At 71.1% G+C, this 57671-nt stretch carries 45 protein-coding genes; 24 read left to right on the forward strand and 21 right to left on the reverse strand.

All coding sequences use genetic code 11. The features are described from left to right. Positions 1–194 precede the first annotated feature (194 nt). Entirely contained in the window at positions 195–1652 is a 1458-nt protein-coding gene (locus CXQ92_RS13810; RefSeq protein ID WP_104168353.1) for an insulinase family protein, read from the forward strand. A 272-nt stretch (positions 1653–1924) separates the two neighbouring features. Here the strand turns inward: CXQ92_RS13810 and CXQ92_RS17880 are convergent, their stop codons facing one another. Beyond that, complete coding sequence (locus CXQ92_RS17880) at positions 1925–2155, reverse strand: hypothetical protein (RefSeq protein WP_146067473.1); 231 nt, start codon at positions 2153–2155, stop codon at positions 1925–1927. 105 nt (positions 2156–2260) lie between these two features. Here CXQ92_RS17880 and CXQ92_RS13815 point away from each other — a divergent pair, with 105 nt between their 5' ends. Beyond that, positions 2261–3685, forward strand: coding sequence for an HNH endonuclease signature motif containing protein (locus tag CXQ92_RS13815; RefSeq protein WP_258069950.1), 1425 nt, complete (start codon positions 2261–2263; stop codon positions 3683–3685). Between the two features lie 371 nt (positions 3686–4056). Next, the gene (locus tag CXQ92_RS13820) at positions 4057–5562 is read left to right on the forward strand and encodes a glycosyltransferase family 39 protein (RefSeq protein WP_104168354.1); all 1506 of its coding nucleotides are present in this window, start codon (positions 4057–4059) and stop codon (positions 5560–5562) included. Between the two features lie 45 nt (positions 5563–5607). Here CXQ92_RS13820 and CXQ92_RS13825 read toward each other — a convergent pair whose 3' ends face one another. The 8 genes from CXQ92_RS13825 to CXQ92_RS13860 form a co-directional block, all read right to left on the reverse strand. Next, a complete protein-coding gene (locus CXQ92_RS13825) occupies positions 5608–6072 on the reverse strand; it encodes a DUF2087 domain-containing protein (RefSeq protein WP_104168355.1) in 465 nt (154 codons plus the stop codon). Beyond that, complete coding sequence (locus tag CXQ92_RS13830) at positions 6069–7016, reverse strand: inositol monophosphatase family protein (RefSeq protein WP_146067474.1); 948 nt, start codon at positions 7014–7016, stop codon at positions 6069–6071. Before CXQ92_RS13830 ends, CXQ92_RS13825 begins: the two co-directional genes overlap by 4 nt. Further along, complete coding sequence (gene ligA, locus CXQ92_RS13835; RefSeq protein WP_258069951.1) at positions 7013–9331, reverse strand: NAD-dependent DNA ligase LigA; 2319 nt, start codon at positions 9329–9331, stop codon at positions 7013–7015. The genes CXQ92_RS13830 and ligA overlap by 4 nt, the downstream gene beginning before the upstream one ends. Positions 9332–9346: 15 nt before the next feature. Further along, positions 9347–10291, reverse strand: a complete 945-nt coding sequence (locus CXQ92_RS13840) for a PP2C family serine/threonine-protein phosphatase (RefSeq protein WP_104168357.1) — start codon at positions 10289–10291, stop codon at positions 9347–9349. 137 nt (positions 10292–10428) lie between these two features. After that, entirely contained in the window at positions 10429–11520 is a 1092-nt protein-coding gene (locus tag CXQ92_RS13845) for an adenylate/guanylate cyclase domain-containing protein (protein WP_104168798.1), read from the reverse strand. A gap of 146 nt (positions 11521–11666) precedes the next feature. Next, on the reverse strand, positions 11667–12263 hold the full coding sequence (locus tag CXQ92_RS13850; RefSeq protein ID WP_104168358.1) for a PH domain-containing protein: 597 nt from the start codon (positions 12261–12263) through the stop codon (positions 11667–11669). 3 nt (positions 12264–12266) lie between these two features. Further along, on the reverse strand, positions 12267–13148 hold the full coding sequence (locus tag CXQ92_RS13855) for a biotin--[acetyl-CoA-carboxylase] ligase (RefSeq protein ID WP_104168359.1): 882 nt from the start codon (positions 13146–13148) through the stop codon (positions 12267–12269). Positions 13149–13189: 41 nt separating this feature from the next. Continuing rightward, entirely contained in the window at positions 13190–14050 is an 861-nt protein-coding gene (locus CXQ92_RS13860) for an NAD(P)-dependent oxidoreductase (RefSeq protein WP_104168360.1), read from the reverse strand. Positions 14051–14301: 251 nt separating this feature from the next. On the opposite strand from CXQ92_RS13860, the gene CXQ92_RS13865 reads away from it, so the two are divergent. Both CXQ92_RS13865 and CXQ92_RS13870 read left to right on the forward strand, forming a co-directional pair. After that, entirely contained in the window at positions 14302–15885 is a 1584-nt protein-coding gene (locus tag CXQ92_RS13865) for an acyl-CoA carboxylase subunit beta (protein WP_104168799.1), read from the forward strand. After that, the gene (locus CXQ92_RS13870; protein WP_104168361.1) at positions 15882–16133 is read left to right on the forward strand and encodes an acyl-CoA carboxylase epsilon subunit; all 252 of its coding nucleotides are present in this window, start codon (positions 15882–15884) and stop codon (positions 16131–16133) included. Before CXQ92_RS13865 ends, CXQ92_RS13870 begins: the two co-directional genes overlap by 4 nt. Positions 16134–16163: 30 nt before the next feature. Here CXQ92_RS13870 and CXQ92_RS13875 read toward each other — a convergent pair whose 3' ends face one another. Further along, positions 16164–17333 (reverse strand): serpin family protein, encoded by a 1170-nt coding sequence (locus CXQ92_RS13875; protein WP_181033671.1) that lies wholly within the window; start codon positions 17331–17333, stop codon positions 16164–16166. Between the two features lie 136 nt (positions 17334–17469). On the opposite strand from CXQ92_RS13875, the gene CXQ92_RS13880 reads away from it, so the two are divergent. From CXQ92_RS13880 to CXQ92_RS13915, 8 genes are all read left to right on the forward strand, one after another. Further along, positions 17470–19575: a copper-translocating P-type ATPase gene (locus tag CXQ92_RS13880; protein ID WP_258069952.1), complete on the forward strand. Its 2106-nt coding sequence runs from the start codon at positions 17470–17472 to the stop codon at positions 19573–19575. 14 nt (positions 19576–19589) lie between these two features. Further along, positions 19590–20252 carry a DUF305 domain-containing protein gene (locus tag CXQ92_RS13885; RefSeq protein ID WP_104168364.1) on the forward strand — a complete coding sequence of 221 codons (663 nt, stop codon included), beginning with the start codon at positions 19590–19592 and terminating at the stop codon, positions 20250–20252. Between the two features lie 93 nt (positions 20253–20345). Further along, positions 20346–22061, forward strand: coding sequence for a DUF885 domain-containing protein (locus CXQ92_RS13890; RefSeq protein ID WP_258069953.1), 1716 nt, complete (start codon positions 20346–20348; stop codon positions 22059–22061). Positions 22062–22228: 167 nt separating this feature from the next. Beyond that, on the forward strand, positions 22229–23644 hold the full coding sequence (locus CXQ92_RS13895; RefSeq protein WP_104168365.1) for a dicarboxylate/amino acid:cation symporter: 1416 nt from the start codon (positions 22229–22231) through the stop codon (positions 23642–23644). 178 nt (positions 23645–23822) lie between these two features. Then, positions 23823–24368, forward strand: coding sequence for a hypothetical protein (locus tag CXQ92_RS13900; RefSeq protein ID WP_104168366.1), 546 nt, complete (start codon positions 23823–23825; stop codon positions 24366–24368). Positions 24369–24471: 103 nt separating this feature from the next. Beyond that, positions 24472–25104, forward strand: a complete 633-nt coding sequence (locus CXQ92_RS13905) for a nucleoside triphosphate pyrophosphatase (protein ID WP_104168367.1) — start codon at positions 24472–24474, stop codon at positions 25102–25104. A 108-nt stretch (positions 25105–25212) separates the two neighbouring features. After that, entirely contained in the window at positions 25213–27054 is a 1842-nt protein-coding gene (locus CXQ92_RS13910; RefSeq protein WP_104168368.1) for a biotin carboxylase N-terminal domain-containing protein, read from the forward strand. A 91-nt stretch (positions 27055–27145) separates the two neighbouring features. Beyond that, entirely contained in the window at positions 27146–28078 is a 933-nt protein-coding gene (locus tag CXQ92_RS13915) for an NADP-dependent oxidoreductase (RefSeq protein WP_104168369.1), read from the forward strand. A 247-nt stretch (positions 28079–28325) separates the two neighbouring features. Here CXQ92_RS13915 and CXQ92_RS18225 read toward each other — a convergent pair whose 3' ends face one another. Beyond that, positions 28326–28703: a hypothetical protein gene (locus tag CXQ92_RS18225; protein WP_181033672.1), complete on the reverse strand. Its 378-nt coding sequence runs from the start codon at positions 28701–28703 to the stop codon at positions 28326–28328. Between the two features lies 1 nt (position 28704). On the opposite strand from CXQ92_RS18225, the gene CXQ92_RS18230 reads away from it, so the two are divergent. Then, the gene (locus tag CXQ92_RS18230; protein WP_181033673.1) at positions 28705–29028 is read left to right on the forward strand and encodes a DUF3060 domain-containing protein; all 324 of its coding nucleotides are present in this window, start codon (positions 28705–28707) and stop codon (positions 29026–29028) included. A 192-nt stretch (positions 29029–29220) separates the two neighbouring features. Then, positions 29221–29967, forward strand: a complete 747-nt coding sequence (locus CXQ92_RS13925) for a GAF and ANTAR domain-containing protein (RefSeq protein WP_104168371.1) — start codon at positions 29221–29223, stop codon at positions 29965–29967. A gap of 21 nt (positions 29968–29988) precedes the next feature. On the opposite strand, the gene CXQ92_RS13930 is transcribed toward CXQ92_RS13925, so the two are convergent. Together CXQ92_RS13930 and CXQ92_RS13935 are read right to left on the reverse strand one after the other, a co-directional pair. Beyond that, on the reverse strand, positions 29989–30765 hold the full coding sequence (locus CXQ92_RS13930; RefSeq protein ID WP_104168372.1) for a hypothetical protein: 777 nt from the start codon (positions 30763–30765) through the stop codon (positions 29989–29991). Beyond that, positions 30762–32144, reverse strand: coding sequence for a serine/threonine-protein kinase (locus CXQ92_RS13935; protein ID WP_146067475.1), 1383 nt, complete (start codon positions 32142–32144; stop codon positions 30762–30764). The genes CXQ92_RS13930 and CXQ92_RS13935 overlap by 4 nt, the downstream gene beginning before the upstream one ends. Before the next feature lie 260 nt (positions 32145–32404). On the opposite strand from CXQ92_RS13935, the gene CXQ92_RS13940 reads away from it, so the two are divergent. Further along, entirely contained in the window at positions 32405–32656 is a 252-nt protein-coding gene (locus CXQ92_RS13940) for a hypothetical protein (protein WP_104168374.1), read from the forward strand. 75 nt (positions 32657–32731) lie between these two features. On the opposite strand, the gene CXQ92_RS13945 is transcribed toward CXQ92_RS13940, so the two are convergent. Together CXQ92_RS13945 and CXQ92_RS13950 are read right to left on the reverse strand one after the other, a co-directional pair. Beyond that, positions 32732–34144 (reverse strand): MFS transporter, encoded by a 1413-nt coding sequence (locus CXQ92_RS13945; protein WP_104168375.1) that lies wholly within the window; start codon positions 34142–34144, stop codon positions 32732–32734. Positions 34145–34313: 169 nt separating this feature from the next. Then, positions 34314–35714 (reverse strand): NAD(P)H-quinone dehydrogenase, encoded by a 1401-nt coding sequence (locus tag CXQ92_RS13950; protein ID WP_104168376.1) that lies wholly within the window; start codon positions 35712–35714, stop codon positions 34314–34316. 56 nt (positions 35715–35770) lie between these two features. Between CXQ92_RS13950 and CXQ92_RS13955 the strand changes: the two genes are divergently transcribed. From CXQ92_RS13955 to CXQ92_RS13970, 4 genes are all read left to right on the forward strand, one after another. Then, entirely contained in the window at positions 35771–36571 is an 801-nt protein-coding gene (locus tag CXQ92_RS13955; RefSeq protein WP_104168377.1) for a purine-nucleoside phosphorylase, read from the forward strand. Between the two features lie 78 nt (positions 36572–36649). Continuing rightward, the gene (locus CXQ92_RS13960) at positions 36650–38383 is read left to right on the forward strand and encodes a phospho-sugar mutase (RefSeq protein ID WP_104168378.1); all 1734 of its coding nucleotides are present in this window, start codon (positions 36650–36652) and stop codon (positions 38381–38383) included. Between the two features lie 105 nt (positions 38384–38488). Then, positions 38489–39169, forward strand: coding sequence for a deoxyribose-phosphate aldolase (deoC, locus tag CXQ92_RS13965; protein WP_258069954.1), 681 nt, complete (start codon positions 38489–38491; stop codon positions 39167–39169). Positions 39170–39261: 92 nt separating this feature from the next. Next, entirely contained in the window at positions 39262–39549 is a 288-nt protein-coding gene (locus CXQ92_RS13970; RefSeq protein ID WP_258069955.1) for a hypothetical protein, read from the forward strand. 102 nt (positions 39550–39651) lie between these two features. Here the strand turns inward: CXQ92_RS13970 and mfd are convergent, their stop codons facing one another. After that, positions 39652–43254, reverse strand: coding sequence for a transcription-repair coupling factor (gene mfd, locus CXQ92_RS13975; protein ID WP_104168380.1), 3603 nt, complete (start codon positions 43252–43254; stop codon positions 39652–39654). Between the two features lie 223 nt (positions 43255–43477). On the opposite strand from mfd, the gene CXQ92_RS13980 reads away from it, so the two are divergent. Genes CXQ92_RS13980 through CXQ92_RS13995 form a run of 4 tightly spaced genes read left to right on the forward strand, consistent with a single transcriptional unit; the run spans position 43478 to position 47333 of the window. Beyond that, the gene (locus CXQ92_RS13980; protein ID WP_104168381.1) at positions 43478–43975 is read left to right on the forward strand and encodes a DUF2505 domain-containing protein; all 498 of its coding nucleotides are present in this window, start codon (positions 43478–43480) and stop codon (positions 43973–43975) included. A gap of 54 nt (positions 43976–44029) precedes the next feature. Next, complete coding sequence (locus CXQ92_RS13985) at positions 44030–44251, forward strand: SCO4848 family membrane protein (RefSeq protein ID WP_104168382.1); 222 nt, start codon at positions 44030–44032, stop codon at positions 44249–44251. 37 nt (positions 44252–44288) lie between these two features. Further along, entirely contained in the window at positions 44289–45647 is a 1359-nt protein-coding gene (gene nhaA, locus CXQ92_RS13990) for a Na+/H+ antiporter NhaA (RefSeq protein ID WP_104168383.1), read from the forward strand. A gap of 9 nt (positions 45648–45656) precedes the next feature. Next, positions 45657–47333 carry an MFS domain-containing histidine kinase gene (locus tag CXQ92_RS13995; protein ID WP_104168384.1) on the forward strand — a complete coding sequence of 559 codons (1677 nt, stop codon included), beginning with the start codon at positions 45657–45659 and terminating at the stop codon, positions 47331–47333. Here the strand turns inward: CXQ92_RS13995 and sufU are convergent. The 5 genes from sufU to CXQ92_RS14020 all read right to left on the reverse strand — a co-directional run bounded on the left by sufU (position 47330) and on the right by CXQ92_RS14020 (position 57406). Then, a complete protein-coding gene (sufU, locus tag CXQ92_RS14000; protein WP_104168385.1) occupies positions 47330–47782 on the reverse strand; it encodes a Fe-S cluster assembly sulfur transfer protein SufU in 453 nt (150 codons plus the stop codon). The two genes, CXQ92_RS13995 and sufU, sit on opposite strands and share 4 nt — an antisense overlap. Then, positions 47779–49098, reverse strand: coding sequence for an aminotransferase class V-fold PLP-dependent enzyme (locus tag CXQ92_RS14005; RefSeq protein ID WP_104168386.1), 1320 nt, complete (start codon positions 49096–49098; stop codon positions 47779–47781). The genes sufU and CXQ92_RS14005 overlap by 4 nt, the downstream gene beginning before the upstream one ends. A gap of 117 nt (positions 49099–49215) precedes the next feature. Beyond that, entirely contained in the window at positions 49216–51858 is a 2643-nt protein-coding gene (locus tag CXQ92_RS14010) for a LuxR C-terminal-related transcriptional regulator (RefSeq protein ID WP_104168387.1), read from the reverse strand. Next, complete coding sequence (locus CXQ92_RS14015; protein WP_181033675.1) at positions 51855–54314, reverse strand: LuxR C-terminal-related transcriptional regulator; 2460 nt, start codon at positions 54312–54314, stop codon at positions 51855–51857. The genes CXQ92_RS14010 and CXQ92_RS14015 overlap by 4 nt, the downstream gene beginning before the upstream one ends. Positions 54315–54682: 368 nt before the next feature. Beyond that, on the reverse strand, positions 54683–57406 hold the full coding sequence (locus CXQ92_RS14020; protein ID WP_104168389.1) for a LuxR C-terminal-related transcriptional regulator: 2724 nt from the start codon (positions 57404–57406) through the stop codon (positions 54683–54685). Between the last annotated feature and the right edge of the window lie 265 nt (positions 57407–57671).

A 57671-nucleotide genomic window follows, 5' to 3' on the forward strand; every position in this document is an offset into this window, starting at 1 on the left:
GACGAACTCCAGACACTCGATGGGATCGGCCCGATCAGGGGCAGGTCCTTCCGAGTAGACACCGAGGCCGCCGGCGCCGACAGGGACGAAAGACCCCCCGTTCCGTCCGGTGAGCGGCCGCCGGTCGGGCAGCTGTCCGCGCCATTCCTCGTGTCGCGCCGAAGATCGACCGTGACCGTCCTAGGATCAGGCGCATGACACTCAACAGGGCCGAGGTCGACGGCATACCGGTCTTCTGGGTCGAGGGTCCTCCTCCGTTGAGCGCCGAACTCGTGTTCCGTGTCGGCGTCCGGGACGAGTCGCTGGTGACGTCGGGCATCACCCATCTCGCCGAACACCTCGTGATGGCTGGAGCACCCTCGCCCCGGTACGACCACAATGCGACCGTGGAACTGAGCTTCACCTCGTTCGAGGCGACCGGCCGTCCGGAGCAGGTGATCGCGTTCCTCGGGGACATCTGCGCAAGCATCCGCACTCCCGACGTGAGCTCGCTGGACATCGAGAAGAAGGTGCTGGTTGCAGAAGCGTCCTCGGTCGTCGAACCCGCGGTCGCAGAGCATCTACTGCGCAGGTACGGGCTCTCCTCACTCGGCCTTGCAGGGGTCGATCAGCCGGCGCTGAACAGCATCGATGACAGTGCTGTCATAGCAGCCATCAGCAAGTACTTCACCAGCGGCAATGCCGCACTGGCGCTCACAGGCCCTCCTCCTCCGGGCCTTTCACTGGTCCTGCCTCCAGGCGAAGCACAGCCCCCGCGCGCCGCCCGTCCGATCGCGAGCCTCCCGACGCCACTCTGGTTCGAGTTGGGCGGGCCTCCCCTCGCCCTGTCCTTCGAGTTCGAATCCGGCTCCGAACTGGCGAGGAACAGCGCGTCCGTCATCGCGCAGGTCGCGTGCCAGCGTGCACTCGACCTTCTGCGCAGGAAACGAGGAATCATCTACGACGTCGGCCATCACGTCCTGGAGGCCGGAAGGGGGCGAGGCGTCGTCTGCCTCACCGCCGATCCGCGGAAGGAGGACGCAGAACTGGCGCTGCGCGAGCTCCGAAGCATCCTCGATGACCTCAGCTCCCACGGGCCCGATGAACTGGAACTGCGGCAACTCACGGACGACATCACGGATTTCGCCGCCGATCCTCGCTCAGCGGCCGTCGCCGCCACGGATGCCGCGCGACGCTATCTACTCGGCGAGCAGCTCATCAGCCCGGAGCAGATGGTCACCGACACCGCCGCGGTGACCCGGCAGTCGGCGCAGAACGCGCTCTCCCTCCTCGACCTGACGCTCATGGTCGGCATGCCCGAGGGAACATCCACGTCGGATCCGTCCCTCCGAATGCTCGGCGGCGAGAACCATGAGCCGGTGTCCGGGCGATCCTTCAAGCGCAGCCTCCGGGGCTCCTTCCAGGGTGTCCCGTCGAAGGCTCGTCTCGTGGTCGGCGATGACGGCGTCAGCCTCGTGGACCAGGCGGTCACGACGATCTTCTGGGACGACGTCCGCGGACTCGAGTACACGCCTTACGGGATCGCGCTTCACGGCGTCGACGCCGTATCACTGGAATTGCAGCAATCGTGGTTTGCCAGAGGCCATGAAGCTCTCGCGCTCATCGAGGACCGCGTCGACAGCGCCCTCACCTATCGGGTCGACATCGGTTGATCGGTCCTCCCGTCCTCGATGTCGGTGTCCTGCCCGACCTCGAACGGCATCGCGTGGATGGTTTCACCCGCCACGGTCGCCGTGGTGGCGATGAGCTCGAGTTCCCTTGGTGTCCTCCGGGGTCAGGCCGATCTCCGTCGCCTCAGGACGAGTGGAGGACGAGCGCCGCCACCGGCAACCGGCGGGACTTCACCGTGCACCGGCAGGCCGTGACGACCTCAGAATGTCGGTGGTGGTTGGGAGAATTCAGTATGGCCAGCAGCTCGAACGCTTCACCTGAAACCACCGATCCTGGTGGTGCTTCGCGGAGTGGCGCTGTCCCGTCCGCTGCGGTGCATGCTGACTCTGTGCAGGATCTGATCGATCTGGTGGCGTCCCTTCCAGCGGGCCCCGGGAGTGCTGAATTCATCCAGCAGCTGCGCGAACAGATTCATCGGTTCAGCGCCACCGTGACCGGTGGTGCTGCGCACCAAGGCGCCCCCATGTTCGGTGGGGCTGAGCATCAGGGCGACGTTTCGGCTACTGCCGGCCTGGCCACGTCCTCGGCAGACCACGTCGCACCTGCTGCTGCCCCTGCCTCTTCGTCGGCGGCTCGGGTGCGGGAGTTGATGGAGGAGATGCTCTCGCTTTCCATGGGTGCCGGTGGTGCAGAGCTGATCGATGAGATGCGGTCCTTGGAGGATTACACGTCGGCGATCGCCGCCCGGCAGGCCCGGATCGCGGTCGCGTTCGACCTCGACCAGCGCCGGTCCCAGGCGGCGGCTGGTGTGCCGGTGGCGGAGCGGGGCAAGGGGGTGGCGGCGCAGGTGGCTTTGGCCCGGCGTGAGTCCCCGGCCCGGGGTGGCCGGTTGCTCGGGTTCGCGCGGGCTCTGGTGACGGAGATGCCGCACACCATGGCCGCCCTCGAAACCGGGTTGTTGAATGAGTGGCGGGCGACGCTGCTGGTGCGGGAGACGGCCTGCCTCTCCGCTGCGGACCGGTGCGCGGTCGATGAGGACCTGGCCGCGGACACGGGTGCCTTCGACGGGGCCGGGGACCGGCAGCTCGTCGCCGCGGCGCGGGCGGCGGCGTACCGGCGGGACCCGCGCTCGGTGACCCAGCGGGCGAGTCACGCGGCGGGAGAGCGGCATGTGAGTCTGCGGCCGGCGCCGGACACCATGACGTATCTGACCGCCCTGCTGCCGGTCGCCCAAGGCGTGGCGGTGCACGCGGAACTGGCCCGGCACGCCGACACCCGGCGGGCCGCCGGGGATGAACGCAGTCGGGGTCAGGTAATGGCCGATGCGCTGGTGGAGCGGACCACGGGCACCCCGGGTGGGTTCTCCCGGGTCGAGGTGCAGCTGGTCATGACGGACCGGACCCTGTTCCAGGGCGACAGCGAACCCGCGAGGCTGCCCGGGTACGGGATCGTCCCGGCCGGCTGGGCGCGGGACCTCCTCACCACCGGGCCGGCCTCCGAGCAGGCCTCCGGCCAGTCAGCAGATCACCGGCGGGCATTCGAGGTCTGGCTCCGGCGCCTCTATACCGCCCCGGGTAGCGGGGAGCTGGTGGCCGTCGAGTCGAGGGCTAGGCTTTTCACGGCCGGGCAGCGCCGGTTCATCCAGGCCCGCGACCATCTGTGCCGGGCCCCGTACTGTGATGCGCCGATCCGCCACTACGACCACATCATCCCCTGGCACAAGGACGGGCCCACGAGCCTGTTCAACGGTGCGGGGCTGTGTGAGGCGTGCAACCACACCAAGGAACTCCCCGGCTGGAATGCGAAAGCGCACCCCGATCCCGGAGCCAGACACGCCCGGCATGCCCTCGAGATCAGCACGCCCACCGGCCACACCTACCACTCCACCGCACCACCCCTGCCCGGCAGCAGCCCGAACGAACGCGAGCACCAACGGGAACGGAAACAGGAGACCGGGAGACACCCACTCCCGCCGACACCGCCCGCAGCGTCGAGTTTCGCGCCTGAGGATCACAACACCCCGGCATACCCTTCCACGCGAGCCTCCCGACGGGCAGAACTGCTCTTCGCCTGATTTTGCAGGGAGGACGCCTGACCGACCCGCCCAACACGAAGGCAGGATAGATCGCCCGACGGTCCACCGGCTCTGCGCCTATTGATCGACATCGGGCCGTGACGCCCAGTCGACCTGGAGTCCGTGGCCTGCAGCCCCACCCACTAGCTTCCGCGGGCGGGACCGGCACCGCCGAGGCAGAGGACGGGACCGTCCCCGTCGAGAGAGAAGACTGGGCAACGCCCTCTGGTGTGGTGACGACCAGGGTGCAACACTGCAAGCTTCCTGCTAAGCCCGCCCTGACATCCGCCAAGCACGCGACGAAGGGGAGATCGTATGCCTGCTGTCCACCCGCGCCCACTCTGTCGACGGCACCGACGTGAGCCGTCCCGATGAGCGGTGACTGGACGGCACGGCCCGCGATGTACCGGGCGCCGCCGACGCGCACCGTGCCACCCTTCGCGGGTCGCACGGTGGCGGTCCCGGCAGCGATGCTCTGCCTGCTGCTCACGCTCGTGTCCGGAAGTTACGGCTATCACCGGGACGAACTGTACTTTCGGATGCTCCCCCCGGCGTGGGGCTACATCGACCAGCCGCCCCTGACGCCGTGGCTGGTCCGATCCTTCGGCCTCATCGCGGACGAGGTGTGGGCCGTCCGGATCCCTGCGACCCTCTCGACCCTCGTGGCACTCGTGGTCGTGGTCCTGATCACGCGGGAGTTCGGCGGCGCGGCGTACGCACAGGGCCTGTGCGCGTGGGGGTTCGGCTTCGGCGTGGTCCCCCTGCTCTTCGGTCACGTGATGCTGACCGCCTCCGTGGACCTCGTGTTCTGGCCCGCCGTCGTCCTGTGCGTGGTCCGGGCCGTCCTTCGGGATACGCCCGCGTGGTGGCTGGCGGCCGGGATCGTCGCCGGCCTGGCCACCTACAACAAGCTGCTGATCGCGGGCCTGCTGATGTCGCTCCTGGCCGGGCTGCTCGTCGCCGGCCCCCGCCGGCTGCTCGCGACGCCGTGGCCATGGCTCGGCGGCGCCCTCACCCTGGCCGTGGCGGCGCCCAACCTCGTGTATCAGGCCACTCATGACTGGCCGCAGCTGTCCATGGGGGCGGCCCTGAACGAGAACAACGCCGCGGACACCCGCGTGGACATGTGGTGGTTCCTGTTCGTCACCCTCGGCCCGCCGCTGGCGTTGGTCTGGTGCCTCGGCTGGTGGCACCTGCTGCGCCGCGCTGAATGGAGACAGGTGCGCTTCATCGCCGCCGCGTTCGTGGTGCTCCTGGCCCTCGCCTTCCTGGCCGGAGGACAGATCTACTACCCGGCCGGGCTCGTCGTCGTGCTCTTCGCCGTCGGGTGTGTCCCCGCCGCCGCGATCATGCGCTACCGGGGGCGACGCCGCACGGTGTGGGCGGTGGTGGCCGTCAACGCGGTCGTCTCCATGGCGATCACCCTCCCGGTCATCCCCGTGGGTGTCCTGGGCCGGACCCCGGTCCCGGAGATCAACCAGCTGGCGCGCGATCAGGTGGGCTGGCCCGCGTATGTCGACCAGATCAGCGACGTCGTCGCGAGTCTTCCCGACCCGTCCGACGCCACCCTCATCGCCAGCAATTACGGTGAGGCCGGGGCCCTGCACCGGTACGGGCCCGCCCGCGGACTGCCCCCGGCGCACAGCGGGCACAACGAGCTCTACTACCTCTCCACGCCTCCTGAGGATGCGCGCACCGTGATCGTGATCGGCGGGCAGGCCGGGCTGGCGTCGACCCTGTTCGTGTCCTGTGAGGAGGTGGTCCGCCTGGACAACGGGCTCGACGTCGACAACGAGGAACAGGGGCAGCCCGTCCTCGTGTGCGAGCGGACCCGGCCGTGGTCGGAGCTCTGGCCGCGGTTCCGGCACCTGGACTGACGGCGCCAGGGCCGACGGCACCCCGACCGAACGCCTGGCCGTGTCTCAGGGAGCCTCTGTGACCCGTCGATAGCCCGTCCCGTCCGGATAGCGCTCCAGATACCCGTGGTCCACGAGCGCGCGGCGCAGCGTCGGTATGTCGTGCGTGACGGTCGCCAGCAGACGGTTGACCTCGGGTTCGCCGAGTTCCATGTCGGCCGGGAGGAGCCTCCCGGCGAGGTGCGCCAGCAGGGCGGTGCGGTCCTGCCCGGCGCGCGGCAGGCTGTCGATACGCCCGTCCCGGAAGAACCGGTCCACCCCTTTCGGGGTGGGCGCCGCGGCGGCGAGCACGTCCGTGAAGAGCCCCTCCGCGACGGCATGTTCCGGCGTCAGCAGTCCGGCGTCGACCAGCCGCTGCAACTCCTTCGGTGTGGCGTCGAGCGGCTGCCCGAGCACGGCCCGGGCATACAGTTCGCGGGAGCGGCCGCCGGCGAGGGTGGACAGCACCTTCTGCCAGGACGGAGCGGTCATGCCCGGCCCTCGCCGGGCGTGGAACCGGGCACAGACCCGGGCGCGGAACCGGGCGCGGAACCGGGCACAGACCCGGGCGCGGAACCGGGCACAGACCCGGTGAGGGAGCCGATGAACGCGGCGGGTGCGGCCGCGGTGACCTCCGCCAGCCGCTCGGCCTCGGTGGGGCCGCCGTCGAGCAGGGGCCGGAGCGCCGGCCGGTGGACGGACAGGCCTGCCTCCTCGGCGATCAGGGCGCCGGCCGCGTAGTCGTGCTCGTGCAGGCCGCGCTCCACGAAGGCGTCGAGCGTGCTGTCGGCCACGAGGCACAGGTCCAGGGCCGCCGAGCCGAGGCGGCGGACGTCCCCGTAGCCCTCGAGGAGCGTCCCGAGGGCTACGACCTGCTCCGCCCGGATGGCGGCGTCGTGGGAGAATCCGGTGCCGAGGAGCCGTCCCTGCCTGGTGCGCGGGCCCCCGAGGCGCCGCACGGCCCCGTGGTCGCTCAGCCAGGCTCCCCCGCCGCGGGACGCCCAGTAGATGCGGTGCAGCGCGGGCGCGTGGACGACGCCGGCGAGCCAGATGCCGTCGGGGCCGGCGGCGGCCACGGACGTGCCGTAGTAGACGATGTTGCGGATGAAGTTGGTGGTGCCGTCGAGGGGATCGATCGACCAGCGGACGCCGTCGCCGCCCGGGGTGGACCCGCCGGGCACCGTGGTGCCGAGCTCCTCGCCCGTGATCGCGTCGTGCGGCCGTGCGCCCGCGATGACGGTCCGGACCGCGTGTTCCGCGGCGACGTCGAACGCGGTCACCCAGTCGCTGTCCGAGCTCTTGCTGGTGGCCTCCAGCGCCTCGGGATCACGCCGGGCCAGCACGGCGGCGCCTGCCGCGGCGGCCTGCCGGGCCAGATGGAGGAGCACCTCCGGGGCGGGTGCCCCGGCGTCGCCGGTCCCGGGCGCGGCGGTCATCGTACGGTCCGTCCGTCCGGATCCGTGCCGGCCCCGGCCTCGAACTCCTCGGCCAGCTCGGTGTCCTCGCTCTCGTCGCCGTCGTTCCCGGCCGGTCCGCCGTCGTCGGGCTCCCCAGCTGTGGGGCCGTTCTCGAGGAGGGCGATGAAGCCCTCCTCGTCGAGGACCGGGATGCCGAGCGTCTCGGCCTTCTCCAGCTTGGTGCCGGCGTTCTCCCCGGCCACCACGTAGCTCGTGTTCTTCGACACCGAGCCGGCGGCCTTGCCGCCGCGCGTGATGATCGCTTCCTTCGCCTCGTCGCGGTTGTACCGCTCGAGGGACCCCGTCACGACGACGGTGAGGCCCTCGAGGGTGCGCGGCGTGCTCTCGTCGACGTCGTCCTCCATGCGGACCCCGGCCGCGGCCCACCGGTCCACGATCTCGCGGTGCCAGTCCTCCGCGAACCACTCGGTGAGCGCGACGGCGATGGTGGGGCCGACGCCGTCGACGCCGGCGAGCTCCTCCTCGCTCGCGGCGCGGATCCGCTCCATGGAGCCGAAGGCCGTGGCGAGGGCGCGCGACGCGGTGGGGCCGACGTGCCGGATGGAGAGCGCCACGAGCACGCGCCACAGCGGCTGCGTCTTCGCCTTCTCCAGTTCGGTGAAGAGCTTCCGGGTGGTGGCACTGGGTTCGGAGGGCTTCTTCGCGGTGCCCTTGGAGTAGAAGTAGGGCACGAGTTCGCGGCCCGTGACGACGCCCTTGACCTTCTTGTCCCGCTCGATCCTGACGTCCGCCAGCTTCTCCGGGGTGAGGTCGAAGATGTCGGCCTCGGTGGTGATGGGCGGTACCGAGGGCTCGGCGGGCTGCGTGAGGGCGATGGCCGCCTCCCAGCCGAGGGCCTCGATGTCGAAGGCGCCGCGTCCTGCGAGGTGGAACACGCGCTCGCGCAGCTGCGAGGGGCACGAGCGGGCGTTGGGGCAGCGGATGTCGACGTCGCCCTCCTTCGCCGGCTGCAGCGGGGTCCCGCAGGACGGGCACTCGGTGGGCATCACGAACTCGCGGACCGGCGGGTCCTGCTTGTCGCGCAGGGCGATGACCGGGCCCACGATCTCCGGGATGACGTCGCCCGCCTTCCGGAGCACCACGATGTCGCCGATCATCACACCCTTGGCCTTGACCACCTCCTGGTTGTGCAGCGTGGCCATCCCCACCGTGGACCCGGCGACCTTGACCGGCTCCATCAGCCCGAACGGCGTGACGCGGCCCGTCCGGCCGACGTTCACGAGGATGTCGAGCAGCTTCGTGTTCACCTCCTCGGGCGGGTACTTGTACGCCACCGACCAGCGAGGCACGCGGGAGGTGTGGCCGAGGGCGCGCTGCAGCGCGAAGCTGTCCACCTTGACCACGATGCCGTCGATCTCGTGGAGCAGGTCGTGGCGGTGGTCGCCGTGGTGCGCGATGAAGTCGACGACCTCGGCCTGGCTGTGGAGCACCCGGTAGTAAGGGGACGTCGGCAGGCCCCATCCCTTCAGCAGCTCGTAGGTCTCCGACTGCGTCCCGGCCGACAGCCCCGTCCGGGCACCGATGCCGTGCACGTACATGTCCAGCGGCCTCTCCGCCGTCATGGCCGGGTCCTTCTGGCGCAGGGAGCCGGCGGCGGCGTTCCGCGGGTTGGCGAAGGGCGCTTTCCCCGCGGCCACCATGCGCTCGTTGAGCTGGCCGAATTCCTTGGTGGGGAAGAACACCTCGCCGCGGATCTCCACCTCCTCGGGGTGGTCCGTGCCCGCGAGGTGCCGGGGGATGGAGGCGATCGTGAGGACGTTATGGGTGATGTCCTCGCCGGTGACGCCGTCACCGCGCGTCGCGGCGCGCACCAGTTCCCCGTTGCGGTAGAGCAGGTTCACGGCGAGGCCGTCGATCTTGAGTTCCGTCAGCCACTCGACGGTCGCGCCGGGGCTGCGCTGCTCGACGCCGGCGCTCGCGCGATCCAGCCAGGCCGTCAGCTCGTCGAGGGAGAAGACGTCCTCGAGGCTGTACATGCGGGCCAGGTGGTTCACGGGGGTGAACGCCGCGGACACCTCGCCGCCCACCTCCTGCGTCGGCGAATCGTTCGCGACGAGCTCCGGGTGGAGCGCCTCGAGCTCCTCGAGGCGTCGGAACAGGGCGTCGAACTCGGCATCGGAGATGGTGGGCGCCGCGTCCTGGTAGTACGCGGCACGGTGCACACGGACGTCCTCGGCGAGCTGCGCGTACTCCTCACGGAGCTCGTCGCTGGGGGGGCCGCCCTGCCCGGCGGGGGTGGCGTCTACCGATGCACTCTCGAGTCCTGGGGTCACTTTCCTCATCCTGCCCTACGGCTCCGACACCGGCCAGCGGTCGCCGTCCGCGACGAACCGGCCACCCGCAGCGGCACCGGAGCGCGGCCTGTCCCCGTCCCGATCCGGGCCGTCGGGATCCGAGGCGTCGGGATCGGAGGCGTCGACGACGATCACGGTCACGTTGTCGCGGGCTCCGGACCGGAGGGCCGCCGCGATCAGCTCGTCGCACGCCTCCTGCGGGTCCGGGACGGTGGCCAGGATCGTGCAGATGTCCTCGTCGGTCACTTCGCCGCTCAATCCGTCCGAGCAGAGCAGGATGCGGTCGCGGTCCTCGACCGGCATCAGCCAGAAGTCCGGATCGGCGTCGTCCCCGGTCCCCAGGGCGCGGGTCACCACATGCCGGCGGTGGTGGGTCCTGGCCTCGTCCTCGGTGATGCTCCCGAGGTCCACGAGTTCCTGGACCTCGGAGTGGTCCACGGAGACCTGCCCGAAGGTGCCGCTGCTCAACCGGTACGCCCGGGAGTCCCCCACGTTGAAGAACAGCCAGGAGGGGGCACCGGCCTCCTCGACGAGCACGACGCCCGTCAGGGTGGTGCCCGCGTGCCCGCCGGCCTCGCTCCGGATGCGCTGGTCGGCCTGCTGGATGATCTCCTCGAGGTCGGTCGCCGTGAGCTTGGGCATGCGCGTCCCCGCGAGGCTGCTGCCCTCCAGGGTGCGCACGACGACGCTGCTGGCCACCTCGCCGGCCTCATGTCCGCCCATCCCGTCCGCGACGGCGAAGACCGGCTCGACGGCGAGGAAGGAGTCCTCGTTCAGTTCACGGCGCAGCCCGCGGTCGGTGCCGAAGCCGTAGGTCAGCCGGACACCGAGACCGGGTGCCGTCCCGGCGTCCTGCTGCCGGGGGGCAGAACCGGAGATGCCCTCGGAGGTGGGCCCGACGTCGACGGCGTGTGAGCCGTTCGCCCGCGGTTCGCTCATGCCGTTCCTCGCGACGTGCGGAGGGGACGGGCCGGGGTGAGGGGCATGCAGCCCTGCTGGTCAGTCATGTCCCCATTCTGCCCTCTGCCCGCTCGGAGACGCCGAAGCGCCGCCGCAGGACCCGCGAGGTCGTGAAGTCAGTCGAGGATGATCCCCGTGCCGGTCCCCCGCGCGAGGGTCACCGGCTGCACCTCCCCGAAGCCGCGGACCTGCCGCGGCTCGTGCGGCACGAGGACGAACCTCTCGTTGGCGGAGAGCGTCGCGGCGGTGCCGGAATCCACGAGGACCTCGCCCGGTTCCGCGAGCGCGGTGAGGCGCGCCGCGAGGTTGACCGTCGGCCCGTAGATGTCGCCGAGCCGCGAGAGCACGCGGCCCCACACGAGGGAGCAGCGGGCGGCGGGGAGGAATTCGTCCTCGGAGAAGGCCTTGGCCAGGGCCAGCGAGATCTCGGCCCCGGCCTCCGGCGACTCGGCGATGTAGAGGACCTCGTCGCCGATCGTCTTCACGAGCCGGCCGCCGCCCACGGAGATGATCTCGGCGCTCTTGTTCTCGAACCGCTGCACGAGCTGCGCGAGCGTCCGCTCGTTCATCTGCCGGGACAGGCTCGTGTAGGACACGAGGTCGGCGAAGCCCACGGCGCGCGCGAGCGGCAGCGGGGCGTCCTGCTCGTCCCCGGCGCGGCCCGTCTCGCTCGAGGCCAGGCCTGATTCGGCGCGGAGCGCCAGCCGCTGGACCGCGGCGTTCATCTGGCGGCGCCACGCGTAGACCAGCGTCTTCTCGAGCGGATCGATGAGGTCCGGCAGTTCGGACACGAGGGTCTTCCGCGCGTCGGCGTCGGACAGCCCGCGCTGCGCCACCATCTCCTCCACGATCGCCTCGATCTGCCAGACGACCATGCGGTCCGTCATCTGGCCGACGGCCCGCGTGATCGAGATGGCGGCGTCCTCGGTGAGCTGCTCCTGGCGCACCAGGTCGATGATCGTGGTGAGGGCGCCGAGGTCCTTCTCGGTGAAGGCGACGTCGTCGTCCCCGATGTTGGGGAAGCCCATGGCGCGCCACAGCTTGCGGGCGGACAGCAGGGACACGCCCGCGCCCGCCGCGATGTCGCGGCGCTTGAGGGTGCGCTCGGCCCCGAGGAGTTCGCGCTCCAGGCGGCGGATCGTCTCACGGTCCAGTTCGATCGGCGCCCCGCTCGACGGAGCATCCTCCGGGCCGCCTCCGGTCGCCATGTCGGACTGGAGCTGCCACACGGCCTTCGGTGACGTCGAGGCTGCGGCGTCGGGGGTGTTCCCGGTCTGCCCGGACGCCCGGATGGCCTCGCCGGCGGCGCCCTCCGGGTCTTCGGGCTGCCCGGCCTCACGGCGGTGCTCGACTGTCACGGTTGTGTGTCCCTCCATTCCTGCTGCACCCGGAGCGTCCCGCCGCGGGCGTACTGCGGATCAATTTCCATGTCTACTCCGTCGAACATGCGCGTGAGCGGGAGCTCGCCGATCGCCTGGACCACGTAGTCCTTGAACGTTGCGATCTGCGGAACGTGCCGGTAGGCGTGCGCCCGGTCGAATCCGAGGTCCGCGATGAGCGTCCCGCTGCCCACCATCCGCTGCATCAGCCCCTGGTCCGTCTGGAGCTGCGAGATCGCCGACAGGTTGATCTGGTGCTCGGAGCGCCGCCCCGTCCCCGACCGGTGGATGAGGCGCATGCTCGTGAGGACGTACCGGTTGCCGGCCCACCGGAGCAGTGGCCGCCCCACCACCCACAGGAACACCAGCACCGCGACGCCGAACACCACCGGCAGGAGCACGGGCTGCCACTCGGCCACGCCGGCGGGGAGATCGGGCCGGGCGAGGTAGCCGAGCCCGAACCCCCCGACGGCGAGGAGGAGGAACCCAGCGACGACCGGCCCGGCGAGCGGCAGGGGGTTGGGCCGGGTACGGACGAGGACACGCTCCCCGGGCAGCAGCCTGATCCGCACGGGCTACACCTGCGGGCGCACGTGCACCACGTCGCCGGCGGAGATGGTGTGGCGCTCGCCGTCGTCGTCGCGCACCACGAGCCCGCCGTGCGCGTCGAGGGACAGGGCGCGTCCGGCCACCACGACGCCGCCGGGCAGCTCCGCGCGGACGTCCCGGCCGAGCGTCGCCATGCGGGCGCCGATGCGTTCCAGCAGCGACGGCCCGGAGTCCCATGCCGCGCCGGCGTCGCCGTCGACGTCGCAGAAGGCACGGTAGTGGTCGGCGAACGTGCGCAGGAAGGACTTCAGCAGGACGTTGCGGTCCGTGGTCCCGGCGTACTCGAGGAGCAGGCTCGTGGCGGTGGGGACGGGGAGCTCGTCGTCGGTGAGGCTGACGTTCAGCCCCACCCCGACGACGACGGCGGGCGGCTCGGCGCCCGCCCCCGGCACGAACTGGGCCAGGACACCGGCGAGCTTCCGCCCGTCCACGGTGACGTCGTTGGGCCACTTCAGCTGCGGGGAGATCTTGGTGCGTTCCTCGACACTCTCGGCGACGGCGAGCGCGGCGAGCAGGGAGAGCCACGAGTAGGCGCCGGTGGGGACGGGTCGGCCGTGCCGGTTGAAGGGGCGCAGGAGCACGCTCACGAAGAGCGAGGAGCGTTCCGGTGCCACCCAGCTGCGGTCCAGCCGGCCGCGCCCCGCGGTCTGCGTCTCCGCCGCGAGCACGCTGAGGTCCGGCCACCCGGCCGCCTCCACCTGGGCGTGCTCCACGAGGTCGGTGTTGGTGGACCCGGTCGTGGCCACGACGTCGAGCCGCGAGAACGGACCGGCCGGCATGCACAGGGCTGTCCTCAGCGCGCCGAGGTTCAGGCCGGGGCGCTCGAGATTGGAGTAGGGGGAGGACATGACATCGATCCTATCCGGCCCCGCGCGCACCGGCCGGGGCGTCAGAGGAAGATGTCGGGGACCAGCCGGTCCTCCGGCACGCCGAGGCTGTACCGCGTCAGGTCGGTGACGCCTTCCTCGCGCAGCACCTGCTCGTCCGTGTAGAAGTTCCCGGTGCAGCTGCGCGACGGACGGACGAGGACGGCGTGGGCGGCGTCGGCGACGATCTCCGGGCTGCGGGCCGCCTGTACGAGGCGGCTCCCGCCGGGCATGTTGCGGATGGCCGCGGTGTCGATCAGGGTGGCGGGCCACAGCGAGTTGACGGCCACGCCGTCGTCCTCGAGCTCCTCCGCGAGGCCGAGGGTGGTCAGGCTCATCCCGTACTTCGCCATGGTGTAGGCGAGGTGCAGGCCCGCCCACTTCGGCGCGAGGTTCAGGGGCGGGGAGAGCGTCAGGATATGCGGGTTCGGCGAGGCCCGGAGCGCCTCGAGCGCGAACTTGCTGAGCATGAAGGTGCCCCGCACGTTGATGTCGGCCATGAGGTCGTACCGCTTCATGTCCACGTCGGGTGTCTTCGACAGGTCGATCGCGGAGGCGTTGTTCACGACGACGTCGATGCCGCCGAACGCCTCGACGGTCGCGTCCACGGCGGAGGCGACGTCGTCGTCGTTCCGTACGTCCCCCACGATCGGCAGCGCCATCCCGCCCGCGGCCTCGATCTGCTCCGCCGCGGTGTACACGGTGCCCTCGAGCTTCGGGTGAGGCTCCCCGGTCTTGGCCATGACGGCCACGTTCGCGCCGTCACGGGCGGCGCGGAGGGCGATGGCCAGGCCGATGCCCCGGCTTCCGCCGGACATGAGGATGGTGCGCCCGGCGAGCGTGGCCGGGGCCTGTGGTTCCTGCGCTTCGTTGCGTTCGGTCATGGCTCCACCATAAGCAGCGGCGAGCCCCGGACGGCCCGCGACGCACCGATGTTACCCGCGGGTAACATCGGTGGCCCGGCTAAGCGATGACGGCGGAAACTGTAGACGTCCTACAACGGCGCTCCCCCGGATCCTCACTAGACTGAGGGAAACGCGCCGTCTGTTGTCGGAAACCTCTAGTCACGGCTGGGGCTCCCCCGGTGGCGCCCGCCCTCCTCGACCCGCCGACCGGAGTATTCATGCATCAGGACCTGCAGCCCGACCTCACCACGACGGCCGGGAAGCTCGCCGACTTCCGGAGGCGCAAGGAGCTCTCGGAGCAGCCCTCGGGACCCGAGGCGATCGAGCGGCAGCACGCCCGGGGCAAGAACACGGCGCGCGAGCGCATCGACCTGCTCGTGGACGAGGGCTCCTTCGTCGAGTTCGACGCCCTGGCGGTGCACCGGTCCACGGCCTTCGGCATGGAGAAGAAGAAGCCCCTGGGCGACGGCGTCGTGTCCGGGTACGCAACCGTCGACGGCCGGCTGGTCGCCGTCTACAGCCAGGACTTCACCGTCTACGGCGGTTCGCTGAGCCAGGTGAACGGGGAGAAGATCGTCAAGGTGCAGGAGTTCGCACTGCGCAACGGCTGCCCCGTGATCGGCATCAACGACGGCGGGGGCGCCCGCATCCAGGAGGGCGTGGCGTCGCTGGCGATGTTCGCGGACATCTTCCGCAACAACGTCCACGCCTCGGGGGTGGTCCCGCAGATCTCCCTGATCATGGGCCCGTGCGCCGGCGGGGCGGCCTACTCCCCCGCGCTCACCGACTTCGTGGTCATGGTGGACAGGACCTCGCACATGTTCATCACGGGCCCGGACGTCATCAAGACCGTGACCGGCGAGGACGTGGACATGGAGACCCTCGGCGGGGCGCGCCAGCACAACACGACGACGGGCACCTCCGCGTATCTCGCCACGGACGAGGCGGACGCCATCGGCTTCGTCCGCGAACTCCTCGACTTCCTGCCCTCCAACAATCTCGCGGAGGCCCCGCTGACGGCGTTCGTCGAGGAACCCGAGGAGACGGACGAGGACCTCGCGCTCGACACCCTGATCCCCGACGCCGCGAACCAGCCCTACGACATGCACGCCGTCATCGAAGCGGTCGTGGACGACGCCCACTTCCTCGAGATGCAGGCGCTGTACGCGCCGAACATCATCACCGGCTACGCCCGCGTGGAGGGCCACACCATCGGCATCGTCGCCAACCAGCCCCTGCAGTTCGCCGGGACGCTCGACATCAACGCCTCGGAGAAGGCCGCGCGCTTCGTGCGCCACTGCGACGCCTTCAACATCCCCCTCCTGACCCTCGTCGACGTGCCGGGCTTCCTGCCCGGCAAGGACCAGGAGTTCCAGGGCATCATCCGCCGCGGCGCGAAGCTGCTCTACGCCTACGCCGAGGCGACGGTCCCCAAGCTGACGGTCATCACGCGCAAGGCCTATGGCGGCGCGTACATCGTCATGGGGTCCAAGAAGCTCGGCGCGGACCTCAACCTCGCCTGGCCCACCGCGCAGATCGGGGTGATGGGCGCGCAGGGAGCCGTCAACATCCTGTACCGGGGGCACCTGTCGGCCGTCGCCGAGGCCGGCGGGGACGTCGAGGCCGCACGCGCCGACGTCGTCCAGCAGTACGAGGAGGAACTGCTCAACCCGTACCAGGCGGCCGCCCTCGGCTACGTGGACGCCGTCATCGCGCCGTCCGAGACGCGCCTGCAGATCGTGCGCGGCCTCCGTGCCCTGCGCGACAAGCGCTCGGCCAATCCCGCCAAGAAGCACGGGAACATCCCGCTGTGACCGGCCACGACCCGCTCGACGACGCCTCCGGCGACAGCCCGGCGGCGGACGACGCCGTGGTCCTCTCGGTGGTGTCCGGCAACCCCACCGACGAGGAACTCGCGGCGCTCACCGCCGTCGTCGCCGCCCTGCAGGGAAGCGGCACCGGGTACGACGCCCGGAACCATGGGCGCTCCTGGGTGCGGCGGGCACTGCTGCGGCTGGGTCCGACGCCGGGCCCCGGATCCTGGCGGCGCAGCGTCCGCTGACCCCCACCGCGCGGCCGGCTCCTGGCCTCCTCAGCGCGGATCGGCGACCGTGCCGAGGAAGAGCGGCAGGCCCGTGTCCTCGTGGATGATCTGGTAGCCGAACGGCCGGTCGAAGGCGATGCTGACCTCGGGAGGCACCGGAGCGCTCGTCATCATGGCCAGCTGGGTGACGGCCGCGGCGATGGTGCCCTTCTCGGCCACCGTGATGGTCGCGGCCTGGGCAGCCCCCGAGACGCGGAGCCCGGGATGGATGGCGTCGAAGTCGGCGCCCGGACCTACGGTCTTCGCCAGCCCCAGACCCGCCAGCACCCCGATCAGGTCCAGATGGAGGCTGTGCTCCCACGTCGGCAGCGAGAGATCCACGCGGATGCTCTCCGCCGCGTCGAGTCCGTCCGCGATGCCGGCCAGCTCCTGTTCGTCCCAGGCGGGCGGGACCCCCTCGGCAGGCAGGACGAGCCGCAGGAAGAAACCGCCCCCGTAGGGCAGGTCGATGCCCTGCCAGTCGGGCCCCACGGCGTACCGGACCCAGCGGTAGCCGTGCATCGTCGGGACGAGGACCCGCGTGCCGGTGACCAGGATGAAGGGGTCCTGGCCCGTTCCGGAGGCATCGAACGGTTCATCCCAGGCCGCGGCGAAGTACACGGCGTTCAGCATCGACAGCCCGGTGTCCGCGCCGACCGCCAGCGGAGCCCTGGCGACGCGGCCGCCGGTCTCCCTCCACACCCAGTCGTCGATCAGCCCCGGCGTGGCGGGGTCCGCGAAGTCCACCGGGTGGACCCCCGCACCGTAGTACCGGGCGAGCGTGGCGAGGAACGCCTCCCCGATCTCCCCGCCCTCGGGGACGAAGACCGCGTTGGCGAGGTGCACGAGGGGCTGCCCGGGCAGATCCTCCTCGTCGACGCTGACGGGGTCGCCGTCGAAGTACTGCACCGTCGCGAGGAGCGCGTTCATCGCCGCGTGGTGCTCGACCGGGAGCCCCAGGACAAGGTCCATCTCCGCCGCCGTCGTCGAGCCCGCGCCGGCGCGCAGCATCGACAGGGCATAGAGCGCGCTGACCGGGCTGGAGACCTGGTTGGTGTCGGGGCGCGCGGTGAGGGCCACCCCGAGCCGGAAGGCCGAGCGTCGGAGGGCCTCCTCGGCGTCGGCATACCGTCCGGGTTCGACGACGGTGCGCGCCACAGGCGCCCTGAACTGCTTCATGGAAATCCCCTTCGCGTGATTTCCCCACGGTAGGCGCGGGCCCGGGAATTGACCATGGGGCGGGAAGCGGAACCCGCCCTTGACGCATACCCCTGGGGGGTATATGTTTACGGGCATCGGAGAAGGAGAGGACATCATGGACAGGAATCGATCCACCACAGCTCCGCCACCTGCGGAACACGAGGGTCATGGCGTGGACGAGGATCACCAGGTCCACTCCCAGGGCGAGCACGCCGGCCATTCCACGGCGATGTTCAGGCAGCGCTTCTGGATCAGCCTCGCCCTCGCGATCCCCGTCCTGGCGTTCAGCCCCATGTTCACCATGCTCCTGGGGTCCATGCCGCCCGAGTTCCCCGGCTCGACGTGGATCGCCCCGATCCTGGGCACGGTGATCTTCGTCTACGGCGGCACCCCGTTCCTGAAGGGCGGGGTGGCGGAGCTGAGATCCCGACAGCCGGGCATGATGCTGCTGATCGCGATGGCGATCAGCGTCGCGTTCGCCGCCTCGTGGATCACCACCCTCGGCATCGGCGGGTTCGACCTCGATTTCTGGTGGGAGCTCGCCCTGCTGATCGTCATCATGCTGCTCGGGCACTGGATGGAGATGCGGGCCCTCGGGTCGGCCGCCGGAGCCCTCGACGCCCTGGCCGCACTGCTCCCCGACGAGGCGGACCGGGTCACCGCTGCCGGGGTCGAGACCGTGCCGGTCAGCACCCTGGCGACGGGCGACGTCCTCCTGGTCCGTTCCGGCGCACGCGTCCCGGCGGACGGGAGGATCGTCGACGGGACCGCGGAGTTCGACGAATCGATGATCACCGGGGAGTCCCGCACCGTCTCCCGCACGATCGGCGAGACGGTCGTCGCCGGCACCGTGGCGACCGACACCGCGGTCCGTATGGAGGTGACCGCCGTCGGCTCCGAGACGACGCTCGCCGGCATCCAGCGCCTGGTCGCCGAGGCGCAGGCATCCTCCTCGAAAGCCCAGGCCCTCGCGGACCGGGCCGCCGCACTGCTGTTCTACTTCGCGCTCGGCGCCGGCATCCTGACCTTCGTCGCCTGGATGCTCCTCGGGAGCCCGGACGATGCCGTGATCCGCACCGTCACGGTCCTCGTGATCGCCTGCCCGCACGCCCTGGGACTGGCGATCCCGCTGGTCATCGCGATCTCCACCGAACGCGCCGCGAAGGCCGGGGTGCTCATCAAGAACCGGATGGCCCTCGAACGCATGCGCACGGTCGACGTCGTGCTCTTCGACAAGACCGGAACCCTCACCGAGGGCCGCCCCGCGGTCACGGCGACCACCGCCGTCGGCGGCGTCCCGGAGGGGGAACTGCTGGCCCTGGCCGCAGCGGCGGAAGCGGACAGCGAGCACCCCGTGGCGCGGGCCATCGTGTCCGCCGCACAGGCCGACCCCGCTGCGGCGGATCTCGCCTACGCCGGAACCGGCTTCAGTTCCCTGACCGGCCGCGGCGTCCGGGCGACCGTCGACGGCCATGACGTCGCGGTGGGCGGGCCCGCGATGCTCCGGGAACTCGGCCTCGGTACTCCGCCGGACATCGGGGGTACCGTCCGGGCATGGGTGGGCCGCGGCGCCTCCGTGCTGCACGTCATCAGCGACGGCGCCGTGATCGGTGCGGTGAGGCTCGAGGACAGGGTCCGCGAGGAATCCCGTGCCGCCGTGACGGCCCTGCAGTCCCGCGGGGTGAAGGTCGCGATGATCACCGGCGATGCACGCCAGGTGGCCGACGCCGTCGCAGCGGACCTGGGGATCGACGAGGTGTTCGCCGAGGTCCTGCCGCAGGACAAGGACTCGAAGGTCGCCGAACTGCAGGCGCGCGGCCTGAGGGTCGCGATGGTGGGGGACGGCGTCAATGACGCCCCGGCCCTCGCGCGCGCCGAGGTGGGCATCGCGATCGGGGCAGGCACGGATGTCGCCATGGAATCGGCGGGCGTGGTCCTGGCGGGCAACGACCCCCGATCGGTGCTGGCGATGATCGACCTGTCCCGCGCGAGCTACCGCAAGATGATCCAGAACCTCGTCTGGGCCACCGGCTACAACGTGGTGGCCGTGCCCCTCGCAGCAGGGGTGCTGGCCTTCGCGGGGATCCTCCTCTCCCCCGCTGCGGGCGCGGTCCTGATGAGCGTGTCCACGATCGTCGTAGCCCTGAACGCGCAGCTGCTGCGGCGGATCGACCTCCGCCCGGAGCGGATCCACACACCGTCGACCACCACCGAACACTGAAGGACCTGAACATCATGAAGCAGAACCTTTCCATGGCAGCACTGGGCCTCGCCGCCGCCCTCACCCTTTCCGCCTGCGTCACCACAGGCACCGACGCAGGCACCGGCGCAGGCTCGACGACGTCGCCGGCCAGCGCCGGCACCGTATCCGAGGAGCACAACCAGGCGGACGTGATGTTCTCCCGGATGATGATCCCCCACCACGAGCAGGCGGTGGAGATGAGCGAGCTGATGCTCGCCAAGGACGGCACCAGCCCCGAGATCAGCGACCTCGCGACACAGATCAGGGACGCACAGGCGCCCGAGATCGCCACCATGAAGGGCTGGCTGGAGACCTGGGACGACGCCATGGGTCCGGACAGCATGGAGAGCCACGACATGGGAGACATGGAAGGCATGGGCGACGGGGACGGCATGGGATCCGGGTCTGGCCCCATGGAAGGCATGGAGGGGATGCTCAACGAGGACGAGATGGCCGAGCTCGAGCGCGCCGAGGGCACCGAGGCCTCGCGCCTGTTCCTCGAGTCCATGACGGTCCACCACGAGGGCGCGATCGACATGGCGCAGGACGAGATCGAGAACGGCGAGAATCCGGACGCGATCGAGCTGGCCGAGACCATCGTGACGACGCAGCAGGCCGAGATCGACGAGATGAAGGACTTGCTCGCGTCCCCCTGATCCCGGGATCCGCCGGTGTGGCCGTCCGTCCGAGCCACACCGGCACCACCCACTCGGTAGCCTCCGGCAACGGTCTGCCGCTAGGCTCGGAACGTGACCCACGACACCCCAGCCCCCTCCCCGTCCTCCAGCGAGCAGCCCGCGCGGCAGGCCACGGCCATCGACGCCGTCGCCACGTCGTACTACGAGACCCTGCTCGAGCTGATGCCCAACTTCGCCACCGAGCTCGGCCTGCCCGGCCACGAGACGGAGTACCAGGACTACTCGCCCGCCGGGATCGAGGCCCTCGCCGAAGCCGCCCGCACCACCCTGCGCCGGCTCGAGGACCTGCAGCCGACCGACGACGTCGACGCCGTCACGCTGGACGCCATGCGGGAGAGGCTCGGACTGGACCTCGAGATCCGCGACGCCGGGTTCGGCTACTCCGAGCTGAACAACATCGCCTGCCCCGCCCAGAACATCCGCGCGATCTTCGACCTCATGCCCACCGCCACCGCGGAGGAATGGGATCACATCGCCGGACGCATGGCGAACGTGCCCGGCGCGATCGACGGCTACATCTCCTCCCTCCGCGCCGGTCGCGAGCGCGGCCTGGTCGCCGCACGCCGCCAGGTCGCCATCGTGATCGAACAGTCCACCAAGTACGCGGAGGACGGCGGATTCTTCGACGCCCTCGGCGCGACCGCCACCGCGGACGACGGCGAGCTGCCCGAGGGCGTCCGCGACCGGCTGCGGTCCGGCGCCGAGGCCGCCCGCAGCGCCTACCGCACCCTTGCGTCCTTCCTGCAGGACGACCTCCTCCCCTCCGCCCCCGAGAAGGACGCCGTCGGCCGCGAGCACTACGCCCTGATGTCGCGTGTCTTCCTCGGGTCCGCCGTCGACCTCGAGGAGACGTACCGGTGGGGCGTCGAGGAGCTCGACCGCGTGATCGCCGAGCAGGAGGCGGTGGCGAACGAGATCCGGGAGGGCGCCTCGATCGAGGAGGCCATCCGCATCCTCGACGAGGATCCCGCCCGCCAGCTCCAGGGCACCGAGGCGCTGCAGGCCTGGATGCAGGGACTCTCCGACAGGGCGGTGGACGCCATGGCCGGGGTCCACTTCGACATCCCCGACGTGATGCGGCGCCTCGAGTGCAGGATCGCCCCGACCAACGAGGGCGGCATCTACTACACCGGCCCCAGCGACGACTTCTCGCGCCCCGGCCGCATGTGGTGGTCCGTGCCCGAGGGTGAGGATTCCTTCACCACCTGGAAGGAGACGACCACCGTGTACCACGAGGGGGTCCCGGGGCATCACCTGCAGGTCGCGACGGCGACGTACCAGCGCGCGCTGCTGAACCCCTGGCGCCGCAACGCCATCTGGGTGTCCGGGCAGGGCGAGGGCTGGGCCCTGTACGCCGAACGCCTCATGCAGGAACTCGGGTTCCTGTCCGATCCCGGTGACCGCCTCGGGATGCTCGACGCCCAGCGCATGCGCGCCGCGCGCGTGGTGTTCGACCTCGGCGTCCACCTCGAACTGGAGATCCCCGAGCGGTGGGGCGAAGGTACCTGGACGCCGGAGAAGGGCTACGACTTCCTGAGGAAGAACATCGCCATCAGCGAGGGGCAGCTCAGCTTCGAGTTCACGCGCTACCTCGGCTGGCCGGGGCAGGCGCCGTCCTACAAGATCGGCCAGCGGCTCTGGGAACAGATCCGCGACGAGGTCCGGGCAGCCGAAGGTGAGGCGTTCGACCTCCGCGCCTTCCACACACGGGCCCTCAACCTGGGCTCCGTGGGACTCGACACGCTGCGCCGCGCGCTGGTCTCCTGACGTAGACGTTCGTCACAGGCGGGCCGGGGCGCTCCCCCGGTCCGCCCGCGACGGTGGCGGCATTCCGCGGAAGTCCCGCGGCATCGGGGACGACGACGATTTGCCGCTCCGTAACATTCCGCAACTTCCGCTTCGCCTTGGTATACGGCATCCCTAGAGTTTCGGGCGTGTCTACTGAAACCAGCTCCCCGCCCACCCGGCGCAGGCTGCCCCGCTGGGCGACCTCCTTCGGACCGCAGATCATCGCAGCCCTGGTCGTCGGGCTGGCCCTCGGCCTCATCGCCAAGTACACGGGGCACACCCAGGAGACGCCCACCGGCCTCGGCACCACGCTCGCCACCCTCGGCTCGAGCTACGTGGCCCTGCTCCGCGCCGCCGTCGTCCCCCTGATCTTCACCGCCGTCGTGAGCTCCATCGCGAACCTCCGCGCCGTCACCGACGCTGCACGGCTCGCCGGCCAGACCCTGCTGTGGTTCGCCATCACCGCCCTGATCGCCGTGGTCATCGGCATCGGCCTCGGTGTCCTCTTCCAGCCCGGCGCCGGCACGGACGCGACCCAGCCCGCCGAGTACACCGGCAACACGGGAAGCTGGTGGGCCTTCCTGACCGGGCTCATCCCCGCCAACTTCCTCGGCCTCCAGGCCTCCTCGGCCGTCGCCGAGTCGGGAGCCGTCACCACGGCCCTGAACTTCAACGTGCTGCAGGTCCTCGTGGTCGCCGTGGCCGTCGGCATCGCCGCCCTGAAGGTGGGCAAGCAGGCCGAACCGTTCCTCGCCGTCAACGCCTCCGCCCTGGCCGTCATCCAGAAGGTCCTCTGGTGGATCATCCGGATCGCCCCGCTCGGCACGATCGGCCTCATCGGCAACGCCGTGGCCGTCTACGGCTGGGACACCATCGGCTCGCTCGGGAAGTTCACCCTGGCCATCTACGTGGGCCTGGCCCTCGTGCTGTTCGCGGTGTACCCCGTGCTCATCAAGGCGCACGGGCTGTCGGTCAGGCAGTACTTCTCCGGCGCCTGGCCCGCCATTCAGCTGGCCTTCGTCTCGCGCTCGTCGGTGGGCACGCTGCCGCTCACGCAGCGCGTCACGGAGCGGAACCTCGGAGTACCCCGCGGGTACGCGTCGTTCGCCGTGCCCCTGGGCGCGACGACGAAGATGGACGGCTGCGCGGCCATCTACCCGGCGATCGCCGCGATCTTCGTGGCCCAGTTCTTCGGGATCGACCTCAGCCTCACCCAGTACCTGCTGATCGCTCTCGTCTCCGTGCTCGGCTCCGCGGCGACCGCCGGGACCACCGGCGCCGTCGTCATGCTGACGCTCACGCTCTCCACGCTGGGACTCCCCCTGGCCGGCGTCGGCCTGCTCCTCGCCGTCGACCCCATCCTCGACATGGGTCGCACCGCCGTGAACGTGGCGGGCCAGGCCCTTGTCCCGACGATCGTCGCCCGGCGCGAGGGCCTGCTGGACCTCGACCTCTACAACGCCCAGCGCACCGGCGACCCGTTCGCCGATGACAGCGTGACCGACGCACCCGACGCGGCCGCCGCCCCCAACGACGGCATCTCGGCGTCCGTGACCCGCTAGGTCCCGCCCGCTGCAGCGACGGCCCGCCCCCGGCATCCGCCCGGGAGCGGGCCGACCTGCGTCTGCGCTAACGATTCGGCGCCGTTCCGGGCAGCGACGGCGCTTTCCACCGGATACGGGAGGACGATTGACCTCCCTATCCAGTTCGACCAGGTGGTGCGCCGTGAACAAATCGCGCATGACGGGGAAGCTCTCCGCCACACTCGCCGCTCTCGCCCTCGCAGCAGGCCTCGGCCTCGCAGGGGGACCTCCGGCATCCGCCGCATACTGCGGCATCACATGGGGCTCGACGGCGAAAGTCGCCTCCACGTACACTTCACATCCCATCACCAACGTGCGCTCGGGCAGGCATGCCTGCTTCGACCGGATGGTGGTCGACACCAAGGGCCGCGGGGCCGGCTACCGCGTGGCCTACGTCCACCAGGTCCGGCAGCCCGGCTCGGGGTTCGTCGTCCCGTTGCGCGGAGGCGCCCGCCTGTCCGTGACGGTGCTCGCCCCCGCCTACGACGAGTACGGACGGGCCACCTACCGGCCCGCCGACCGCAGGAACCTCGTCGACGTCACCGGCTACTCCACCTTCCGCCAGGTCGCCCTGGCCGGGAGCTTCGAGGGGCAGACCACCTTCGGACTCGGCGTCCGGGCGCGGCTTCCCATGCGCGCCTTCGTGGTGCCGGGGCCCGGTGCCGGATCGAGGGTGGTGATCGACGTCGCGCACCGCTGGTGACGATCCTGCCGGTCGCGCCCCCGGAAGGTGACGCGGCCGGCGGCTCCCGCCGGTGGACCCGCGCGGTGGAACCGGGTGCCGCAGAGGCACCTAGGCTTGGTGCATGACCCTCCGCCTGATCCTCGCGTCGAAGTCCCCTGCCCGCACCCGACTCCTCGACGACGCCGGCATCCGGCACTCGGTGCTCGTCTCCGACGTCGACGAGCCCGCCGTCGTCGCCGCCTACGGCGACCTCGACGCGCACGACACCTCGCTGCTGCTGGGGCGCGCCAAGGCCGAGGCCGTCGCGGCACTGGAGGAGGCGGACGACGCCCTCGTCCTCGGGTGCGACTCCGTGTTCGAGTTCGACGGCGAGGCGCACGGAAAGCCCTACGAACCGGCGGTCGCGATCGAACGCATCAGCCGCATGCGCGGCCGCTCCGGCGTCCTGCACACGGGCCACTGGCTCGTGGACACCCGCGCCGGCGGCTCCGGGGCGACCGTCGGGGCGGTCTCCTCGGCGACCGTCCACTTCGGCGCGATGTCCGACGCCGAGGTGGAGGCGTACGTGGCCAGCGGCGAGCCCCTGCACTGCGCCGGATCCTTCACCATCGACGGCTTGGGCGGCGCCTTCATCGAGCGCGTCGACGGTGATCCGCACGCCGTGGTCGGGCTCAGCATCTCCACGCTCCGCGCGCTCCTGCTCTCGGCCGGCGTCTCCGTGACGGACCTCTGGTCGCCTACGGCCTCCTTGTAGGTTCCCTACAAAGGATCACCGCACAACACTCCCGTTCGGCACGATCCATGGGCGGAAGTCACCAAACCGGGCTAGGCTCCCACGAGAGAAGAAGGAGCCCCACCCCCCATGAGCCAGTCCCCCCTCAGCCCGTCCGAGTCCACCCCTGCGAACGCCCACAGCGCCGGCACCGACCCCCGGCAGCACCGCCGGGTGACGAAGGTCCTGGTCGCCAACCGGGGGGAGATCGCCGTCCGGGTCATCCGCGCCGCCCGTGACGAGGGAATCGCGTCGGTCGCGGTGTATGCGGAGCCGGACCGCGATGCCCTGCACGTCCGCATGGCCGACGAGGCGTTCGCGCTCGGTGGGGAGACCGCCGCGGAGTCCTATCTGGTCATGGACCGCATCCTGGAGGCCGCGGAGCGCAGCGGCGCCGACGCCATCCACCCCGGCTACGGCTTCCTGTCGGAGAACGCCGAGTTCGCGCAGCGGGTCCTCGATGCCGGCATCACGTGGGTCGGGCCCTCCCCGCACTCGATCGCGCAGCTCGGCGACAAGGTCCAGGCGCGGCACATCGCACAGCGCGTCGGCGCGCCGCTGGTCCCGGGCACCACGGACCCGGTGGAGTCCGTCCAGGAAGTCATCGACTTCGCCACCGAGTTCGGGCTGCCCATCGCGATCAAGGCGGCGTTCGGCGGGGGCGGACGCGGCATCAAGGTGGTCCGCAGCCACGAGGAGATCCCCGAGCTGTTCGACTCCGCCGTGCGCGAGGCGACGGCGGCCTTCGGCCGCGGTGAGTGCTTCGTGGAGCGATTCCTCGACGCCCCGCGCCACGTCGAGACGCAGTGCCTCGCGGACGCGCACGGAAACGTCGTCGTGGTCTCCACGCGCGACTGCTCCCTGCAGCGCCGCAACCAGAAGCTCGTGGAGGAAGCGCCCGCCCCCTTCCTCTCCGCCGCACAGAACACCCAGCTCTACGAGGCCTCCAAGGCCATCCTGCGCGAGGCGGCGTACCAGGGGGCGGGCACCTGCGAGTTCCTCGTGGGCCAGGACGGCACCATCTCCTTCCTCGAGGTGAACACGCGGCTCCAGGTGGAGCACCCCGTCTCCGAGGAGGTCACGGGCCTCGACCTCGTGCGCGAACAGTTCCGCATCGCCCGCGGTGAGGAACTCGGATACGGGGACCCCGAGGTCCGCGGCCACTCGTTCGAGTTCCGCATCAACGGCGAGGACGCCGGCCGCGGCTTCATGCCCGCACCCGGCACCGTGCAGACGCTCACCCTCCCGACCGGGCCGGGCATCCGCGTGGACTCCGGCATCGAAGCCGGCGAGGTGATCGGCGGCAACTTCGACTCCATGCTCGCCAAGCTGATCGTCAGCGGCGCCACCCGCGACCAGGCCCTGCAGCGCGCACGCCGGGCCCTGAGGGAGATGGTTGTGGAGGGCATGCCGACCGTGCTCCCGTTCCACGCCGCCGTCGTCGAGGATCCCGCGTTCGCGCCCGTCGACGGCCCCTTCTCGGTGCACACGCGCTGGATCGAGACGGAATTCACCAACACCATCGAGCCGTGGAAGGGGCCCGCCGAACCCACCGGGGACGACGATGTCCGCCAGCGCGTCACCGTGGAGGTCGGCGGGCGCCGCCTCGAGGTGGTGCTGCCCGCCGGGTTGGGCGCGACGCCGAACGGCAAGCCGGCCGCACCGGCGAAATCCAAGAAGTCCTCGCGCGCCCGGGCCGGCAAGACGGCCGTCAGCGGCGACGAGCTGACGTCCCCCATGCAGGGCACCATCGTGAAGGTCGCGGTGTCCGACGGCGACAAGGTGACCGAGGGCGATCTCATCATGGTGCTCGAGGCCATGAAGATGGAGCAGCCGCTCACGGCGCACAAATCGGGCAAGCTGTCCGGCCTGACGGCGAAGCCCGGCGACACCGTGTCCGCCGGCTCGGTCCTCGCCACCATCCGCGACTAGCCGTCCTGCCGTGGAATGACTCCGCCCTGATCTCCGTTCTGGAACTGTCGGTAGTTTCCACAAGCCACAAATGTCACGGAGTTGGTTCGTCATGAAAGCAATCGGAGTCACGGAGTTCGGCGGCCCCGAGGTCCTGACCGTTCAGGATCTTCCCGAGCCACATCCCGGTGAGAAGGAAGTACGCATCAGGGTCAGGGCTGCCGCCGTCAGCCCCACCGACACGAACGTCCGCACGGGCGCCTATGACATGAGCCGGTCCGAGCCGCCCTACATGCCAGGGATGGATGCCGCCGGTGTCATCGACGAAGTGGGCGACGGCAGCACGTGGTCCGTCGGCGACGCGGTCATGGCGATCGCGCTGCCCCTGGGGCACCACGGCGGCGCCTACGTCGAATACCTCGTGGCACCCGACGACTCGATCGCGCGGATCCCCGCGAACACCACGCTCGAGGAAGCCGCCACCCTTCCCATGAACGGCCTCACGGCCGTGCAGATCCTCGAACTCGCAGCACTGCAGCCCGGACAGGTCCTCGCCGTCACGGGTGGGGCCGGGACGCTGGGCAACTACACGATCCAGCTCGCCAAGCAGCAGGGCCTGGTCGTGATCACGGACGCAGCACCGAAGGATCGTCCCCTGGTGGAGGGTCTTGGAGCCGATCACGTCCTCGATCGGGGCGCGGACCTCGCCGAGCGCATCAGGGAGATCTTTCCCGACGGCGTCGACGCCGTTGCCGACACAGCGCTGCTGCACGGCGACGTCGTGCCCGCGGTGCGCGATCAGGGAGTCTTCGTCTCGGTCCGGGGCTGGAAGGGCGATCGACCTACCCGCGACATCCGTTTCGAGGCTGTCTGGGTGTTCGACGAGTACCTCTCCGCCGCCAAGCTCGACGGCCTCCGCCAGGCGGTGGAGGACGGCATCCTCACGGCGCGCGTGGCGGACACACTGGCCGCCGAGGACGCCCCCGAAGCGCACCGTCGTCTCGAAGCAGGAGGCGTCCGCGGTCGGCTGGTGCTGACCTTCTAGATCGCCAGGGCCGGGAGCGCCGACGTCCCGACCTCACGTGGTGGTCGTGCTGGAGCACGACCACCACGTGCCTCTTCTCCCGGACGGCGCGATGTCGGCCACCGGCAGAACCGTGGGGCATGAATGAGTACGGACGTTCAAGCGCCTCCGATCGCCGTCGGATCCTCGCTCCGGAACCCGCCGGCCACTAGCCTTGCAAGTCCAGTGGTCCTCGCTGGTACGCCCGACCATGGATCGGCGCAGAAGGTTACTCGGCAGCCAGGGAGAGATCGATGAGTTTCCAGAACCACCCCGTGACGCGTGCAGGACTTCTCGCTGCAGCCATTCTGCTGCTGGCCGGATGCTCGGCGGAACCGAGCCCTGACCCCGGTACCACGGCGACGCAGACCGATGACGGCGGTGCGGCAACGAGTCCCGCTGCCGGTTCGTCGGCCAGTCCGTCGGCCAGTCCGTCTGCCAGTCCGTCTGCCAGTTCGTCTGCCAGTTCGTCGGCCAGTGCCAGCCCTTCGGGTGCTGCCGGTGGGTCCGGGGCGTCAGCGACTCCCAGCGCAGGGGCCGGTACAACCACCATCACACTGCGAGCGGGCGACGAGCACACGATCACCAGCTCCACCACGCCGGTCACGGTGGAGTGCTCAAGTGGCGGCGACATCGACGTCGAGAGCAACAACGTGGAGGTGACCGTCACCGGTGACTGCGAGGACATCGAGATCGACGGCGACAACAATACGATCTCCGGTGGCTCCGCCGACATGATCGACATCGAAGGCAACAGCAACACGGCAGAAGCAGACGCCGTGGAGGAGATCAGCGTCGACGGTGACGGCAACACCGTCGAGGTCGGCGAGACCCGCGCGATCGACGTCGAAGGCAACGACAACACCGTCACCTATCGGACCGGTGACCCGGTCGTCGAGACCGAAGGGAGCAACTCGGTCTCGGCCTCCTGATGGGGGTCCACTGCTGTTGACTTCTCCCCGATAAACGAGCACGCTTGGGGTTCTCGCCCCGGACCCTGGCGGAGGACCGCTACTGCCGTTCCACCAGGGGAGTCCCATGGCACACGTACGAAACGACGAGCGCTACAGCGAGCGCAGCTCTGCCCGGACCCATCGACGTGCCGCGGCTGGGATGTGCGAAGCATGAGCGAGGAACTCAGGGGTGGGTTGTCGCTGCAGCACGGCGGCAGTGTGCGGGAACGCGATCTCGCCACGGAACTGGCCGAGTTGGCTCGCGAACTGCAGGGGGAACCGGACTCCGACGCGATCCTCGCCGGCTTCGTCCACGCGGCCCTCGACCTGATCCCCGGGGTCGACGAAGGGTCCGTCAGTCTTGTCCTCGGGCGCAAGCACATCGGAGCCCACGCCCCCTCCGGGGAACTACCGAGGCGCATCGACTCACTGCAGATGGAGACCGGGCAGGGCCCGTGCCTGGAATCGGCGTACGAGCACCGGACCGTGCGGGTCCCTGACATGGCGCACGAGGAGCGGTGGCCGCTGTTCGCGCCGCGGGCCGCCGAGGCCGGCGCCAAGGGGATGCTCTCCATCCAACTGTGGGTCCAGGGCGATGATCTGGGCGCGCTGAACCTCTACTCGTACGAGGCCGACGCGTTCACGGACGAGTCCGAGAACGTGGGCCTGCTGGTCGCCTCCCACGCGGCGGTGGCGTTCGCCGAGGCCGAGAAGAGCCGGCAACTCCACCAAGCCATCGATTCCAGGGACGCCATCGGTCAGGCCAAGGGCATCCTCATGGAACGCCACAAGATCACCGGCGAGCAGGCCTTCATCGTGCTGTCCATGGCAAGCCAGCGCACCCACCTGAAGCTCTGGAACGTCGCCGAGCACCTCATCAGCAGCGGCGACCTACCCCACAGGGACACCGCGCGCTGACGGGCGCGCGATGCGGAAGCGCTAGCCGCCCTCGTTGCCCTTGCCGTTCCCGGGAGGGCTCTTCTCCCCGCGCTGTGCGGCTTCCCTGGCCTTGTCCTCGGCCTTGCGCTGCTGCTCGGCGGCCTTCTGGGCTGCTTTCTCGGCGGCCGGGCCTCCACTGTTCTCCCGTGCGCCCTGACCGGGGGCGTCCTCGCCACTCGGATCGTCGCTGCCGGCATCGTCGCCCGTGACGTCGTCGTCGGCATCCGTCTCGTCAGGCTCGGTCTCTTCGGGCTCCGTGCCGTCAGGCTCGGTCTCTTCGGGCTCCGTGCCGTCAGGGACCGTGCCGTCGTCGGGGTCCGGAGCAGGAGCGGGCAGGGCCGGGGGTTCGTCGGCGGGAGCGGGCTGCGCCTCAGTGGGCACAGGCTGCGCGGGCGCTGGAACGTCATCCGGGACCACCTGCGTCGAGGTGTCCGACGGCGCTTCGGCCGGCGCCTCGGTCGGTTCCCCCGGAGTCACGACGGGGACCTGTCCCGCGTCGAGCGAGGCGATCAGGGCGTCGATACGCGTGCTGATCACGGCAGCACGGTCCTCGGTGACGCTGCCATCGGTCCGGGCGCCGTCCACGCGGTCCTTCAGCCGCTGAGCCAGGACGACGGCGCCGTCGGCGTCACCGGCGGCGGCCGACGTGGCGATGGCTCGGACCTCCGCCTGGAAGTCCCCGGCCGTGCCGGCGTCCAGGGCCTCGTTCCCACAGGCGGTGAGGAGAAGCGCCGCGCCGACCAGGAGGGGCAGCATCTGCCTGCGGAGGGCGGTCATGGCTGCACGCTGTCGTAGAGTTCCTGCAATTTCTCGCCTGTCTCGCCGGGGACTACCGGCAGGGGTTCGATCCCGGATCCCGGCTCGGGAGCGGTCGTGATGGTGAAGGCCCACAGGGCGGCCGTCAGAAGCCCGATGACGAGCAGCGTGACCAGCCACGGGAGCACGTGCCGCCGGCGTCCGGAGGGACGGGCTCCGGCCGGCTGCCGCCGTGGGGCGGTAGGACCCCGGTCCGCCGGGTGGGGAACTGTCGCTGACACGCCCCGGGGGCCGGACACCGCGATAGCGGGAGCAACGGGCTCGACCATCGGGCCGGGCACCGTGTCAGCCGCAGTCCGAGTAGCCGCCGTGGATGTGGCCGCCGTGCGGGCCGCGGTGTCCGACGCCGTAGGGGGTGCCGCACCCCCGGTCCCCGCCGTTCGGGACGCCACGCCACCGAAGGCTGCCGTGTCCGATGCCGCCGCGGCTGAGCGCGGCGTGGCGCCGCCCGGAGGCATCGTCGTCGTGCGTGCCACACCGGCGGGCAGCATGACCGTGGCCGCGTTCGCGCGATCGTTCTGCGGGCCCATGGCTATCAGGGCCCGGACCACGCGGCCGGCGTCGGGCCGGTCGGCCGGCTCGTCGAGCATCATGGACACCAGGAGCGCCGAGAGGGCGGGGCCGGCCGAGTGCGGGATGGACGGGCTGCGGTGCAGACGCGCCAGGGCGGCTTCGACGCCGGTTCCGGGGAAGGCCCGCTCCCCCGTCAGGGCCTCGATCAGCACGAGGCCGAGGGAATAGATGTCCGAGGGCTGGCCCACGCCGTCGCCCCGTGTCTGTTCGGGACTGAAGTACGCGGCACTGCCGATCACCTGCCCCGTGGCGGTCATCCGGCTGCCGTCGAAGAAACGGGCGATGCCGAAGTCGGTGAGCAGGAAGCGGAAGACGCCGCTGTCCGCCTCCGCCTGCCGGGTCAGGACGTTCGAGGGTTTCAGGTCACGGTGCACGATCCCGCGGCCGTGGATGTACTGGAGGGTGCGGGCGAGGTCGAGCGCCAGGAGGCGGACGTCCTCGCTGTCGAGCGGACCGCCGGAGCGCAGCAGTACGCCCAGATCGGGTCCGTCGACGAGTTCCATGACCAGGTAGGCGTTGTCCCCGGTGTCGTCGCCGCTGTCCATGTCCAGGACGCGGACCAGGCCTGGGTGGTCGAGCCCGGCGAGCATCCGCGCTTCCGCGGACCCCCGTTCGATGCCGTCGGCGATGCCCGGCCGGAAGAGCTTGACGGCCACGTCCCGCTCGAGCCTCGTGTCCCGGGCCGAGAAGACCTCCGCCATCCCGCCGGTGCCGACCCGCTTCCCGAGGGCGTACCGCCCGGCCAGTGCCTGCTGCTCCAATGCCACCCGCTTCCACTACCCCGCTGTGCGGCTTCCGGGCACGCGCGATCCGCGCACGTCCGGCGATTTGATAAGCCGACTTTCCATCCAGTGTACGTGGCGTGCCGGGCCCGGGGGGGAAGGGGTGTCGTCGTGCGCGCGGTCGGGCCGGCGCGACGCGACATGCTGCCGATCCGGACCACGGCGCGGGCGATGCCCTGCGCGAGCCCATAGACGGCCTTTCCGATAAGGGCGCTACGACTGCTGCCCTGGGCAATGTGGACGGGTTGGACGCCGGATGGCAGCCGCTGGGTTACCTCTTCCACGATGGGCGCATCGCCGAGGACATCATCGCCGAATGGACGACCAGCCACTCGGACCCGTTCCATCTGGAGCTCACCGGACCGGCCGGTGGAACTCTCATCCGGCGTGCAGCTTCCGGGGCGGATCCGCTCGAGAACGACGCCATCGACGCCTGCCGCATCCTCTCCGGCCGGGGAACCGCCGTGGGAGTGCTGCGACACCCGCTGCCGCTCTGAGAGCGCACAGGCCGACGGCGCCGCACCCGGATGGGTGCGGCGCCGTCGGACGCGGTTCCGGGAGGACCGGTGTGATCAGGCCACGTTGTTCTCGTAGTCGCGGTCGCGGGTCTCCCGCGAGAACCAGAGCGCGATGAAGGTGGCGACGGCGGCCACGCTCAGGTAGGCGCCGACCAGCACGGTGCTTCCGTCCGCGGCCTGCCACAGCGCAACGGCGATGAAGGAGGCCGGGGCGGCTCCGATCATGCTCGACACGTTGTAGGCGACCGCCGAGCCCGTGTAGCGGACGTTGGCGGGGAAGAGCTCGGGCAGCACCGCGGCCATGGGGCCGAAGGTGAGTCCCATGAGGATGAAGCCGATGATCAGCAGCGCCATGGCACCCACGGTCCCCGCGCCGAACAGGGGTGCCCACAGGAGCCCGAAGACCGCGATGCCCACGGTGGTCGCGAGGAGCATCTTGCGGCGACCGAAGCGCTCGGCCAGCGGGCCGGAGACGAGCGTGAAGATACCGAAGAACACGACGCCGAGGATCAGCATCCAGAGGAAGTCGGTGCGGTCCATACCCAGGCCGGGCACGAACGCCGAGGCCTGCGCGTCGGTGAACTCCTTGCCGGTGGCTTCCGCCCTGGCCCGCGCCTGCTCCACGCTCGACGGCGCGGTCCCGTACGTCAGGGTGAAGGCGGTCATGAAGTAGAAGAGCACGTAGGTCGCGAACATGATGAACGTGCCGAGGATCAGGGCACGCCAGTGCAGGCGGAACGTGGTGCCGAGCGGCACCTTCACGACCTTGCCCTCGCTCTGGACCTTCTGGAAGGACGCGCTCTCGATGAGCTTGAGCCGCACGTAGAGGCCGATGATCACCATGACCGCGCTCAGCAGGAACGGCACGCGCCAGCCCCACTCGAGGAAGTCCTCCGGGCTGAGGACTGTGCTCAGCAGGACGAACAGGAGGTTGGCCAGGATGAAGCCGATGGGTGCGCCGAGCTGCGGGAACGTCCCGTAGATGGCCCGCTTGCCCTCGGGGGCGTTCTCGGTGGCCAGGAGGGCCGCGCCGCTCCACTCGCCACCCAGCGCGAGGCCCTGGAGGAAGCGAAGCACCACGAGCAGCAGCGGGGCGAGGAACACCCATCCGTCATTGGTCGCCGCCGGTAGCAGGCCGATGAGGAAGGTCGCGATGCCCATGGTGAGCAGTGAGGCCACGAGGGTGGCCTTGCGGCCGATCTTGTCACCGAAGTGGCCGAAGACGACGGAGCCCAGGGGCCGGGCGACGAACGCGACGCCGAAGACGGCGAAGGAGCTGAGCAGCTGGTTCGCGGAGGTCTGGTTCGGGAAGAACAGGGCGGGGAACACCAGGACGGCGGCCGTGGCGTAGATGTAGAAGTCGTAGAACTCGATCGTCGTTCCGATGAGGCTGGCGAAGATCACCTTGCCCCGCGAGTTCAGCGGCTTGGTGGTTCCGCCGGCACTGGCGGACGTGGAGGAGGTCATGGGCGTCGGCTTTCTTGAAACGAGGCGCCTCCGCGGGAGCCCGGAGCTCCCGCGGCACGGCGTCCGTGCAACAGATGAATGCCAACATCTGACCACCGGCGTCCATCAGGTGGATAAGCCTGTCCACCATCTGGACACCGGGAACCCGATCCCCGGCCGGACCCGAGGGTCAGATGTGCACGTGCAGGCGGCGTGCCGCCTCGGAGATGGAACCCGTCAGCGACGGGTACACGGTGAACGTGTTGGCGACGTCGTCCACGTGCAGCTTCTTCGTCACCGCGAGCGCCAGGGGGAAGATGAGTTCGGACGCGCGGGGGCCGACGACAACTCCCCCGATGACCGTGCCGGAGCCCTTGCGGGAGATCACCTTCACGAAGCCGTCCTTGACGTTCATCATCTTGGCCCGCGCGTTGGTGTGCAAGGAGAGCTTGACGATGTCCCCCTGGTACCGGCCGGACTCGATGTCCTCCTCCGTCACGCCCACGGTGGCGATCTCCGGCGAGGTGAAGATGTTCGAGGCGACCTGCTTGAGCTTGATGGGGCTCACGGAATCCCCCATGAGGTGGGCGATGGCGATCCGGCCCTGCATCGCCGCCACCGAGGCGAGCGCGAAGACCCCCGTGCAGTCGCCGGCCGCGTACACGTTGGGCGCCGTGGTGCGGGAGACGCCGTCCACGGTGATGTGCCCGGACTCGTTGACGGCGACGCCGGCCTCCTCGAGGCCGATGCCGCCGGTGTTGGGGACGGCGCCGACCGCGACGAGGCAGTGGCTGCCCTCCACCGTCCGGCCGTCCGCCAGGCGCACGAGGACGCCGTCGTCCGTGCGGTCCACCGCCTCGGCGCGGGACTTGGACAGGACGGTCATGCCGCGGTCCTTGAACACGCCCTCGAGAACCTCGGCGGCGTCGGCGTCCTCGCCCGGCAGCACGCGGTCCCGGCTGGAGATGAGGGTGACCTTGGAGCCCAGCCCGTTGTAGGCGCTGGCGAACTCCGCCCCGGTGACGCCGGACCCGACGACGATCAGGTGGTCCGGGATCTCCCGGAGGTTGTAGAGCTGCGTCCAGTTGAAGATGCGTTCGCCGTCGGGCATGGCGCTCGGCAGCTCGCGCGGCGTGGCACCGACCGCGAGGAGCACGGCGTCGGCCTCGACGATGCTCGTCTCTCCCCCGGACCGGACCTCGAGGCGGTGGTCGTCGAGCAGCTTCCCCGTACCGATGATGACGCGCACGCCGAGGCGCTCCAGAGTGGCGCGGATGTCGGAGGACTGCTCGACGGCGAGCTTGAGGAGCCGCTGGTTGACCTTGTCCAGGTCCGCGTAGACCTTGCTGTCCTCGGAGAACCGGACGCCGAGTCCGCTCGCGTCCGTGAAGCGCGTCATGGTGTCCGCCGTCGCGATGAGGGTCTTGGACGGCACGACGTCCGTGAGGACCGCCGACCCGCCGAGGCCCTGGCGCTCCACGACGGTGACGTTCGCGCCGAGCGACGCGGCGACCAGCGCCGCTTCGTAGCCGCCGGGGCCGCCGCCCAGGATCGCGAGACGCAGTGAACTGAAATCGAGTTGGTTGGTCACCGCCCCATCATCGCGCATGCCACTGACGCGCGGGAAATAGAGGGTAAGTTGTAGCGGTGACTTCTGATCCCTTTGACCTGGCCCGCGACGCTGCCGGCCACATCGCCCGCGCCACCGGCATCGACCGGCATGACACCGCGCTCGTCCTCGGCTCCGGCTGGGGGGAGGCCGCCGAGCTCATCGGCGAGACCACCCACACCCTCGATGCCGCGGACATCCCCGGCTTCTCGGCCCCCGCCGTCGTCGGCCACACCGGCACCATCCGCTCCGTCCTCACGCCGGCCGGCAAGCGCGCGCTGGTCCTCGGCGCCCGCACCCATTTCTACGAGGGCAAGGGCGTGCGGGCCGTGGTGCACGGCGTCCGCACCGCGGCCGCGACGGGCGCGACGACGATGATCCTCACCAACGGCTGCGGCGGCCTGCAGGAGCACTGGAAGCCGGGCACGCCGGTCCTGATCAGCGACCACATCAACCTGACGGCATCCTCGCCGCTCGAGGGTGCGACCTTCGTGGACCTCACGGACCTGTACTCCCCGCGGTTGCGCGACCTCGCCCGCCAGGTGGACCCCACCCTCGAGGAGGGCGTGTACGCGCAGTTCACCGGACCCCACTACGAGACGCCGGCCGAGGTCCGGTACGCCAAGCGCATCGGCGCCGACCTCGTGGGCATGTCCACGGCGCTCGAGGCCATCGCGGCCCGGCACGCCGGCATGGAGGTCTTCGGCCTCTCGCTCGTGACGAACCTCGCGGCCGGGATCAGCCCCGTCCCGCTCAGCCACACCGAGGTCCTCGAGGCCGGCCAGGCGGCCGGGCCCCGCATCTCCCGCCTGCTCGCCGACATCGTCGCCGCACTCTAGCCGCACCCCGGCCCGGCGCCGCCACCGCAGCACCGCCGCCGCTCCCCCGCCTTCGATCCACCCACGTAAGGGACCCGCATGACCACCCCCGCCCTGGACACCCTCCTCGCCGTCGCCGACGCCTGGGCGGCCACCGACCCGGATCCGCGGACGGCGGAGGAGCTCAGGACCCTGACCGGACTCGTGCGGTCCGGCGACGCCGCCGCGGAGCAGGAGCTGCAGGACAGCTTCTCGGGTCCGCTCCTGTTCGGCACCGCCGGGCTGCGGGCGGCCCTCGGTGCGGGCCCCAACCGCATGAACCGCGTGGTGGTCCGTCGGGCCGCCGCGGGGGTCGCCGCCCATGCGCTGGACCTCGCGGCCGGAGCCTACGCGCCCCGCGCCGTCGTCGGCTTCGATGCCCGCCACAACTCGCGCATCTTCGCCGAGGAGACCGCGGCCATCCTCATCGCCGCCGGGATCGAGACGTTCCTCATGCCCCGCGAGCTGCCGACGCCGGTGCTCGCCTACGCCATCCGTGTCCTCGGGTGCGAGGTGGGCATCATGGTCACCGCGAGCCACAACCCGCCGCAGGACAACGGGTACAAGGTCTACCTCGGCGGGCGCGCCGTGGAGGAGGACGCCCGCGGCGTCCAGATCGTGGCCCCGCACGACGCCGGGATCGCCGCCCGCATCGACGCCGTCCGGGACATCCCGCTCGCGGCCTCCGGCTGGACGGTCCTCCCGGACGCCATCGAGACCGACTACGTGGACGCCGTCGCAGCCCTCGCCGATCCGGCCCTGACGGAGCGGGACCTGAAGATCGTCCTCACGCCGCTGCACGGGGTGGGCGGCCGGACCGCCCGGGCGGTACTGGCGGCCGCCGGGTTCGACGACGTCACCGTCGTCGAACGCCAGGCCGAGCCGGACCCCGACTTCCCCACCGTCGCGTTCCCCAATCCCGAGGAACCCGGCGCCCTGGACCTCGCCCTCGAGACCGCGGCGCAGGTCGGTGCGGACCTCGTGATCGCCAACGACCCCGACGCCGACCGCGTGGCCCTCGCGGCACGCGAACCCTCCACCGGTGCGTGGCGCATGCTGCGCGGCGACGAGGTGGGCACGCTGCTCGGCCTGCACCTGGCGGCCCGCTTCGCAAGGGGGACGGCCGCCGACGGGGCCGCCGGCGCCGCCCGGACCCGGGTCTTCGCGAACTCGATCGTCTCCTCCCGCCTGCTCGGCAGGATCGCCGCGGCCTCGGGCATCGATCACGAGCAGACCCTGACCGGCTTCAAGTGGATCGCCCGCGTCCATGACCTCTCCTTCGGGTACGAGGAGGCCCTCGGCTACTGCGTGGCCCCGGAGCTGGTGCGGGACAAGGACGGCATCTCCGCCGGGCTGCTGCTCGCCGAACTCGCCGCCGCGACCAAGGCCGCCGGCCGCACCCTCTTCGACCTGCTCGACGACGCCTTCCTGGTGCACGGCCTGCACGCCGCGGACCAGCTCTCGGTCCGCGTGGAGAGCCTCGGCCTGCTCGGCGCCATGATGGGCCGGCTCCGGGAGAACCCGCCGTCGTCCTTCGCCGGCTCCGCCGTCGGCGTCGCCGAGGACCTCGCCCGGGGTTCGGCGCACCTGCCGCCCACCGACGGGCTCCTCTACCTCACGCAGGACCGGACGCGCGTCATCATCCGGCCCAGCGGCACGGAGCCGAAGCTCAAGTGCTACCTCGAGGTGGTGGAGCCGGTCGGGTCCGCGAGCGGCCTCGGGGACGCGAAGGAGACCGCCCGCGTGCGCCTCGAGGCGGTCAAGCACGACGTCGCCGGGGCCCTCGGCCTCTGACCCCTGGCCCGGACGGCAGGAAAGACCGGTCCTGGGCGCGGATCCCGGCCGTTCCTGCCCCCGCGGCGGCGGGCTCGACGGTGCGGACATGGAAAGATGGGGAGCATGCCTAACGACGTCTCCCTCGCCTCCTACATCGACCACACCCTGCTGAAGCCCGAGGCAGACCGTGAGCAGATCCTCACCGTCTGCCGCGAGGCGGTCGAGTACTCGTTCAAGTCCGTCTGCGTGAACCCCGTCTGGGTCAGCACCGTGCGCACGGCGGTGAAGGACACCGGTGTCCTCACCTGCTCCGTCATCGGGTTCCCCCTCGGCGCCACCACCACCGAGGTCAAGGTCTTCGAGGCGCAGGGCGCAGTGGCCGACGGCGCCGACGAGATCGACATGGTCATCAACATCGCGGCCGCGCGCGCCGGGGACCGCGACCTCCTCGTCCAGGACATCCTCGCCGTCGCGGAGGCCGTCCACGAGCACGGTGCCATCCTCAAGGTCATCATCGAGACCTCCCTGCTCACGGACGAGCAGAAGGTGCTCGCCTGCGAGGCCGCCGTCGAGGCGGGCGCTGACTTCGTGAAGACGTCCACCGGCTTCAACGGCGGCGGCGCCACGGTCGAGGACGTCGCCCTCATGCGGAAGACCGTGGGCCCGGACCTCGGGGTGAAGGCGTCGGGCGGCGTGCGGTCCCTCGAGGATGCGCGCGCCATGATCGACGCCGGCGCAACGCGTATCGGGGCGAGCTCGGGAGTCGCTATCGTTAAGGGTGAACAGGGCGCATCGGGCTACTGACCACCAGGAGCCCGGCCCGCGGCCCCCGCAGCAGATCCACCAGCACACCCAGCAGTAGACCCGGCACGCACGAACGCAGTCAAGGAGACCCAATGTCACACGAAGCCAACGTCGAGAAGCAGCCCTCCCACGCCGGCGAAGGCCACCTCGTCGAGAACGTCGTGGTGTTCGTGCTCATCTTCGGCGCCTTCCTGCTGGGCATCTACCTGCTCAACTGGCTGACCCTCGACACCGTCTGGCCGATGACCGCCATCGTGGTCCTCGCCTTCCTCGCGTTCTTCATCCCGCAGGGGATCCTGGGCCGCTCGGACACCGGCTACAACCTCGCCGAGGGCAAGCAGACGGACGAGAAGGAGACCTCCGCGGGCGTCAGCTCGTAACGACCGCGCAGATCCACGCATTCCGCGGGAAGGCCGCCCCTCCGGGGCGGCCTTCCCGCGTTTCCCACCCCTTGATCCCGCCCACGCCGGTCCGGGATCCGCCTACGCGGTGAACACCGCGTCGAGCACGTTCTTCGCCCAGTCCAGGATCTCGGCGTCCACGAGGTCCCGGCCGCCGATCCTCGCGGTCTTCGGCTTCGGAACCAGCACCGCGTTGAGCGCAGGCTTCACCGCGGCCCCCGGGTACATCCGCGTGAGGCGCATCTGCTTGGACTCCGGCAGTTCGGCCGGGGCGAACTTGATGAAGTTGCCCTGCAGCGCCACATCCGTGAGGCCCAGGGCCCGGGCGGACACGCGGAAACGCGCCACGGAGATGAGGTTCTCCACGGCCGCCGGCGGCTCCCCGTAGCGGTCCTTGAGTTCGGCGACGACGGCGTCGATCGCCTCGTCCGTGATGGCGGAGGCCAGCTTCCGGTAGGCCTCGAGGCGGAGCCTCTCCCCCGGCACGTAGTCGTGCGGCAGATGCGCGTTGATCGGCAGTTCGATCTTCATCTCCGCCGCCTTCTCCTCCGCCTCGCCGCGGAAGTTCGCGACGGCCTCGCCGACCAGCCGGATGTAGAGGTCGAACCCGACGCCCTGGATGTGCCCGGACTGCTCGCCGCCCAGCATGTTGCCGGCACCGCGGATCTCGAGGTCCTTCATGGCCAGCTGCATGCCCGCGCCGAGTTCGTTGTGGGACGCCACGGCCTTCAGGCGCTCGAGGGCCACCTCGCCGAGCGGCTTCTCCGACGGGTACAGGAAGTAGGCGTAGGCCCGCTCCCGTCCACGGCCCACCCGGCCTCGGAGCTGGTGCAGCTGGGACAGCCCGTAGGAGTCGGCGCGGTCTACGATCAGCGTGTTCGCGTTGGAGATGTCCAGGCCCGTCTCGATGATCGTGGTGCAGACCAGGACGTCGAACCGCTTCTCCCAGAAGTCCACGATGATCTGCTCGAGCCGGGACTCCGTCATCTGGCCGTGGGCGACGGCGACACGCGCCTCGGGCACGAGCTCCCGGAGCTGCGCGGCCGTGCGGTCGATCGACGAGACACGGTTGTGCACGAAGAACACCTGGCCCTCGCGCATGAGTTCGCGCCGGATGGCGGCGGAGGCCTGCTTGTGGGTGTAGGGCCCCACGTAGGTGAGGACCGGGTGGCGCTCCTCCGGGGGCGTGGCGAGCGTGGAGGTCTCGCGGATGCCGGTCAGGGACATCTCGAGCGTGCGCGGGATGGGGGTGGCGCTCATCGCGAGGACGTCCACGTTGGTGCGCATCTTCTTCAGCGCCTCCTTGTGTTCGACGCCGAAGCGCTGCTCCTCGTCCACGATCACGAGCCCGAGGTCCTTGAAGGCGATCTCCTTCGACAGCAGGCGGTGCGTGCCGATGACGACGTCGACCGCCCCCGAGGTGAGGCCCGCCGCCGTCTCACGCGATTCCTTGGCCGTCTGGAACCGTGAGAGCGCGCGCACGCGCACCGGGAAGCCGGAGAACCGCTCCGAGAAGGTCTCGAAGTGCTGCTGCACCAGGAGCGTGGTGGGCACGAGCACCGCCACCTGCTTGCCGTCCTGCACGGCCTTGAACGCGGCGCGGACGGCGATCTCCGTCTTGCCGTAGCCGACGTCGCCGGAGACCAGCCGGTCCATGGGGACCTCGCGCTCCATGTCCGCCTTGACCTCGTTGATGGTGGTCAGCTGGTCGGGCGTCTCGACGTACGGGAACGCCTCCTCCAGCTCGCGCTGCCAGGGGGTGTCGGGACCGAAGGCGTAGCCCTTGGACGCCATGCGGGCGGAGTAGAGCCGGATGAGTTCGCCGGCGATCTCCTTGACGGCCTTGCGGGCCTGGTTCTTGGTCTTGCTCCAGTCGGAGCCGCCCATCTTGCTCAGCGCGGGGGCGTCCCCGCCCACGTAGCGGGTCACCTGGTCCAGCTGGTCCGTGGGCACGAACAGGCGGTCCCCGGGGGCCCCGCGCTTGGACGGCGCGTACTCGAGCACGAGGTACTCGCGCGTGGTCCGGGTGGGCCCCGCTCCGGTGGAGCGCTGCAGCAGCTCGACGAACTTCGCGACGCCGTGCTGCTCGTGCACCACGAAGTCGCCTTCCTTGAGCTGCAGGGGGTCGACGGCGTTGCGGCGCCGCGAGGGCATCTTGCGCATGTCGCGGGTCCCGGAGGCGCTCGTGCGGCCGAGGAGATCGGCCTCGGTGAGCAGCCCCAGCTTGAGCCCGTCCACCACGAAGCCGCGGCCCGCGCACGCCGTCGTGATCTCGATGATGCCCGGTTGCGGCGCGGCGTCGAGGGAGTCGACGCGGCTCGTCGGGATGTCGTTGTCGTGGAAGAGCTCCGCGAGGCGCTGCGCCGGGCCGGGGCCCTCCGTGGCGACGACGACGCGCCACTGGTCGCGGACCCGCCCGCCGATGAAGTCCATCATCTCGGCGACGTCGCCCTGGTAGCCGCGCGGTTCGCGGGCATGCAGCGTGAAGCTGTCGACGTCGGCCAGCTCCTCATCGGCCCCGAAGGACGTGATGCCCCACCAGGCCACCGCGTGGGCGAGCGCCGTGGCCCGCGTGTCGGCGAGGGACCGGAAGCTCGCCTCCTGCAGGTCGGTGCCCAGGGCGCCGCCGAGGTCCAGCGGTGCGGCGCCGCCGTCGGACGCCGTGGACCACGCGGCCGCGAGGAACTCCTCGTTCGTGGCGGCGAGGTCGTGCGCGCGGGTGCGGACCTTCTCCGGCTCGAGGACGACGGCGATCGAGCCGGCCGGCAGTTCACCCATGAACGGCACCATGGCGTCCACGAGCACGGGGGCGAGGGACTCCATGCCCTCGACGGCGATCCCGCCGGCGATCTTCTCCAGCATGGACGCCGCCGCCGGCAGCTCGGACTGCAGCTTCGCGGCCCGGGACATCACCGACGGCGTGATGAGGATCTCGCGGCACGGTGGGGCGTACAGGGCGGTCGGCGGCTCACCCGAGGTGAGGGAGCGCTGGTCGGCGACGGCGAACCAGCGCATCTGGTCCACCTCGTCGCCGAAGAAGTCCACGCGGACCGGGTGGTCCTCGGTGGGCGGGAAGACGTCGATGATGCCGCCGCGGACGGCGAACTCCCCGCGGTGCGTGACCATGTCCACGCGCGCGTACGCGGCGTCGGAGAGGGCACGGACGACGTCGGAGAACGCGACCTCGTCGCCGACCTTCAGCGACACCGGTTCGAGGTCGCCGAGCCCCGCGACGAGCGGCTGCACGACGGCGCGGATGGGCGCGGTGATGACCCGCACGGGGTTCCCCTCCGGGTGGGCCAGCCGACGCAGCACGGACAGGCGCCGGCCCACGGTGTCGGAGCGCGGCGAGAGCCGCTCGTGGGGCAGGGTCTCCCAGCTGGGGAACTCCTCGATGGCGCTCTCCGGCAGGTAGCTGCGCAGCGCGGCCGCCAGGTCCTCCGCCTCCCGACCCGTCGCGGTGATCGCCAGGACCACCGGCTCGGCACTGCCGGCATCTCCCGGGGAGGCCGGGACGGCGTCCAGGCCGTCGACCATCTCGGCGATCAGGGGCGCGCGCATCCCGGCGGGAGCCCCGATCTGCAGGTCGGGGCTCCGCTCCTCGACCGGGCGTGACGCGTTGGTCAGCACGCGCGCATAGGACGCATCCTCGGCGAGCGCTGCGCGCAATCCGTTCAGGCTCATCTGGTGGGACTCCTCGGGCAACGGGGGTGGAGAACGGGGTGACGACAGCACAAAAGCCCGGAAACAAGACGCGTTCCCGGGGATGCTTCCACACTACCAAGCCCCGCCGACGCTCCCCGTGGCGTGTAATCGGCGGCACACCGGGCGAGGCCAGGCCGTAGGATTGCGGGAGACCCCTGACCTGCCGCCCCGCGGCACCACCTGTGCATCCCTCGGAGGAACCATGGCATTGAACGCGTCCACCACGCTCCCCTACGACACCCGGACGGTGCTCGGCGTCTTCACGGACGAGGGCTTCGTGCGCCACATGAGCGAGTACGTCGGCGGCACCCTCGAGTCCCTCACGGTCGACGGCGACACCTCCGGTCCCTTCACCCTGACGGCCGTCCGCACCATGCCCACCGACCGGCTCCCGGACATGGCCCGCAAGTTCGTCGGAGAGACCCTCTCCGTCACGCAGACCGAGCAGTGGAGCGCGCCGTCCGCGGACGGCTCACGCGAGGCGAAGCTCGAGATGACGGTCGCGGGCGTCCCGCTGAACGTCGCCGCCGTCCAGCGCCTGATCACCCAGGGCACGGACACCGTCGTCGACCTGCAGGGCAACGTCACCTCGTCCATCCCGTTCCTCGGGGGCAAGATCGCCGGCGCCGCCGAGCCGATGATCGGCAAGGCGCTGAACGTCCAGGCCGTCGAGGCCCGGAAATGGCTCGCGAACCGCTGACCGCGGCCACGCCACCCGCACCCTCCCCGTCGACCCGAGAGTTCCGCGCACGCCATGCACCTGCCCACGCCCCTCGCCCTCATCCTGATCCTCGCCGGCGTCTGGACGCTCGTCGTCTGGCCGCCGTTCCTGCGGCGCATCCTCAAGGACCCGCGCGCCCGTGACGAGAACGGAGCCGCCACGCGGTTCCTCACCGTGCACATGATGCTCATCTCCACGTCGATGATCCTCGGCGCGGCGACCGCCGTCATCGGCGTCCGCGCCCTGGTCGCCTAGCGGCACCCGCCGCAGCCCGCCCCACCCAGGAGACCCCATGGCCCACGACGAGTCCCCGAAGCCAGCCGGCTCCCACCCGGTGATCCTGCAGCGCTCCAGCTATCCCGAGTACCTGCGCATCTCGGAGATCCTCCGCAAGGAGACCGTCGGCGGCATCCTGCTGCTGATCGCCGCGAGCCTCGCGATCATCTGGGCCAACTCCCCGTTCTCCGACTCCTACTTCGCCATCCGCGATGCCGAGTTCGGCTACGAGCCGTGGCACCTGAAGCTCTCCGTCGGCCAGTGGGCGTCGGACGGTCTCCTGGCGGTGTTCTTCTTCCTCACGGGACTCGAGCTCAAGCGCGAGTTCGTGGCCGGTGACCTCCGGCGGATCAGCCGCGCGATCGTCCCCGTGGCGGCGGCCTTCGGCGGCGTCGTCGTGCCCGCGCTCGTCTACACGGCCGTCAACCTGTCCTCCCCGGACACCCTGCGCGGCTGGGCCATCCCCACCGCGACGGACATCGCCTTCGCGCTGGCCGTGCTCGCGGTGATCAGCTCGCATCTGCCCGGGGCCCTGCGCATCTTCCTGCTGACCCTCGCGGTGGTCGACGACCTCATCGCGATCGCGATCATCGCGTTCTTCTACTCGGAGGACGTCAGCCTCGTCTTCCTGCTGTGGATGCTCCTGCCGCTCGGGCTGTTCGCGCTGCTCGCCCAGCGCCGGCCCAAGTTCTTCGGCAGCACCACGAGCGGCCCGTGGCTGATCCTCCTGCCCCTCGGCATTGCCACCTGGGCCCTGATGCACGCCTCCGGCGTCCACGCGACGGTCGCGGGCGTGCTGCTCGGCTTCTGCGTGCCCGTCCTGCGCAGGTCCGGCGGGAAGAGCGTGCCGCCGCGCCCGGACAAGCCCGGCCTGGCCGAGGTCTTCGAGCACCGCTTCCGTCCGCTCTCCACCGGCTTCGCCGTCCCGGTCTTCGCCTTCTTCTCGGCCGGCGTGGCGATCGGCGGCGCCGCCGGGTTCGCGTCGGCGGTCACCGATCCGGTGTTCATCGGGATCGTGCTCGGCCTCGTCCTCGGCAAGCCCATCGGCGTCCTGCTGACCACGTTCGTCGTCACGAAGCTGACCCGCGCCAACCTCGACCCCGGGCTGAGCTGGTGGGACCTGCTGGGCGTCGGGATCCTCGCCGGTGTGGGCTTCACGGTCTCGCTGCTGGTGAACGATCTGAGCTTCGGCGCGGGCAGCGAGCACGACGACCACGCGAAGGTCGCCATCCTCGCCGCGTCCGTGCTGGCGGCGCTCCTGGCGAGCGTGGTGCTGCGCGCCCGCAACAAGCGCTACCGGCGGATCGACGAGGAGGAGAAGGTGGACTCCGACGCCGACGGCATCCCGGACGTCTTCGAGGAGCGCGGCAACTAGGATCGGTCCATGACGGACACCGGCGGGCCAGGGGAACGGGAGGACCGCCCCGGGGCGGGGCGGTCCCGGAACCGCCGCCGGCGCATCATCCTCAGCGAGCTCGCCCTCACCGTCACCTTCACCCTCGCGGTCGGACTGGGCCTCGCCCAGCGCGACGCCCTCGACTCGACGGCCCTCTTCCTCGCGGGGTGGGCCCTCAATCTCGTGGTCCTGGTGCTGTGCTGCACGCTGCCGTGGTCCAGGATCTCCGGCCGCTGGGTCATCCTGATGCCGCTCCTGGACTTCGTGGCCATCGGCCTGGCCCGGGCTGCCGCGGGCGACGCCCTTTCCGGCGTCGGCCTGCTGGCAGCCTTCCCCGTGGTGTGGATCGCCGCATCCCGGGTGCGGACGGCCGCGGCCGTCGCCATCACCGTCCTCGCCTCCCTGGCGATCATCTGGTTCCCGGTCCTCGCCCAGCCGGGCCCGGTGACCCTCGACACCGTCGTGGACCCGATCCTGTTACCGATCATGCTCACCGGCCTGGCCTGGTTCGTCAGCGAGCTGACGAAGGACAACCGGCGGCGGCAGGCGGCCCTCCAGGCCTCGCAGGCCGCGCTGCGGGACAGCGTGGAGGCCGGGCGGGCACGCGAGAGACTGCTCGGGACCGTGCTGGACACCGTGAGCGTGGGGCTGCTGGCGGTCGACGCCCACGGTCACGACATCCTCATGAACGCCCGGCAGCGGGAGGGCCACGCCGCTGCGGCGCCACCGGGCAACGACGATCCCACCGAGGCCGAGCTGCTGATCTTCGGCGAGGACAGGGTCACGCCCGTCCCGCCGGAACGGCGCCCCGTCCTCCGCGCGGTCGGCGGCGAGGATCTCGACGGCGAACAGGTGTGGGTGGGGACGGGTCGGTCCCAGCGCGCCCTCAGCATCTCCTCGCGGTCCATGCACGACGACGAGGGCGCGTTCACGGGGACCGTCGTGTCCTTCAACGACGTCACCGAGCTGCTGCGCGCCCTGCACGCCAAGGACGATTTCCTCTCCAACGTCTCCCACGAGTTCCGGACGCCCCTGACGTCGATCCTCGGCTACCTGGAGCTCACCGTGGAGCGCCGCGGGAGCCTGCCCGAGGACGTGACCGGCTTCGTCCAGGTGGCGCGGCGCAACGCCCTGCGCCTGGAGCGGCTCGTGGAGGACCTGCTCGCGATCAACGCGGGGACGTTCCAGGTGCACCCCGTCCCCACCGACGTCGGCAGGATCCTGGCGGAGGCGGCGTCGTCGGGCCTGATCCGGGCCACCCGCGCGGGAGTGCAGCTCGTGAACCGTGCGCCGGCGGGCCTGCCGGCCGTGGCCGACCCGGTGCGGCTCGCGCAGGCCGTGGACAACCTGCTCAGCAATGCGGTCAAGTACAACCGGCGCGGCGGCAGCATCACGCTCGACGCCTCCGTCGGCGAGGACGGCCTGACGGTCCGGGTGGAGGACACCGGGATCGGCATCGAGGCCGAGGAGCTGCACCAGGTCTTCGACCGGTTCTTCAGGTCCTCGTCGGTCCGCTCGTCCTCCGTGCCGGGGGTGGGGCTGGGCCTGCTGATCACACGGAGCATCGTGAACGAGCACGGCGGGTCCATCACCGTGACGAGCGAGCCGGGCGTGGGGACCTGCTTCAGCATGACCATCCCCCAGCCGGCGCCCTCGGCTGGTTAGGCGTTGGCCGCCAGGAGGGACTCCTCGAGGGCCACCCACGCGAGCATGGCGCACTTCACCCGGGCCGGGAAGCGGGAGACGCCGGAGAACGCGGCGGCGTCGCCGAGCACCTCTTCGTCCGCCTCGATCCTGCCGCGCGAGCGCATGACCTCGCGGAAGCTGTCCACGAGGCCGATCACCTCGTCCCGCGGCAGCCCCTGCACCAGGTCGGTCAGCACGGAGGCCGAGGCCATGGAGATGGCGCACCCGGCGCCGTCCCAGCTCACAGCGGTCACGGCGCCGTCGGCCACGCCCGCGCGCAGGGTGATCTCGTCGCCGCACACCGGGTTGAGCTGGTGGGACTCGCCCACGCGGCCCACGCCGTCGTGCTCCCGCAGCGGCGAACCGTGCCGCGCCTTGGCGTGGTCGAGGATGATCTGCTGGTACAGCTGTTCGAGGCCCGTGCTCATCGGTGTGCTCCAAAGAAGGGACGGACCAGCGCGACGGCGTCCAAAAAGGCGTCCACCTCGTCCGTCGTCGTATACAGGTAGGTGCTCGCGCGGGTGGTCGCGGTGAGCCCGAGGCGGCGGTGCAGCGGCTGCGCGCAGTGGTGGCCCACGCGCACCGCGATGCCCTTGTCGTCGAGGAACTGCCCCACGTCGTGGGCGTGCACGCCGTCGACGTCGAAGGACGCCAGTCCGATGCGGGGGCGGCCGGCGTCCGGGCCGAGGACGCGGATGCCCTCGATGGCGCCGAGTCCCCGCACGAGGCGCGCGCCCAGCGTCTCCTCCCAGGCCTCGATGCGCTCCATGCCGGTCTCGGCGAGGTAGTTCGCTGCAGCGCCGAGGGCGATGGCCTGGGAGATGCGCTGGGTGCCGGCCTCGAAGCGGTTCGGGGAGGGCAGGTACTCCGCCCGCTCCATCGTCACGGTGGTGATCATCGAGCCGCCCGTCAGGAAGGGCGGCAGGGCGTTGAGCAGTTCGGCGCGGCCGTAGAGCGCCCCGATGCCGGTGGGCCCGAGCATCTTGTGGCCGGAGAACACGAGGAAGTCGACGTCCAGGGCCTTCACGTCCACGGGGAGGTGCGGCACGGACTGGCAGGCGTCCAGCAGGGTGAGGGCACCCACATCCTGCGCGAGCCGCACGAGGCGGGCCACCGGGTTGATGGTGCCGAGGACGTTCGAGGCATGGGAGAAGGCCACGAGCTTCGTGGCGGGCGTGATGACGGCCGCGGCCTCCTCGAGGCGCAGCGTGCCGTCGTCGGCCACGGGGATGAAGCGGAGCTCGGCGCCGGTGCGGGCCGCGAGCTCCTGCCAGGGGATCAGGTTGGCGTGGTGTTCCATCTCCGTGACCACGACCCGGTCCCCGGGGCCGAGGGCGAAGCGGCGCGCCGCCTCTCCCCCGCGCCCGAGGCTCGCGTTGGACATCGCGTAGGCCACGAGGTTGATGCCCTCGGTGGCGTTGGAGGTCCAGACCAGCTCGTCCGTCCGTGCGCCGACGAACCGGGCGACGGCGGCGCGGGCGTCCTCGTAGGCGTCGGTGGCGTCCACGGCGAGCGAGTGGGACCCGCGGTGCACGGCCGCGTTGCGCTGCTCGTAGAACTCCTGCTCCGCCTCCAGCACGCTCACCGGGTTCTGGGAGGTGGCGCCGGAGTCGAGGTAGATGAGCGGCTTGCCGTTGACCTCGGTGCCGAGGATCGGGAAGTCGTTGCGGATGCGGTGCACCTCGGCGTCGGTCAGCACGGCGTCGGACGGGGTGAGCGTGACGGGTGTGTCGACCACGGGCACTTCGGACTCCTCGGATCAGGCGGCCGACGGATCAGCCGGCAGGCCTCACGCCAATTACGCAAGGCTTCTCTGCTGTAATCCTGCCACTCCGGGCGCCCCGGGGCACCCCAGTGGGACCTAAGTTCCCTGCACGAACAGATGCAGGTCCTCGCGCCGGTTGACGCCGAACTTCATGAAGATGCGGTAGAGGTGCCCTTCCACCGTCCGCACGGAGGTTCCGTGGCGGTCGGCGATCTCCCGGTTGCTCAGTCCCTGCAGCACGAGGCTCACCACGGCGATCTCCCGGGGGGTCAGCCGCACGGCGCCGGGGAGCCGGACGGTCTCCGTGGTGGCGGGCCCCTCGAAGCCGACGCTCACCGAGGTGAGCTTCTTCTGGGCGCGGCGCGCGGCGGCGGGCTCGCGGCGCTTCTCGTACAGCTCGCGTGCACGCTCGAAGCATCCGGCAGCCAGGGGCCGATAGCCTGCGGCGAGCGCGGACTCACCGGCCGCGAGCAGCCGCTCGGCGTCCGAGTCCGCACCTGCGGCGGCGAACGCGTGCAGCAGCGCCTGCTCCCTGCCGTCGCAGGACGCTGTGAGCGCGGCGAGGCGGGCGAAGACCGTGCGGTCGCCCAGCACGAGCGCCTGGTCCAGCGCCGTCACGGCGACGAGCGGCAGCCCGGCGGCTTCGGCGTCGTCCGCGAGCCGCACGAGCAGGGGGATGCCCTCGAGGTCCGCCTCGAGGGCCGCCGTGACGGCCACCGCGTAGACCCGGCCCAGCATACGCGTCAGGAGGGTGCCGCCGGAGGCCTCCGGCGTGCACTCCTCCACGAGGAGGGCCGCTTGCCGCTGGTCGCCGGCGAGGAGCGCGGCGTAGGCGGCCAGCCCGGACACCCACGGAAGGACGTGGAGGTGGTCCGTGGTGCGCAGGGCCTGCACCGCCAGGCGGAGACGGGCCTGCGCGATCGGGAAGCGGCCCTCCCGGAGGGCGCGCACGCCGTCGAGGAGGTCGAGCCATCCCGCGACGAAGTGCGTGCGCCGGGCGTCCTGCCGGAGCCGGGCATCGGCGGTGGCGCGTGCGGTATCCCACTCCCCCGCAACGGCAAGGGCGAAGAGCTCGAGGCTCAGGGCGTGGCTGTGGTAGGCCGCCGTGTCCGCGTCCGTGCCGACGAACCCGAGGGCCCTCCGCGCGAGCCGGGCGGCGTCGCCCGGCCTGCCGGCCCCCACGGAGAAGACCGCGAGCGCGAGAAGTGCCGCCAGCCGCGCGGGCTGCGGGGCGGCGCCGTCGTCGGCCACGGCACGGAGCGCCACCGCGTCGAAGGAGGCGTCGTCGAGCGCGAGCGCCGTGATGCTGCGCCCCACCACCGCCACCCGGGCGTCCAGGGTCCCGGGCGCCGTGTCGCGCAGGGACTGCTCCCAGCGGTCGACGTCGCCGCGCATGGCGTCGACGTGCTCGCGTCCGCGCATCCTCACCTCGAGCGCGAGCAGCGTGCCTGCGCGGAGGACGTCAGGCGGGGCGGGGCTTTCGAGGGCGTCAGCGATGAGGTCGAGGGCCTCGTCGAGCAGGCCGTCGTTGACCCGGGCCCAGGCCAGTTCCACGAGGCAGCGGCGCCGGAGTCCCGGCGACCGGATGGCCCGGATCGCCCGGACGGCGAAGCCGCTGTCCGAGGACCGGTTGGCGCTCGTGGCGGCCGCCAGGAGGATCCCGTCGTCGAGCACGACCCCGGCCTCCAGGGCCAGCGTCGCCCGCCGGTGGATCTCCTCGAGATCGCCCGGCGGGGCGGTGGCGCCGGCCAGGATGCGGCGCTGCAGCATCACCCGTCGCGCCGTCGGGATGGACACGCGCAGCGCCTCGGCGTGCAGCGGGTGCTCCACCTCGAACGCGCCGTCGTCCCCCGTCCGGATCCACCCGTCGCCGAGCAGCCGCTGCAGTACCCCGTGGCCGACGTGCTGTCGCGCCTGGTCGCCCGGCAGCCGCCCGCCCACCGCGAGCAGCTCCATCGCCCCCCGCTGCGCAGGGTCGAGCGGGCCGAGCGCTGCGCACACGATGTCCGTGAGGTGCACGCCGAGGGGTGGCAGCTCACGGGCCACCTGCCAGACGCCGGCGGTCTCGGTGATGAACCGACGCGTGACGCCGTCGTGCACGAACAGGCGGACGAACAGGGGGTTGCCCCGCGTCATGTGATCCACGGCGTGGACGAGCCCGGCACTCACGGGCCCGCCGAGGAGCCCGGCGCAGAGGGCCTCGACCTGCTCGAAGGTCAGCGGCTCCACCGGGACGCACCCCACGAGGCCGTCGGCCACCAGTTCGGCGAGGCCCTGCGGCAGGGCGGGCGCGGGGCGGGCGAGGAACAGCGCCCGCGCCCTGCGCATGCCGAGCAGCTGTGCGATCAGCGTCACGGAACTCGCGTCGAGGTCGTGGGCGTCGTCGACGACGAGGAGCGGCAGGTCGTTGCCGGCCTGCGGGATCCCGCCGAGTGCCTGCACCACGCGCCGCAGGACGGCGACGAACTGCACCGTGTCCTCGGGCGGAAGGCCACTGAGCACGGCCGAGAACGCACCGAACGGCACCTCCCGGAGGATGGCGCTGCCGCGGATCCGCAGCACGCGGAGGCCGGGACGCAGGCCGGCGGTGACGGCCGCGGCGAGGGCCGTCTTGCCGATCCCGGCCTCCCCCAGCAGGAGGATGCCGGAGGTCGAGGAGTCGTCGAGCTCCTCGACGAGCCGTGCGTGCTGTGCCTCGCGCCCGATGAGCAGGTGGGGGCCGTCCGGGATGTCGCTCATCGGGTGAACACCGTCGCGAGCTGCTTGCGGCTGGAGACGCCGAGCTTGCCCATGGCCTTCAGGATGTGGCCTTCCACGGTGCGGACGGAGAGGTGGTGGGCGGCGGCGACCTCCTTGTTCGTGGCTCCCTGCGCGGCCATCCGGGCGAACGCGCGCTCCCGCTCGGTGAGGATGCGGCGCGCGCTGGCATTCCGCCGGGGCACGTGCGTGCGCCGGAAGATCTGCTCGGCCCGGATGAAGTCCAGCGGCTCGTCCTCGGTGTCGTGGAGGCGCATGGAGATCAGGGCGGCGGAGCCGGCCAGGTCACGGTATCCGAGGCCGAACGCTGCCTCCGCGGCCTGCAGCAGGACGAAAGGGTCGCGCTCCGCGACGCCGCGCGCCAGGAGTTCACTGGCGCGGGCCAGGGGGGTGTCGATGCCCCGCGCGAGCTCCAGCAGCATCGGGGCCTGGGACTGACGGCCGAGCCGGACGGCGTGCATCCGGAGCGTCAGCTCTGCCCCGGTGTTGCCGGACACCCGCTGCTCACCGGCCAGGACGACGAAGCGGCGGGCGGCCACGTCGCTGTCCTGGACGAGGGCACTGGCGAGGGTCCGGAGGAGACCGATCGTCGAGCGGTGTACCCACGAGAGGTGCACCTCACCGTCCCGGGCGTCCGGACGGGCTCCGTACTCGAGGCCCAGCAGGGCGGAGGCGTATGCGGCGGCGGCGTCCGCGAGCGGCAGCAGGCGGCTCCGGTTGTCGACGCGCAACTGCTCGACCGCGGGCAGGAGCACCCCGAGCGCGGCCTTCCCGTGGCCCAGCGCGGCGAGCGCGGTGCCGGCGAAGGTGTCCGCGACCGAGGGGTCCTGCCACTCCCCCGCGGCGAGGGCGGCACTGCCGGTCAGGAGCAGTGCGTCCTCGAGGTATCCCTCCTGCACCAGTGCCGCGAACCCGTTCTCCTGCAGCAGGCACGCCTCCGCACCCGTGGGCGCCGGCAGGCCGGGACCCCGGAGGCGGGCGAGGGATCTCCTCGCGCCCGGGCCTGTACCCGTGAGGCTGCGGGCGAGAACGAGCCGTGCGGCGGGGTCGAGTGCCGGGGTATCGGAACAGCTCGCGCGCTCCTCCGCCGCAGTGAGGGCCAGGACATCCTGGAAACGCCCCTCGTACGCTGCCGTCTCGACGGCCACCGCGAGGGAACGGGCGACCGCCTGGGCCGGGTCCTGCGGCCCGGCGTCGGACACGATCCGTTCGAGGACGGCACCGGCCTCGCTCGACCGCCGACCATCGACGCGCGCCCGCGCCCGCTCGACGGCCTCGGGGTCGGCGCCCCCGAGCTGCGCGACGGCGAGCAGCGCGAGGCGCGGCTCCCCGGCGTCGACGGCGGCCCGCGTCACGCTTCGGAGATAGGCGTCCGGCAGGAGGATGCTCGCGTCGAGGAACCACCGCAGCAGGTTCAGTCGTGACCGGACCGGCAGGCCGTCGTCGAGCTTCTTCACCTGCTCGACGAACGCAGGCGGAGGACTGCCGGCGAGCGCACGGCGCACGCGGTCGCCGGTGATCCCGTCGATGACGGCGACGGCATGCGGCGCCTCGGGGTCGATGGTGCACACCCCCGCCTCCTCGAGCTCGTCCACCGCTTCGACACCGCAGGACGGCAGGAGTGCGTCGAGTGGTACCGGACCGGCGACGGCGACGACCTCCAGCGCGGCTGCGGCGACGACGGACAGTCCAGCGGCGTCGGGGCCGCTGTCGTTGCCCGGCAGCGCGACGCCATGACCGGCGCGGTCCCAGACCCACGCCTCGTCCGTCCGGACGAGCATGCCGGTGGCGATGCCGCCGCGCACGGCGGCCTGGAGGGACCGGGGATTGCCGCGGGACGCCTTCCACAGCTCGACGGCGGCCGTGCCGGAGAGGGGCGCTCCCAGCAGATCACCGAGAAGGCTGCGCTGCCTCTCGAACGTCAGCGGAGCGATGTCCACGCGGAGGAGGCGGCCCGTTCGCCACAGCTCGAAGAAGCGCGCAGCGGCCGCGCGCGGGCCGTCGCAGGCCACGAGCAGGCGTGCCGCTCCGACTTCCGCGAGGTAGGACAGCACGCGGGTGGAGGGATCATCGAGATGGTGCACCTTGTCCACGACCAGGACCACGGGACCGTTGCTCGCGCGGCTCTGCAGGGCCGACTGGAGGGCCTGCAGCATCGGGAGGAATTCGACGCTCCCGGTCGGATCCACGTCCATCAGCAGCACACTGAGCGCACCATAGGGGGTGGAGGCCATGGCGGCCGAGCCGCGGATGAGGATCACGTGCGACGTGCTGTCCAGCTGCGCCGCGACGACACGGGCGATCGCCGTCTTCCCCACACCCGCCGGGCCGACGATGAGCACGCCGGCCGAGCCGGGCGCGGTCAGGCCGGCGAGCACCTCCGCGGCCTCCTCGGATCGCTCCAGCAAGGGCCAGGTGCCGGCGTAGTCGTCCGTCACGGCGGTCCCCCTTCGTCCATCTCGCGACCCACCTGGCCCCCTAGCCCTGGCCGGCCGGGACATATGACCCGGTCCTCTCGACGGGCGTCGGTCAGCACGGTGGTTTCGCCGAATACTACTCGATCTGAACCCGAAATCACCCCTTTTCTACTCCGCAAACATTCAGCGGGTACGTACTTCAGGCACCGCAGTTACGCATTGGTGGCGTCATGGTGCGTCGTTTGACCCGATGGGGCGCAGTGCTACTCGCATCGATTCCAGGACGGGGCCCTCTCGTTCGGGCAGCGGGCGGCTGCTATCCCATCACCGGGAGGTTTCCTGACGACCGGTTTGCCGGTACGGCAGCAGCTCGCCGGTACGCGGGAGGTTCATCGCTCTCCGGCCAGGACGAGGTCGGCGAGTTCGCTGCGGGCCCGGAGATGGAGCTTGGAATAGATCTGGTACAGGTGCCCCTCCACGGTCCTGCTGGTGACCTCGATCCGCGCAGCGATCTCCTTGTTGCTCGCCCCCCGGGCGGCGAGCCGGGCTACTTCCCGCTCCCGCCGGGTCAGGCGCTCGAGGGCGGAGCTCAGTTCCATCTCGGTGATGTCGCCGAAGAGGTCGCGGGCACGCCGCTGGATGTCCCTCAGGACACTGCGCGCGCCGAGGAGTTGCGCCGTCTGGATCGCCCGGGTGGCGCAGTCCCGCGCGAGCCCGCTGTCCCCGATGGCATGGGCGTGCTCCATCGCCCGGGCGAAGAGCTCGGCATCGCCGGAGGAGACGGCCTGCGCGTACAGGGCGCAGACGGCGGCATAGGCACCCTCGACCCGGGCGGCCGCTCCGGTCAGCGCCTCGGCGGCGCGTGCGTCACCCGCCCGGACCTGCGCGAGCCGATGCGTCAGCTCGAGCATCGCCGCACCTGCCCTGCGAGCATCCTCCGCGAGGTCACCGAGCTTGGTGGGGGTCTGCAGCCGTGATTCGCTCAGACCGGACGATCGCAACTGGATCTGGGCGAGCAGGGCGCGGACCGCCCACGGCATCGAGGGCCCCACCTGGGCGAGGGGGAGGTATCCGATCGCGGGGGCCATCTCGCCGGTCTCGGTGTGGCTGTGTGCGAGGCCTGCCGCGACCAGGGGCAGGAGACCGTGCGGGTCCTGCCGTTCGAATTGCCGCGCGAGGGGGAACAGCAGCGCCAGCGCCTCCTCCGGCCTGCCCTGGAGCACCGCGACGACTCCCCTGACGGTCTCCACGGCCCCGCCGCGCGCCACGGAGGAACTCCATGGCGGGGACTGCGCGCCGGCGCCCAGCGCCAGCTCTCCGATGGTCCCGGCGGCGTAGTGCGCGACCGCGAGCCGCAGCCACGCGGCGTCGATCACCCGATGGCCCAGGCCGCGCTGGTCCCCGAGCGTCGCCTCGAGCGAGCGGGCGAGCCCGACGGCGGCGTGCTGCTGATCGGTCAGGGCGAGGGCCTCGCACAGGAGGGCGTCAGCGGACACCTTCTGCTCCGGAGTCCACCCGGTCCGGTCGCCGCCCTGCAGGATTTCCAGGACCGTCCGGTAGTCCCCGCCGAAGGACGCGGCCTCGGCGCGGGCGACGGCCAGCTCACCGCGCTGCCCGAGGGTCTGCCGACCCCTCCGTGAGGTTCCGGGATCCCGCTCGGTCGAGTCGATGGCGGCCTCCGCCTCGGTGAGCAGCGCGGTCCATTCCGCCGGGGTACCGCCGGCGAGTCGCGCGGCGCGGCTCCGGAGGATGAGGAGGGTGATCGCCGCCCCGTGGGCCTCCTCGGACCCCGCCGGGAGGCGGCCCGCTGCCAGCAGTGCCCGGGCCTCCTCGGGATGACCGTCGGCGAAGGCACCGCGAACTGCCTCGACAAGACCTTCGACATCCTGGTCGGTGGGATGGCGGGTGATCCAGAAGCGTGCGCGGACCGCCCGCCCCAGGAAGGTGCAGCGTCGCGCTGCTGCCAGGCACAGGTCCCGCGGGACGGGCAGGCCGGCGAGGAGGAGCCACTCGGCGTGCATCACCGGATCCAGCCCTGCGGGGTCGAAGGCCTCGATCGGCAGGGCGGTCAGCAGGGCATGGAGCGAGGCCGCTGTCGTCGCCGTCGTCTGTCCGCGCGCGGCGGCCGCCACCAGCGGTGACCGCAGGGACAGGGTCGCCGCCCCGGTCTCGAGCACCGTCAGGGACTGCAGGGCGTCGAGGTGCCCGCCTGCGGCTGCCGGTGCGTCCGAGGCTCCGTCGAGCCGGCCCGCGAGCTGCCGGACGGTTGCGGCGGGGAGGGATCCGGCGAGGGCGAGAACGCGCACGATCGCCAGGTCCCGCGCGCGGAGGTCGCCGAGGATGGCGTGGGTCTTCGCGCGCACCAGGGAGGGGACGACGGTGGAATCTCCGGTGGAGACCCATGCGCCCCCATGGAGGCCGAGGTCCGACGACGGCAGCTCCTCGAGTGCGCAGCGCAGGACGCGGGCGTTGCCCTCGCTCGAGCGACACAGGGCCTCGACCGCGTCCGGTGACAGGGGAGCCCCGAGCACCGACTCCGCGACGGAGCGCACCTCCGTCCGGGTCAGGGGCTGGAGGTCGAAGCGCGCCAGGTCGCCTCCACGGCACAGCCGGGCGAACGACTCGTCCATGGCGCCGAGCGATTCGGCGGCGATCAGGACGGACGCCCGTCCGGCGATCACGAGCCGCGAGATGATCACGACCGACTCCGGATCGAGGTACTCCGCGTTGTCGATGGCGAGCACCACGGGGCGCCAGTTGGCCTGCTCCTCGAGCAGGGTGCAGATTCCCTGGAACATGCTCTGCGGGTGTTCCGCCTGGTCCGCCTCGAGCTCCGCCAGCAGGAACGCGATGGCCCGGTAGGGCTCGGAGGAGGCGGTCCGCGGGGCCCACATCCGGATGACGTGGTGGGTCCGGGAGGCACGGTGTGCGACGACGCGCAGGACGACCGTCTTGCCGCTGCCTTCCTCGCCCAGCAGTGCGGCTCCGACGCCGCCACCCGAGACGACGCACCGCAGGACGTCCTCGACGAGCTGAGTACGGACCTGGAAGAAGGCCGGATCCCTGTCCGACGTGGGTGACGGGCCGCCCGCCGGAGTGGTGTCCGTACTCATGGAACTGTGTGTTCGAGCCTGCACGACGTAGCCCTCTTCCCCCTGATAACCAACCAAGACCTGTGCTCACAGTAGGAAGGTAGTTGCCCGATAACACGAGTGGGTCGTACTGGCAGGAGGAAGTGCGCTACTTGTCCGGTTGGATTCTGACGAGAGCCGCCACTCGCGTAGAGGGGATCGACTACGCGTCGCGTGCCATCACCCTGCGTCGGAGGAGGAGGTCGGCCGGCCCAGGCCCTGGCTCCGCCACTTCTCCGCGTAGGTA

The organism is Arthrobacter sp. SX1312, assembly GCF_002929295.1.
Taxonomy (GTDB): Bacteria; Actinomycetota; Actinomycetes; order Actinomycetales; family Micrococcaceae; genus Arthrobacter_D.

What these genes read in the sequence shown, in the direction of transcription:
- CXQ92_RS13810 (WP_104168353.1), top strand. Translation starts at nt 195, where the DNA reads ATGACACTCAACAGGGCCGAGGTCGACGGCATACCGGTCTTCTGGGTC.
- CXQ92_RS17880 (WP_146067473.1), bottom strand. Translation starts at nt 2,155, where the DNA reads ATGCTCAGCCCCACCGAACATGGGGGCGCCTTGGTGCGCAGCACCACC.
- CXQ92_RS13815 (WP_258069950.1), top strand. Translation starts at nt 2,261, where the DNA reads ATGGAGGAGATGCTCTCGCTTTCCATGGGTGCCGGTGGTGCAGAGCTG.
- CXQ92_RS13820 (WP_104168354.1), top strand. Translation starts at nt 4,057, where the DNA reads ATGAGCGGTGACTGGACGGCACGGCCCGCGATGTACCGGGCGCCGCCG.
- CXQ92_RS13825 (WP_104168355.1), bottom strand. Translation starts at nt 6,072, where the DNA reads ATGACCGCTCCGTCCTGGCAGAAGGTGCTGTCCACCCTCGCCGGCGGC.
- CXQ92_RS13830 (WP_146067474.1), bottom strand. Translation starts at nt 7,016, where the DNA reads ATGACCGCCGCGCCCGGGACCGGCGACGCCGGGGCACCCGCCCCGGAG.
- CXQ92_RS13840 (WP_104168357.1), bottom strand. Translation starts at nt 10,291, where the DNA reads ATGAGCGAACCGCGGGCGAACGGCTCACACGCCGTCGACGTCGGGCCC.
- CXQ92_RS13845 (WP_104168798.1), bottom strand. Translation starts at nt 11,520, where the DNA reads ATGGCGACCGGAGGCGGCCCGGAGGATGCTCCGTCGAGCGGGGCGCCG.
- CXQ92_RS13855 (WP_104168359.1), bottom strand. Translation starts at nt 13,148, where the DNA reads ATGTCCTCCCCCTACTCCAATCTCGAGCGCCCCGGCCTGAACCTCGGC.
- CXQ92_RS13860 (WP_104168360.1), bottom strand. Translation starts at nt 14,050, where the DNA reads ATGACCGAACGCAACGAAGCGCAGGAACCACAGGCCCCGGCCACGCTC.
- CXQ92_RS13875 (WP_181033671.1), bottom strand. Translation starts at nt 17,333, where the DNA reads ATGAAGCAGTTCAGGGCGCCTGTGGCGCGCACCGTCGTCGAACCCGGA.
- CXQ92_RS13880 (WP_258069952.1), top strand. Translation starts at nt 17,470, where the DNA reads ATGGACAGGAATCGATCCACCACAGCTCCGCCACCTGCGGAACACGAG.
- CXQ92_RS13885 (WP_104168364.1), top strand. Translation starts at nt 19,590, where the DNA reads ATGAAGCAGAACCTTTCCATGGCAGCACTGGGCCTCGCCGCCGCCCTC.
- CXQ92_RS13900 (WP_104168366.1), top strand. Translation starts at nt 23,823, where the DNA reads ATGACGGGGAAGCTCTCCGCCACACTCGCCGCTCTCGCCCTCGCAGCA.
- CXQ92_RS13905 (WP_104168367.1), top strand. Translation starts at nt 24,472, where the DNA reads ATGACCCTCCGCCTGATCCTCGCGTCGAAGTCCCCTGCCCGCACCCGA.
- CXQ92_RS13910 (WP_104168368.1), top strand. Translation starts at nt 25,213, where the DNA reads ATGAGCCAGTCCCCCCTCAGCCCGTCCGAGTCCACCCCTGCGAACGCC.
- CXQ92_RS13915 (WP_104168369.1), top strand. Translation starts at nt 27,146, where the DNA reads ATGAAAGCAATCGGAGTCACGGAGTTCGGCGGCCCCGAGGTCCTGACC.
- CXQ92_RS13925 (WP_104168371.1), top strand. Translation starts at nt 29,221, where the DNA reads ATGAGCGAGGAACTCAGGGGTGGGTTGTCGCTGCAGCACGGCGGCAGT.
- CXQ92_RS13930 (WP_104168372.1), bottom strand. Translation starts at nt 30,765, where the DNA reads ATGACCGCCCTCCGCAGGCAGATGCTGCCCCTCCTGGTCGGCGCGGCG.
- CXQ92_RS13945 (WP_104168375.1), bottom strand. Translation starts at nt 34,144, where the DNA reads ATGACCTCCTCCACGTCCGCCAGTGCCGGCGGAACCACCAAGCCGCTG.
- CXQ92_RS13960 (WP_104168378.1), top strand. Translation starts at nt 36,650, where the DNA reads ATGACCACCCCCGCCCTGGACACCCTCCTCGCCGTCGCCGACGCCTGG.
- deoC (WP_258069954.1), top strand. Translation starts at nt 38,489, where the DNA reads ATGCCTAACGACGTCTCCCTCGCCTCCTACATCGACCACACCCTGCTG.
- CXQ92_RS13970 (WP_258069955.1), top strand. Translation starts at nt 39,262, where the DNA reads ATGTCACACGAAGCCAACGTCGAGAAGCAGCCCTCCCACGCCGGCGAA.
- mfd (WP_104168380.1), bottom strand. Translation starts at nt 43,254, where the DNA reads ATGAGCCTGAACGGATTGCGCGCAGCGCTCGCCGAGGATGCGTCCTAT.
- CXQ92_RS13980 (WP_104168381.1), top strand. Translation starts at nt 43,478, where the DNA reads ATGGCATTGAACGCGTCCACCACGCTCCCCTACGACACCCGGACGGTG.
- CXQ92_RS13985 (WP_104168382.1), top strand. Translation starts at nt 44,030, where the DNA reads ATGCACCTGCCCACGCCCCTCGCCCTCATCCTGATCCTCGCCGGCGTC.
- nhaA (WP_104168383.1), top strand. Translation starts at nt 44,289, where the DNA reads ATGGCCCACGACGAGTCCCCGAAGCCAGCCGGCTCCCACCCGGTGATC.
- CXQ92_RS13995 (WP_104168384.1), top strand. Translation starts at nt 45,657, where the DNA reads ATGACGGACACCGGCGGGCCAGGGGAACGGGAGGACCGCCCCGGGGCG.
- sufU (WP_104168385.1), bottom strand. Translation starts at nt 47,782, where the DNA reads ATGAGCACGGGCCTCGAACAGCTGTACCAGCAGATCATCCTCGACCAC.
- CXQ92_RS14010 (WP_104168387.1), bottom strand. Translation starts at nt 51,858, where the DNA reads ATGAGCGACATCCCGGACGGCCCCCACCTGCTCATCGGGCGCGAGGCA.
- CXQ92_RS14020 (WP_104168389.1), bottom strand. Translation starts at nt 57,406, where the DNA reads ATGAGTACGGACACCACTCCGGCGGGCGGCCCGTCACCCACGTCGGAC.